The organism is Pseudomonas sp. PS01299, assembly GCF_029960145.1.
GTDB lineage: Bacteria > Pseudomonadota > Gammaproteobacteria > Pseudomonadales > Pseudomonadaceae > Aquipseudomonas > Aquipseudomonas putida_A.
Window position 1 is genome coordinate 1 of record NZ_JASCPO010000018.1, and the last position, 50,700, is coordinate 50,700.

The following is a 50,700-nucleotide window of genomic DNA, read 5'->3' on the forward strand; positions in this document are numbered from 1 at the left end:
CGAATGCGCTGCATCAGTCGACATCAATGTTGAATGACACGGCGCATTCGCGAGCAAGCCCGCTCCCACAATGGAATACCGTCACTGACTTGATGCAACTACGCTAATAAGATCCTCCCAACCGACAGCCCCCATCATGATCGCGAGCCGTACCCCACCTCTGGCGGGCAAGACCGGACGCCCCGAATTGCTGCTGATCTGCGGCAGTTCGCTGACCGTGATCGCGATTCTGTGCATCGTCACTTTTCTGCTGATTCGTGAGCACGCCAACGCTCAGGAAGCGGCCACCCGCAGTGCCACCACCATCGCCCAGTTGATCGACGCCGACGTCCTGCGCACAGTCGAGCTGTACGACCTGACCTTGCAAGGCCTGATCGCCGCCGCCCAGCGTGATGATCTGCGCGACGTCACCCCGCAGATCCGCCATCTGGCGCTGTTCGACCGCTCGACCACCGCGCGCTTCAAGGGCGACATCCTGCTGCTCGACAAGCACGGCGATGTGGTCGCCGACTCATCACGCATCGAACCCAAACCGGGCAACTTCGCCGACCGCGATTATTTCCTCGCCCACGCCTTCAACCGCGATACCGGCATGTTTATCAGCCGCCCGTTCAAGACCCGCTGCGATTGCGACGAAGCCAATCAATGGCGCATCAGCTTCAGCCGACGGATCTCCTCGGACACCGGTGAGTTCGCCGGTGTGGCGGTGGCGTCGATGAAACTCGACTACTTCGATCAGTTGTTCAACAGCCTCGATATCGGCAAAGACAGCACGCTGAACATCATCAACAGCGACGGCGTGCTGCTGGCGCAGAAGCCTTATCTGCAAAGCGACTCCATCGGCAAGAGTTTCGGCAACCGGCCCAACGTGGTGCGGATTCTCGGCGACAAGGACGGCAGTGGCAGTTTCACCAGCACTTCGAGCATGGATCATCAGCAACGGCTTTACACCTATTCGCGGGTCGGCAATCTGCCGTTGACGGTGATGGTCGCGCTCTCCAGTGATGAGGTGTTCGGCACCTGGCGCCGCACCGCGCTGTTGATCAGCGGCGCCACCGGCGTGCTGTGTGCCGGGCTGCTGTGGCTGACCTGGCTACTTGCCCGTGAGCTGCGCCTGCGCCAGCGCGCCGAACGTGAACTGGCGCAACTGGCCGCCACCGATGCGCTGACCGGCGTGGCCAACCGGCGGATGCTCGATCAGTCGCTGCGCCACGAATGGTTCCGCGCCCAGCGTTCGGGCAAGCCGCTGTCGGTGATGATGATCGATGCCGACCACTTCAAGGCCTTCAACGACCGGCATGGGCATCAGGCCGGTGATCAGGCGCTGCGCGAACTGGCCAGGGAAATCACGGCGAACGTGCGACGACCAGGGGATCTGGTCGCCCGTTACGGCGGCGAAGAGTTCTCGGTGATCCTCGCTGAAACCGACAGCAGCGGCGCGCGACAGATTGCCGAACATATCCGCCAGGCGGTCGAGCAGATGCCGAGGGTCCAGGGCGCGGACGTGGCGATGACCGTCAGTATCGGTATCAGCACCTGGACGGCGGTGGTCGAGATGTCGCTGGAACAACTGCTGTTTGCGGCGGACAAGGCGCTGTATCAGGCCAAAGAAGGTGGGCGCAATCGGGTGGTGGTGGCTGGCTGACAGGTGTATTGGCTTCACCGGCCCTATCGCGAGCAGGCTCACTCCTACAGGGGAACGCATTCCAAATGTGGGAGCGAGCTTGCTCGCGAAGAGGCCAGCCCAGGCAACACAAAAATTGCAGGCATAAAAAAAGGCCATCCGAGGATGGCCTTCAAAAAACTAGAGAGGTTTTTTACTTACACCGCCGCAACCGGGCGCATGTAAGAGATCGGTGCAGTGCTGGCGTCTTCGAACGTCACGACTTCCCACGCATCTGTCTGCTCAATCAACTTGCGCAGCAGCTGGTTGTTCAGTGCATGACCGGACTTGAAGCCTTTGAACTCACCAATCAGGCTGTTACCCAGCAGGTACAGGTCGCCAATCGCATCGAGGATCTTGTGCTTCACGAATTCGTCTTCGTAGCGAAGGCCGTCTTCGTTCAGTACACCATCGGAATCAACCACGATCGCGTTTTCAACGCTGCCGCCGAGTGCGAGGTTGTGCTTGCGCAGGTACTCGATATCACTCATGAAACCGAAAGTACGGGCGCGGCTGACTTCTTTTACGAACGAAGTGCTGGAAAAATCCACGCTTGCACTTTGGGTGCGGTCCCGGAAAACCGGGTGATCGAAATCGATCTCGAAGCTCACCTTGAACCCTTCGAAAGGGACGAAAGTGGCGCGCTTGTCGCCGTCTTCCACTGTCACTTCACGCAGGATGCGGATGAATTTCTTGGCGGCGTCCTGCTCTTCCAGGCCAGCCGATTGAATCAGGAATACGAACGGTCCAGCGCTGCCATCCATGATCGGGACTTCGGACGCGGAGAGCTCGACGTAGGCGTTATCGATGCCCAGGCCAGCCATGGCCGAGAGCAAGTGCTCTACCGTGTCCACTTTGACGTCGCCGTTGATCAGCGTCGTCGACATAGTGGTTTCACCGACGTTTTCCGCGCGGGCAGGAATCTGCACCACAGGGTCGAGGTCAGCGCGACAAAACACAATGCCAGTGTCGACAGGCGCAGGCTTGAGGGTCAGGTAGACCTTCTCCCCGGAATGCAGGCCTACACCTGTGGCACGGATAATATTTTTCAGTGTGCGTTGTTTAATCATGGCTTGGGCCGCTTCAGCGCAAATTGCGAACTGGTATCAACAAAGGCTGGCGATAATAGCAGACCGAGCCTTTGCTGAACACCAATCACCGTCATAGCCCTGATACATTCCATCAATCGGCCTGACGACGCAGGAATGCCGGGATGTCCAGGTAATCCAGATCGTCCTGCGGGTTCATCTTCGCGGCAGTCGCAGCACCGGCCTGAGCCTGGTTGCGCATGACGGTCGGACGGTCCAGGTCACGGTAGTTCACCGCCGGAGCTTCCTGACGCGCAGGAGCCGGTTGTTGAACCTGAGCGGCAGCCATGGAGGTGTGAACGGTGTTGTCGATGACCTTCACAGGCTTCTCGATTTTCGCGCCCAGACCGGTGGCAACCACGGTGACGTGCAGTTCGTCGCGCATGTCCGGATCGATAACGGTACCGACCTTGACCATTGCGTGCTCGGAAGCGAAGGCTTCGATGATGCTACCCACGTCGGAGTACTCACCCAGGGACAGGTCAGGACCGGCGGTGATGTTCACCAGGATGCCGCGTGCACCTTGCAGGTTCACGTCTTCCAGCAGCGGGTTGCGGATGGCCGCTTCGGTCGCTTCACGCGCACGGTTCGGACCGCTGGCGCAGCCAGTGCCCATCATCGCCATGCCCATTTCGCTCATCACGGTACGCACGTCGGCGAAGTCGACGTTGATCATGCCCGGACGCTTGATGATGTCGGAGATACCGCGAACGGCACCGGCCAGTACGTCGTCAGCCTTGGCGAAAGCCGACAAGAGGCTTGCGTCTTTACCGAGGATGGTCAGCAGCTTCTCGTTGGGGATAGTGATCAACGAGTCGACGCTTTCGGAGAGCATGCGGATGCCTTCGTCGGCGATCTGCATACGCTTGCGGCCTTCGAACGGGAACGGACGGGTCACGACCGCAACGGTCAGGATGCCCATTTCCTTGGCCACTTCGGCGATGATCGGTGCAGCACCGGTACCGGTACCGCCGCCCATGCCAGTGGTGATGAACACCATGTTGGTGCCCTGCAGGACTTCGGCAATGCGCTCACGGTCTTCGAGAGCGGCCTGACGACCTACTTCAGGGTTGGCGCCAGCGCCGAGACCTTTGGTCACGCCGGTGCCCAGTTGCAGGATGGTGCGCGCGCCGATGTTTTTCAGCGCTTGAGCATCAGTGTTGGCGCAGATGAATTCGACGCCTTCGATGTTGCTCTTGACCATGTGGTTGACAGCGTTGCCGCCGCCACCGCCAACACCGATAACTTTGATTACCGGGCTTGCGGGGATGTTGTCTACGAGTTCGAACATTTTCCCTCTCCTTACATTCTCTAGTTTTTTCGCCTACTGCATTTTTGTAGCGGTGTTGCGGTAAAGCGTTAGAAGTTGCCTTGAACCCACTTCTTCAATCGGTCCAGCAACGGCGCCTGTGGCTCATCGTTGCTGTAACTGTCGCGGCTGCCGATGCCCGAGAACGAGATCCCGTCGGACTGCTTCTGCAGGCCGTACATCAACAAGCCCACGCCAGTGGAATAAATCGGATTGCGCACCACGTCATCCAGGCCCTTCACGCCATGCGGCACGCCCAGGCGCACCGGCATGTGGAAGATTTCTTCGGCCAGTTCGGTGGCACCTTCCATCTTCGACGTACCGCCGGTCAGGACGATGCCCGCCGGGATCAGGTCTTCGTAGCCGCTGCGACGCAGCTCGGCCTGGATCAGGGTGAACAGTTCGTCGTAACGCGGCTCGACCACTTCGGCCAGGGCCTGACGCGACAGTTCGCGCGGTGGACGGTCGCCAACGCTCGGCACCTTGATGGTTTCGCCGGCACCGGCCAGTTTGGCCAGGGCGCAGGCGTAGCGGATCTTGATCTCTTCGGCGTACTGGGTCGGGGTGCGCAACGCCATGGCGATGTCGTTGGTCACCTGATCGCCGGCAATCGGGATCACCGCGGTGTGGCGGATCGCGCCTTCGGTGAAGATCGCGATGTCGGTGGTGCCGCCGCCGATGTCGACCAGGCACACGCCCAGCTCTTTTTCGTCGTCGGTCAGTACCGAGTAGGCCGAGGCCAGTTGCTCGAGAATGATGTCGTCGATTTCCAGACCGCAGCGACGCACGCATTTTTCAATGTTCTGGGCAGCATTGACGGCGCAGGTGACCACGTGAACCTTGGCTTCCAGACGGACGCCGGACATGCCCAGAGGCTCGCGGACGCCTTCCTGGTTATCGATCACGTAATCCTGCGGCAGGGTGTGCAGCACGCGCTGGTCAGCCGGGATCGCCACGGCCTGGGCGGCGTCGAGTACGCGCTCCAGGTCAGCCGAGCTCACTTCGCGATCACGAATCGCCACGATGCCGTGGGAGTTCAGGCTGCGGATGTGATTGCCGGCCACGCCGACGAAAGCCGAGTGAATGCGGCAGCCCGCCATCAGTTGGGCTTCTTCGATCGCGCGCTGGATCGATTGCACGGTGGACTCGATGTTCACCACCACGCCCTTCTTCAGGCCGCGGGACGGGTGAGTACCGATACCGACGATTTCCAGCGTGCCGTCGTCCGCGACCTCGCCTACCAGCGCCACCACCTTGGAGGTGCCGATATCCAGACCGACGATCATTTTGCCGCTTTGCACGTTTGCCATGGGTCCTGCCTCTTCTTAATTCTTTGCGACAGCGGGTTGGGCTGTCGTCGGCGCTACTGGTTCCCGCCAGCCAACAGCGAGGCCGTTGGCGTAGCGCAGATCGATGCGCGCAATGTTCGTAATCTGGTCTTTAAGCGTCTTGTCATAGATGGCAATGAAGCGGCGCATCTTTTCCACCAGGTTGCCGCGTCCCAGCAGCAACTCGATGCCGGGGCCGGAGCTGCCGGCACCGGTGGTCAGGAACCAGCTGCCACGTTCACGCAGTTCCAGGCGCGCGATTGAGAAGCCCAGCGGCCGGAGCATCTGGCTCAGCACCTGATACTGCTGCATCACTTGCTGCTGGGCCCGTTGTGGGCCGAACAGCTGTGGCAGGTGTTCGTAGTTCGCCAACTCCTTTGGCGTGAAGGCCTGACCCTGGTTGTTGAGCAGCGACTCGTCGCCCCAACGGGCCACCGGCAGTTGCTCTTCGAGGCGGATCACCACCTGATCCGGCCACACCCGGCGTACTTCGGCGTGGGCGATCCAGGGCATCTGCTCAAGCTCGGTACGCATACTGGCCAGATCAATGGTGAAGAAGCTCGACGCCACGTACGGGGCGATTCGCTGCTGCACCGCTTGCTGACTGATGTAGCTCAGGTCGCCCTGCACGGCGATCTTGGTGATCGGCCGGTCGGCATACGGCAGCAAACGCTGCGCGCCTTCGTAGGTACCGAACCCGAGCGCCACCAGCAGCACCGGCCAGAACAGGCTTTTCAGAAAGCCGAAATTGGCTTTCGGCAGGCGCGCGGACATCGGCTCTTTGGCCACCATTCGGCTGGCACCCCGCGGCACCGGCTTGCGGCCGGGTGCGGGTGGCTGATGTCTGAGATGAGCGCCTTGCATGGTCTTAACCTCGCGCCTCTGTGTTACCGGAGCCTTCAACACTGGCGGCCAGAATGGCCAGAACCAGTTGCTGGAAGTCCAGACCGGCAGCACGGGCCGCCATCGGCACCAGGCTGTGATCGGTCATGCCCGGTGCGGTGTTCACTTCCAGGAACCAGAACTGTCCGTCGGCGTCCTGCATCACGTCCGCCCTGCCCCAACCGGCAATACCCAGCGCCTCACAGGCCTTGGCCGTGAGATCCATGAGTTCCTGTTCCTTGGCGGCATCCAGTCCGCACGGAATGCGGTACTGGGTATCGTTGGCGATGTACTTGGCGTCGTAGTCGTAGAACGTGTGCGGTGTACCCAGGGCGATAGGAGGCAACACCTGGTCACGCAGGGTGGCGATGGTGAACTCCGGACCTTGAATCCATTGTTCAACCAAGACTTGCGAATCGTAGGTACTGGCCGCTTTCCATGCGTCGATCAACTCGGACGCAGAACTCACTTTGGCCATCCCGATACTTGAACCTTCATGCGCCGGTTTGACGATCAAAGGGAAGCCCAGTTCCGTCGCCGCGGAAATACAATCGGCTTCGCTGCACAGCACGGCGTGACGCGGCGTCGGAATCCCGAGGCTGTGCCAGACCTGCTTGGTGCGCAGTTTGTCCATCGCCAGTGCCGAAGCGAGGATGCCGCTGCCGGTGTAAGGAATACCGGCGCATTCGAGCAGGCCCTGCATCGAGCCGTCTTCACCGCCACGACCGTGGAGAATGATGAACGCGCGGTCGATCTTTTCATTCAGCAGACGCTGCAGAAAATCCTCGCCGACGTCGATCCCGAACGCGTCCACGCCCGCGCTTTGCAGCGCGTCGAGCACGGCGTTACCGGATTTCAGCGAAACCTCACGCTCGGCACTCATGCCACCGAACAGCACGGCGACACGGCCGAAATCTTTCGGCGCGATGGTGGAGAACAGGTTGGCGTAGGCAGCAGTCATTTCAACTTCCCCTCGACCGACGCCGCCACGGCGCCGGCGAACAATTCACTTTTCAACAGCTTCGGCGCGAGACCGCCGATATCCCCGGCACCCTGGCACAGCAGGATGTCGCCGGCACGCAGCAGCGGCTTGACCAGCGGCGCGAGGTCGACACCGCGCTCGATGTAGATCGGGTCGAGCTGACCACGCTGACGGATGCTGTTGCACAGCTTGCGGCTGTCCGCGCCCGGGATCGGTTCTTCGCCGGCCGGATAGACTTCCATCAGCAGCAGCACGTTGGCATCGGCCAGTACATTGACAAAATCGTCGTACAGGTCACGGGTGCGGCTGTAACGGTGCGGCTGGTAGACCATCACCAGACGGCGCTCCGGCCAGCCACCGCGCACGGCTTTGATCACGGCCGCGACTTCGGTCGGGTGGTGACCGTAGTCGTCGACCAGCATCACGTTGCCGCCGTCCACCGGCAGTTCGCCATAGACCTGGAAGCGTCGGCCAACGCCCTGGAACCCGGAAAGGCCCTGGACGATGGCTTCGTCGCTGACCCCTTCGTCGCTGGCGATGCAGATGGTCGCCAGCGAGTTGAGCACGTTGTGGTTGCCTGGCATGTTCACGGACACGTCCAGCGGCTCGCGATCCGGGCGCAGCACGGTGAAGAAGGTCTGCATGCCCTGCTGACGCACATTGATGGCACGCACGTCGGCGTCTTCGCTGAAGCCGTAGGTCACGGTCGGACGCTTGACCAGCGGCAGGATTTCACGCACCACCGGATCGTCCAGGCACATCACCGCCAAACCGTAGAACGGCAGGTTGTGCAGGAACTCGACGAAGGTTTTCTTCAGTTTGTTGAAGTCACCGTCGTAGGTCGCCATGTGGTCGGCGTCGATGTTGGTGACCACGGCCACCAGCGGTTGCAAGTGCAGGAAGCTCGCATCGCTTTCATCGGCTTCGGCGATCAGGTAGCGGCTGGTGCCGAGCTGGGCATTGGTGCCCGCGGCATTCAGACGGCCACCGATAACGAAAGTCGGGTCCAGGCCTCCGGCGGCGAACACCGAAGCGATCAGGCTGGTGGTGGTGGTTTTGCCGTGGGTGCCGGCGACGGCGATGCCGTGGCGATAGCGCATCAGCTCGGCGAGCATCTCGGCACGCGGTACCACCGGGATGCGGCGCTCAAGAGCGGTCGCCACTTCCGGGTTGGAGGTGTTGACGGCGCTGGAGACCACCAGTACGTCGGCGGTGGCAGCGTTCTCGGCACGGTGGCCGATATAGATGTGCGCGCCGAACGATTCCAGACGCTCGGTCACCGGCGAAGCCTTCAGGTCGGAACCGGACACTTCATAGCCCAGGTTCAGCAACACTTCAGCGATGCCGCACATGCCCACGCCGCCGATACCGACGAAGTGGATGCGACGGATGCGGCGCATTTCCGGTTGTGGCATGGCTTTCTGATTCTCAACCATGGGCCACCTCCAGGCAGGTATCGACCACGCTACGGGTGGCATCGGGTTTGGCCAGACGGCGGGCCGCTTGGGCCATTTCTTCGAGTCGTTGCGGTTGCATCAAGACCTCTGTCAGGCGCGCGGCAAGGTCCGCGGCACCAGTCGTTCTTTGCGGCATCACGAAGGCAGCGCCTTCACGGGCCAAATAATCGGCGTTGCGGGTCTGGTGATCGTCGATCGCGTGGGGCAAAGGCACCAGCATCGAGGGCAGACCAACGGCAGCCAGCTCACTGATGGTCAGCGCGCCAGCGCGGCACACCACCAGGTCAGCCCAGCCATAGGCCTGGGCCATGTCTTTGATAAAGGGCTGCACCTGCGCATCCACGCCGGCGGCGCGGTAGCGCTCTGCAGTCACTTCATCGTGGTTTTTGCCGGCCTGATGAAACACTTCCGGACGCAAATCGGCAGGGACTTGCGCCAGGGCTTCAGGCAGCAACTTGTTCAACGGTTCTGCGCCCAGGCTTCCGCCGAGGATCAGCAAACGCGCTTTGCGCCCGGCCAGAGCCGGTCGCGATGTTTCGAGGAACAGCTCGCTGCGCACCGGGTTTCCGGTGGTACGGCGGGTGTCCGACAGAGTAAAGGTGTCGGGGAATGCTTCACACACCCGGGCGGCGAACGGCACCAACAACCGATTGGCGGTGCCGGCCACGGCGTTCTGCTCGTGAACGATCACCGGCACACCGGCCAGTTTCGCGGCAATCCCGCCAGGCCCGGTCACATAACCACCGAAGCCGACCACGCAGACTGGACGCAACTTGCGAATCACCGCCCGCGCCTGCCACACCGACTTGAGCAACATGAACGGTGCCTTGAGCAGCGACAGCTTGCCCTTGCCACGCAATCCGGTGGCGTTGATGCGATGCAGTTCAAGACCTGCAGCCGGCACCAGTTCGTTTTCGATTCCGCGGGGCGTGCCGAGCCAGTGCACGGTGTAGCCGCGCGCCTGGAATTCACGGGCACAGGACAGCGCCGGGAACACGTGGCCGCCGGTGCCGCCGGCCATGATCAATACGTTAGCGCCCATGGTTCGGCTCCTCGGCGAAGTCGCTCTCATGGAACTCCATCTCTTCACTGCCCAGGTGGGTTCGACTCTCCCACTCGATCCTCAGCAACAAGCCGAGGCAGGCACAGCAGATCACCAGGGAACTACCGCCATAGCTGAGGAACGGCAGGGTCAGGCCCTTGGTCGGCAACAGGCCGACATTCACGCCGATGTTGATCAGGAACTGACCGATCCACAGGAACGACAGACCGTAAGCCACATAAGCGGCGAAGAACTGCTTGGCCTTCTCGGCCCACAGACCGATGTACATGCCGCGAATACAGACGAAGACGAACAGCGCCACGGTGCACAGCGAACCCACCGCACCCAGCTCTTCGGCAAGTACGGAGAACACGAAGTCGGTGTGCGCTTCAGGCAGGTAGAACTGTTTCTGCACGCTGTTGCCCAGGCCAACGCCCAGCCACTCACCGCGACCGAAGGCAATCAACGCCTGCGACAACTGATAACCCGCGCCGAACTGGTCGGCCCACGGGTCGGCGAAGTTAGTCAGACGCGCCATCCGGTAGGGCTGCATCTGAATCAGCAAGACCACGGCCCCGACTGCGAGAACCACCATCAGCGAGAAGCGGAACAGCCCGACTCCGCCGAGGAACAGCATCGCTGCCGCCGCCCCCATCATTACCACGGTGGCACCGAAGTCCGGCTCCATCAGCAACAGACCCGCCATCGGCAGCAGCACGATGAACGGCTTGAAGAAGCCCATCCAGCTCTCGCGCACTTCTTTCTGCCGACGCACCAGATAACCGGCGAGGTAGATCACCACAAACACCTTGGCGATCTCGGACGGCTGAACGTTGAAGAAGCTGAAACCGATCCAGCGCATCGACCCGTTCACTTCACGGCCGATCCCCGGGACGATCACCATCACCAGCAGACCGAATGCGCCGATCAGCATCATCCAGCCCAGACGCTGCCAGGTGGCAATCGGAATCATCATGGTGATGATGCAGGCACCCAGGCCCAGCGCCACATAGATCAGGTGGCGAATCATGTAGTACAGCGCGCTGCCCGACTGCGCCGCCGCCACTTCGGTGGAGGCCGAGGCGATCATGATCAGGCCCAGGCCCAGCAGCGCCAGGCAACCGGCGAGCATCGGGAAGTCGAGGTCGATGCCACGGCCGGTGATGATCGGCGACGGGTACGGCTTGATGATATTGCGCAGGCTCATGCCAGATCCTCCACGGCGCGGACGAACTGGTGACCACGGTCTTCGTAATTCTTGAACATGTCGAAACTGGCGCAGGCCGGCGACAGCAGCACTACGTCACCCGGCTGGGCGACTGCGCGGCACTGCGCAACGGCGTCGACCAGCGAGGTCGCGCGAATCAGTGGCACGGCGTCACCGATGGCCTCGCCGATCTTGTCCGAGTCGCGGCCCATCAGGATCACGGCGCGGCAGTTGGCCGCCACCGGATCACGCATATCCTTGAACTCGGCCCCCTTGCCATCACCACCGGCGATCAGCACGACCTTGCCGTCGATGTCCGCACCGAGGCCTTCGATGGCAGCCAGAGCGGCGCCGACGTTGGTGGCCTTGGAATCGTTGTAGTAACCGACGCCGTCGAGATCACGCAGCCACTGGCAGCGGTGTTCGAGGCCGGTGAAGTTACGCAGGGCATCAAGCATGGCATCGAACGGCAGGCCGACCGCATGCCCCAGCGCCAGCGCCGCGAGGGCATTGGCCTGGTTATGCGCGCCGCGCACTTTCAGTTCGCGCACCGGCATCAGGTTCTGGAACTCGAAGGCCAAGTATTTCTCGCCGTCTTCTTCGCGCAGGCCGAAGGCCTTGAAATCCGGTTTGTTCAGGCCGAAGGTCCAGCATGGCTGGCCCTCGCCGATCAGCGGACGGCTGAGTGCATCCTGACGGTTGACCACGAACTGCTTCGCACCACGGAAGATCCGGTGCTTGGTCAGGTGATACGCTGGCAGGCCGCTGTAGCGGTCCATGTGGTCTTCGCTGATGTTGAGCACGGTGGCCACTTCAGCGTTGAGCTGGTCGGTGGTTTCCAGCTGGAAGCTCGACAGCTCCATCACGTACAGCTCGACGTCATCGCTGAGCAATTCCAGTGCTGGCGTACCGAGGTTGCCGCCCACCGCGACGCGCTTGCCGGCCGCAGCCGCCATCTCGCCGACCAGAGTGGTGACGGTGCTCTTCGCGTTGGAACCGGTGATGGCCACGATCGGCGCCCGCGCGTTACGCGCGAACAACTCGATGTCGCCGGCCATTTTCACGCCACGGGCGGCAGCGGCTTGCAGGGCCGGGGTCGCCAGCGCCAGGCCAGGGCTCACGTAGAGCTCGTCGGCACGGCACAGGAATTCGACGTCCAGCTCGCCACAACGCACTTCCACGTGCGGATAGTCACGCTTGAGCGTGGCCAGTTCCGGTGGATTGTCCCGCGTATCGGCGACGGCAAACGACACGCCCCGGTTCGCCAGGAAGCGAACCAGGGACATGCCGCTCTTGCCGAGGCCGACAACGATGCGGAAGTGGTCAGAAGCGATCAGAGACACTCGTTCTACCTCAGCTTCAGGGTCGCAAGGCCGATCAGCACGAGAATCACGGTGATGATCCAGAAACGGACGATCACGCGTGGCTCGGGCCAGCCCTTGAGTTCAAAGTGGTGGTGAATCGGTGCCATGCGGAACACACGGCGCCCGGTCAGCTTGAAAGAGGCAACCTGGATAACCACCGACAGGGTTTCCATCACGAACACGCCGCCCATGATGAACAGGACGATTTCCTGACGGACGATCACTGCGATGGTGCCCAGTGCCGCGCCCAGTGCCAGAGCACCGACGTCGCCCATGAACACTTGCGCCGGGTAGGTGTTGAACCAGAGGAAGCCCAGACCGGCACCGATCAGCGCGCCGCAGAACACGATCAGTTCGCCCGCACCCGGCACGTAAGGGATCAGCAGGTATTCAGCGAATTTCACGTTACCCGACAGGTAGCAGAAGATCCCCAGACCGCCGCCGACCATCACGGTTGGCATGATCGCCAGACCGTCGAGGCCGTCGGTCAGGTTGACCGCGTTGCTCGAACCGACGATCACGAAGTAGGTCAGCACGATGAAACCGGCGCCCAGCGGAATGCTGTAGTCCTTGAGCATCGGCAGGATCAGCGTGGTCTCAACCGGCGTGGTCGCGGTCATATAAAGGAAGATCGCTGCGCCCAGGCCAAAGACCGACTGCCAGAAATATTTCCAGCGGCTTGGCAAGCCACGGGAGTTCTTCTCGATCACTTTGCGGTAGTCGTCGACCCAGCCGATGGCACCGAACAGCAGCGTCACCAGCAGCACGACCCAGACGTAGCGGTTGCTCAGGTCAGCCCACAGCAGGGTGCTGACACCGATGGAAGACAAAATCAGTGCGCCACCCATGGTTGGCGTACCCGACTTGGACAGGTGCGATTGCGGGCCGTCATTACGAACGGACTGGCCGATCTGACGGTTCTGCAGGGTGCGGATCATCCACGGGCCATAGCACAGCGACAAAACCAGCGCGGTCAGCACACCGAGGATCCCGCGCAGGGTCAGGTACTGGAAGACCGCGAAGCCTTTGTAGAACTGTTGCAGATACTCCGCTAGCAGCAGCAGCATTAATGTTTCTCCAGACTGGGCCCGCACAGAGCCGCAACGATGTTTTCCATCGCTGCACTGCGCGAACCCTTGATCAAAATGGTGGTGTTTGTGTCCTGCTCGGCGTCGAGGGCCTGGATCAGTTCGGCTTGCGTGCCGAAGTGATGCGCCTCTTTGCCGAATGCGTTCACGGCGTGGACCATGTTCGGCCCGACCGCGTAAAGCGCGGAAACCTTGCCCCGGGCATATTCGCCCACGTCGCGGTGCCCCTGCTCCGCCCAGTCGCCCAACTCGCCGATATCTCCGAGCACCAGGACGGTGCGGCCGGAAAAGCCGGCGAGTATATCAACGGCCGCGCACATGGAGGTGGGGTTTGCGTTGTAAGTGTCATCGATCACGCGCATGCCGTTCTTCGCTAGTTGCGCGACGGTGCGACCCTTGACCGGTTGTACCGCGCCAAGCCCGGTGGCAATGCCGAACCGCGACACGCCCAGGGCGTGAGCGGCAGCGGCGGCAGCCATGGCGTTGGCCACGTTATGGGTGCCGAGCAGGTTCAGCTGAACGTGCTCCACACCTTCAGGTGTATGCAGGTTGAAGGCCGGGCAGCCCCGGGCATCGGTGCTCAGGTCGCTGGCGTAGAAGTCTGCCTGAGGATTGTTCAGGGAGAAGGTCAGCACTTTGCGTGCGCCGGCGCGGAGCTTCCAGATACCAAAGGCCTTGTCATCGAGATTGAGCACAGCGATGCCATCCGCTGCCAGCCCGTCGATGATCTCGCCTTTGGCTTCGACGATTTTTTCCGGCCCGCCGAACTCGCCAACGTGGGCGGTACCGGCGTTGTTGAGAATCGCCACGTGTGGCTTGGTCAGCCCGACGGTGTAGGCGATTTCGCCCAGACGCGAAGCGCCCAGTTCGATCACGGCGGCGGTGTGTTCCGGGGCCAGTTCGAGCAGGGTCAGCGGTGCGCCCAGATCATTGTTCAGATTGCCGCGCGTCGCCAGCACCGGACCGCGGGTACGCAGGATGCTCGCGAGCATTTCCTTGACCGTGGTCTTGCCGCTAGAGCCGGTGATAGCCGCGACTGGCTGGGTGAATGCGGCACGGTTCAGCGCACCCAACTGGCCGAGGGCCTGGCGGGTATCCTTGACCAGCAGTTGCGGCAAGGTACTGTCGGGTACTTCGCGCTCGACCAGTGCCGCGACCGCGCCCTTGCCGGCGACGTCGTTCAGATAGTCGTGACCATCGAAGCGCGGGCCAGTCAGGGCAATAAACAGTTGGCCAGCGGTGATCGCACGGCTGTCGATGCTGACGCCATCGAAACTGGCATCGCTGCTGATCAGACGGGCGTCGAGCACGTTGGTCAGTTCGCTCAATGTCAGGGCCTTAAGCATGGGCCACCTCCCACGCGGTGAGGGCATGATCGGCCTCGACCAGATCGGAGAACGCGTGCCGCTCGCCGTTGATTTCCTGATAGTCCTCGTGACCTTTACCGGCCAGCACGATCACGTCATCCGCCGAAGCGCCAGCGATCAGTTGCGCAATCGCCTGACCACGGCCGGCGACGAAGGTGACGTTATCCACAGCGCTGAAACCGGCGCGGATGTCGTCGAAAATCTGCGCCGGGTCTTCCGTGCGCGGGTTGTCATCGGTGACCAGTACGCGATCAGCCAGACGCTCGACCACTTCGGCCATCAGCGGACGCTTGCCGCGATCACGATCACCGCCACAGCCGAACAGGCACAGCAACTGGCCTTTGACGTGTGGGCGCAATGCAGTCAGAACTTTTTCCAGGGCATCCGGGGTGTGGGCGTAATCGACCACCACCAGCGGCTGAGTGCCGCCACCCAGACGCTGCATGCGTCCGGCCGGGCCTTCGAGTTTCGGCAGCACTTTGAGAATTTCGTCGAGGGCGTAATCCAGACCGAGCAAGGCGCCGACCGCCGCCAGTACGTTGCTCAGGTTGAAACGACCGAGCAGCGTGCTGCGCAGATGATGTTCGCCCTGCGGCGTGACCAGCGTGGCGCGCACGCCGTGGTCATCGAACTGCGCTTCACGGCAGAACAGGTAGGCGCTGCTGTCGAGCAGGCTGTAAGTGATCAGGCGCGAATCGCGTTTTTCGGCGGCCAGTTGCCGGCCGAAATCGTCGTCGAGATTGACCACGCGGCACTTCAGGTCATTCCAGGCGAACAGCTTGGCCTTGGCCTCGGCGTACGCCTCCATGGTGCCGTGATAATCCAGGTGATCGCGGGACAAGTTGGTCATCACCGCGACGTCGAACGCCAATGCGGTAACGCGGCCCTGGTCCAGACCGTGTGACGAGACTTCCATGGCCACGGCTTTGGCCCCGGCCTTTTTCAGGTCGCCCAAGGTTGCTTGCACGGCAATCGGATTCGGCGTGGTGTGCAGACCGCTTTCCAGCGCGCCATAGAAGCCGGAGCCCAGCGTGCCGACGATGCCGCAGTGCTGACCGAGCAGGTCGAGTGCCTGCGCGACCAGTTGGGTCACGCTGGTCTTGCCGTTAGTGCCGGTGACACCGATCAGGTTCAGGTGATGGCTTGGCTCACCATAAAAGCGCCCGGCGATGTCGGACAGCTGCGCCGCCAGGCCTTTGACCGGAATCAACGGAACTTCGGTGATCGGCAGCACGGTGGCGCCTTCCACTTCATAGGCAACCGCCGCCGCGCCGCGCTGCAAGGCATCGGCGATGTGCGCACGGCCATCGAACTTGCCGCCCGGCACGGCGAGGAACAGGTCACCCGCGCGTACGTTGCGGCTGTCCAGCGCCAACTCACGGATCAGCAGATCGTGGCCGGCGTGGGGGAATATCTTGTTCAGACTCAGAGACATCAGCCGCGCCCTCCATTGGCTTTCAGCGGAACGACCGGGGTAGCGTTGGCCTGTTGGGTGGTCGGCAGGTTGTCCGGGGTCACGTTCATCAGACGCAGGGTGCCGGACATCACGCGGCTGAACACCGGTGCCGACACCAGACCACCGAAGTAACCGGCCTTGGACGGTTCATCGATCACCACCACGATGGCGTAACGCGGATCGCTCATCGGGCCGAAACCGGCGAACAACGAACGGTACGAGTTTTCGGCGTAGCCCTTGGTGCCCACCGACGTTTTACGTGCAGTACCCGACTTGCCGGCCACGTGATACGCCGGCACCTGCGCACGGAACACGCCGCGCGGTGCTTCAATCACTTGCTGCAGCATGCCTTGCATGGTTTTCGCGACCGCTTCCGGCAGTACCTGGGTGGTCTGCGGCGGCTTGTCGGTTTTGATCAGGGTCAGCGGTGCGAGACGACCGTTGTTGGCCAGCGCCGAGAACGCGTGCACCAACTGGATCGCGGTCACGGAAATACCGTAGCCGTAGGACAGCGTCGCGGTTTCAGCCTTGCGCCATTCGCGGTAGTTCGGCAGGTTGCCGACGCGCTCGCCCGGGAAGCCGAGGCCGGTGTCCTGGCCGAGGCCGACTTTCTGCGCGAGGCGGAAAATGGTTTCGCCACCAATATCGAACGCGACCTTACTCATGCCGACGTTACTGGAGTTGATCAGAATGCCGGTCAGGTCGAGTACCGGACCTTCGGTCTTCGACACGTCCTTGATGGTGTACTTGCCGATCTGCAGGGAGCCTGGGTACACCTCGACGGTGTCGCTCGGTTTCCAGCGGCCGGTTTCGATCGCGGCACTCATCGAGATCGCTTTCATGGTCGAACCCGGTTCGAACACGTCGATCATCGCGCGGTTACGCATCATCGCCGGCTGCAGGTTGCGACGGTTGTTCGGGTTGTAGGTGGGCTGGTTGACCATGGCGAGAATCTCGCCGGTCTTCACGTCCATGATCACCAGGCTACCGGCCTTGGCGCCGTTCTCGATGATCGCGTTGCGCAGCTCGCGGTTGGCCAGGTATTGCAGACGCAGGTCAATCGACAACGCCAAGGGCTTGCCGGCCTTGGCGTTCTTGGTGACCTGGACATCCTTGATCAGCCGACCGCGCCGATCCTTGATGACCTGCCGCTTGCCCGGGACACCGGCCAGCCACTCGTCGTAGGCCAGCTCGACGCCTTCACGCCCGTGATCGTCAATGTCGGTAAAGCCGACCATGTGCGCGGTAACTTCACCGGCCGGATAGAAGCGGCGGAATTCTTCGATGCCGTAAACGCCCGGCACTTTCAAGTCGAGCACAGCCTGGCCCTGCTCGGGGGTCAACCCGCGCACCAGATAAATGAATTCTTTGTTGGCCTGGGCTTCGAGACGTTCGGCCAGGGCTTTCGGATCCTGCCCCAGCGCAGCGGCCAGCGCCGGCCACTTCTCTTTGGCGGTCTGCATTTCCTTGGCGTTGGCCCACAGGGTCGTCACCGGGGTACTCACGGCCAACGGCTCGCCGTTACGGTCGGTGATCAGACCACGGTGAGCAGGAATCGGAATATGACGCAGACTGCGCGCGTCGCCCTGACCTTTGAGGAAGTCACGGTCAACCACTTGCAGGTCGATGATGCGCCAGCAGATCGCCGCGACCATCACGCCGAGCAGTGCCACCATCAGGCGGAAGCGCCACGGGAAGAGTGCCCCTTCGAGTTTCATCATGGCGCCACCATCTTCACGTCAGCCGCGCCAGGGATGTGCATTTTCAGTTGTTCGGTGGCCAGCACTTCGATGCGGCTGTGCGCAGTCCAGGTGCTTTGCTCGAGAATCAGGCGCCCCCACTCGGCCTGCGCCTTGTCGCGCACGCTGAGTTCGTTATAAAGATTGTTGAGCAACTGCCGGTTCCAGTGCGCGCTGTAAGACACGCCGATGGCCGACACGAGCACGCCGATAAACAGCAGCAGCATGATAAAGCTGCCGCCCGGCAGGGGCTTGGCGAAAAGCTTGCTCACCGCAACTTCTCCGCGACACGCATGACAGCGCTACGGGAACGTGGGTTGGCTTTGAGTTCGGCGTCGGAGGCCGTCTGCGCTTTGCCGTGGATTTTGATTTTCGGTTCGAACGCCACGTGGCGCACGGGCAGGTTGCGTGGCAGGTTGTCAGCTTCGCCTTTCACCAGCTTGCGCATGAACAGTTTGACGATGCGGTCTTCCAGCGAGTGGAAGCTGATGACCACCAGACGGCCACCGATCTCCAGAGCATCCAGGGCGGCTTCGAGGCCGGCTTCCAGATCGCCCAGTTCGTTGTTGACGTGAATGCGCAAACCCTGGAATGCACGGGTCGCCGGGTTCTTGCCCTTCTCCCACGCCGGGTTGGCGACTTTCAAGACTTCAGCCAGATCAGCGGTGCGCTCGAACGGCTTGATGTCGCGGCGCTCGGCCACGGCACGGGCCATGCGCCCGGAGAAACGCTCTTCGCCGTATTCCTTGAACACCCGGGCGATTTCTTCCACCGGCGCGGTGTTGACGAACTCGGCGGCGCTGATGCCACGGGACGGATCCATGCGCATGTCCAGCGGGCCGTCATTGAGGAAACTGAAGCCGCGCTCGGCGTCGTCGAGCTGCGGCGAAGACACGCCGAGATCGAGCAGGATACCGCTGACCTTGCCGCTCAGACCTCGCTCGGCAACCACCGAACCCAGCTCGGCAAAGCTGCGCTGCACAACGACAAAGCGGCCGTCTTCGGCCGCTAGCGTTTGCCCGGTGGCAATCGCTTGTGGATCTTTGTCGAACCCGATGAGCCGACCGTCCGTCCCGAGCTGGCTGAGGATCAGCCGACTGTGCCCGCCGCGCCCGAACGTACCGTCCAGATAGCAGCCATCAGGACGTACGGCGAGAGCCTCGACGGCTTCGTCAAGCAGTACGGTGATGTGGTTAAAGCCGCTATCAATAGTCACAGGATCAAATCACGCAGTTCATCAGGCATGGCGCCCGGTTGTTGAATAGCAGCAAGGTCAGCGACAGACACCGCGTTCCATGCATCCTCGTCCCACAATTGGAACTTGTTCAGTTGGCCCACCAGCATCGCTTTCTTATCAAGCTTGGCGTATTCGCGCAGACGCGGTGGAACCAGAAAACGACCACTGCCGTCGAGTTCGAGGTCGACGGCATTACCAATCAATAAACGCTGCAGGCGACGGTTCTCTTCGCGAAGCGAAGGGAGTGCGCGCAACTTGGTTTCAATGATTTCCCACTCGTCGAGCGGGTAGACACACAGGCACGGATCAACGGCATCAATGGTCACGATCAATTGGCCGGAACTACGCGAAACGAGCTCGTCACGGTACCGGCTCGGCATGGCGAGACGGCCCTTTGCATCGAGACTGATAGCGTTAGCTCCGCGAAACACGTCAGCGTTTCTCCAATTTTTATCGTTTTGAGCTCAAAAAACCCACTTCATGCCACTTTCCGCCACTTGCGCACACTATAGGAATGCGCCCACCACACCGTCAAGGCGCGGATCAAAGGAAAACCCTTACAGAACGGAGATTTAGGAGCTTAAAAGGAGGGGTAACGACAAATTGGCGGACACTTTTGACCAATAAATTGATGCAGCACTGAAAGCTGCGCTCGGAAGTTAAAGTAATTTGTTAAGAGTAAGATTTTTTCGGTATTACAAAAGCGCTTCTGCTGTTGATTGAAGCAAGGTGGGAAATGGCTATTACTGCATTTGCCGCTGCCGGACTTTAGCGCAGGCCTGCCGATAATAACCAGCCCTGATGCCATTGATTCAAGCAGGGAAAGAAAAAGGTGGAGAGTCGATCTGTAAGCCGGGTTCTGTCTTGAACAGTCATTCGTCTACGATGGCCATCACTGGACATCTTTAGCAACCTACCCGGTCCCAGCGCGGGCCACGCCTTGGGACCCTATTTGGTCTTGCTCCAAGTGGGGTTTACCTAGCCACGAACTGTTGCCAGACGTGCGGTGCGCTCTTACCGCACCTTTTCACCCTTACCGGCGCCGAAGCGCTTAGGCGGTTATTTTCTGTGGCACTTTCCGTAGGCTCACGCCTCCCAGGCATTACCTGGCACTTCGCCCTATGGAGCCCGGACTTTCCTCCCCCCCCTAATTTTCATAGAGGGCAGCGACTGTCCGATCGACTCTCCGCCGCGCAGGTTAACGGCAGAGCGCCCGAAGAACAAGCGCTAATAGCCGTGAAACCCGTCTGCGCGACGGGTTACTCGCCCTTCTGCTGTTCCAGTGCGACCTGATACAGCACGTTTTTGCGCTCGCCGGTGATTTGCGCGGCCAGAGCGGCGGCACGCTTGAGCGGCATCTCTTCGAGCAACAGATTGAGCACGCGCTTCGCTTCGCTGCTGACGGCGTCTTCGGACTCCGGTGCAGACCAGCCGGCGACCAGCACCACACACTCGCCGCGCTGCTGGTTGCTGTCGGACTCGACAAACGCACGCAACTCAGCCAGCGGCAACCCCTTAAGCGTCTCGAAAGTCTTGGTGATTTCCCGGGCCAGCAATGCCTGACGCTCTCCACCGAACACGGCTTCCATGTCCTGCAGGCATTCGAGAATACGATGCGGGGCCTCGTAGAAAATCAGCGTGCGCGGCTCTTCCTTGACCGCTTCCAGGCGCGCCTTGCGCCCTGCCGACTTGGCCGGCAGGAAGCCTTCGAAGATGAATCGGTCGGAGGGCAGGCCCGCCGCCGACAGCGCCGCGATCAAAGCACAGGCGCCCGGCACCGGCACCACATTGATCCCCGCCGCCCGCGCCTGACGCACCAGGTGGTAACCCGGATCGGAAATCAGCGGCGTCCCCGCATCGGAAATCAACGCGACGTTATCGCCCGCCAGCAAACGGGTAATAAAGCGGCTACCTTCATCACGTTCGTTGTGTTCGTGGCAGGCGGCCAACGGCGTGGCAATGCCGAAGTGCTGCATCAACCGCGCCGAGTGCCGTGTGTCTTCGGCGGCGATCAACGCCACTTCGCGAAGGATTTTCAGAGCCCGGGCGCTGATGTCGTCCAGGTTGCCGATGGGCGTCGCCACCACATAAAGCGAGCCAGCAGCGGAATTCAAAGGACCTGGAGCAGTCAAAGCGCACACCTCGTGTTCGGTAAAAGCCGGCATTGTAGCGCGTCACGAGGCTTGCGAACCGTATGAGCCAAGCGCGGTTTTGCACGCAGTTGTGCGCCGCTGCAACATTTACTCCAGCTAAATTGATTGATTCACGCCAGTAACATCGCGCCCCGGCCAGTGCTTGGGTACAATTCCACGCTAATTTGATCGAGTATCAGGAACACTTACATGATCGCTTGCCTGCGGCTGTTCACTGCCCTCTGCCTCGCTGCCTTGCTGGCGGCCTGCGCCAGCTCCCCTTCCTCCAGCCTTGGCGAACTTCCACGGACTCCGGATGCCAGCATCGAGCAACTGCTCGAACAGGCTACTCAGGCCAAGACGCCGGAAAAAGCCGCGCTGTTGCGCTTGAGCGCGGCAGACCTGGCATATCGCCAGGGCAACGCCGGCCAGTCCGCGCAGATCCTGCAACAAGTGCCGATGGAGCAGTTGAAGCCAGGCCAGCAGATCTTCGCCAGCACCCTGTCCGCTGAGCTGGCGATGACTCGCAATCAGCCGAAAGCCGCGCTGACGGCCCTGAGCCATCCGAGCCTGCAGCATCTGAGCGAAATGCCGGAAGACCAGCAAGTGCGCACCGGCACCGTGCATGCCCGCGCACTGGAAGCCGATGGCCAGACCCTGGCTGCGGCTCGCGAGCGCATCTTCATCGCGCCAATGCTCAAAGGCGAAGCCGCGAGCAAGAACCACGAAGCGATCTGGACCCTGATCGCCTCGCTGCCAACCGATCAACTGCAACCCAATACCTCCGACGATCTCGGTGGCTGGATGGGCCTGGCCCTGGCAGTGAAAACTGCCGGCACCCTGGAACAGCAGCAAGCCGCAATCGATACCTGGCGCGCACAGAATCCAAAACACCCCGCTGCGATCAACCTGCCGCTGCCCCTGACCAAACTCAAGGAACTGGCCAGCCAGCCCCTGAGCAAGATCGCCCTGCTGCTGCCGCAAGACGGCCCACTGGCCTCGGTCGGCAAGGCCCTGCGTGAAGGTTTCATGGCGGCGCACTATCAAGCGCAACAGGCCGGCCAGAAGCCGCCCGCCATCGAGTTCTACGACAGCTCCAAGCTGACCTCGATGGACGAGTTCTACCGCAAGGCTCAGGCTGACGGCGTGCAACTGGTGGTCGGCCCGCTGGAAAAACCGCTGGTCAAACAACTGAGCACCCGTCCGCAACTGCCGATCACCACCCTCGCATTGAACTACAGCGAAGGTGATCAAGGTCCGGCGCAACTGTTCCAGTTCGGCCTGGCGGCTGAAGACGAAGCCCGCGAAGTTTCGCGTCGTGCCCGCGCCGACGGCCTGCACCGCGCGGCGATCATGGTGCCGAAAGGCGAATGGGGCGACCGCGTACTGCGTGCGTTCAGCCAGGACTGGCAGGCCAATGGCGGCAGCATCGTCGCCACCGAACGTGTCGATCAGCCGGTGCAACTGGCCCAGCAGATCGCCGACATGTTCCAGCTGCGTCAGAGCGAAGCCCGCGCCAAGAGCCTGCAGAACGCCGCTGGCACCAACGTAGCCGCGCAGCCGTCGCGTCGTCAGGACATCGAGTTCATCTTCCTCGCAGCCACCCCGCAACAGGCGCAGCAGATCAAGCCGACCCTGAACTTCCAGTACGCCGGTGACGTTCCGGTGTACGCAACGTCCCACGTCTACAGCGCCAGCGGCGATGTGAACCAGTACAACGACATGAACGGTGTGCGCTTCTGCGAAACCCCGTGGTTGCTGGAAGCCAATGACCCGCTGCGCCAGCAAGTCACCGCGCAATGGCCACAAGCGGCCGGCAGCCTCGGCCGCCTGTACGCCATGGGCGTCGATGCCTACCGTCTGGCACCGCGCCTGGGTCAGTTGAAGGCGCTGCCGGACAGCCGCATCGAAGGTCAGTCGGGCAGCCTGGGCATGACCCAGACCCAACGCGTCGTACGTCAGTTGCCATGGGCGCAGTTCGTCAACGGTCAGGTTCAGCGCCTGCCGGACACCCCGCGCTGATGCCCGACGGCTCGCACCTGCAGAGCGGCAAGGATGCCGAGCGCCAGGCGCTCGAGCATCTGCAACACCACGGTCTGCGCCTGCTGGCGCAGAACTGGTCATGCAAACGGGGCGAGCTTGATCTGGTCATGCTTGATGGCGATACAGTAGTATTCGTCGAAGTCCGCTACAGAAAAAACACTCAATGGGGTGGCGCGCTCGCTAGCATCGATGAGCGCAAACGGCAAAAACTGATTTTCGCCGCACAGTATTTTCTTCAGCGTGAGTCACGCTGGGCCGACTCCCCTTGCCGCTTCGACGTGGTGGCCATCGACAGGCACCCGGATCAATTGAACTGGTTGCAGAATGCGTTCGATGGTTGATTCTCTGCACACCACCCCGGACACTTTCACCGACAATTTTTGCTCTTTGCTTTGCGGGCTGCACATTCACGTGCCGAACAGCCGCGCTACTTAAGGTCACACAGATGGACATGCAATCCCGAATTCGCCAGCTTTTCCAGGCCAGTATCGACACCAAGCAACAGGCGATGGACGTACTTGCACCGCACATCGAGCAAGCCAGCCAGATCATGGTCAACGCCCTGCTCAACGAAGGCAAAATGCTTTCGTGCGGCAACGGCGGCTCTGCCGGCGACGCCCAGCACTTCTCCTCGGAGCTGCTCAACCGCTTCGAACGCGAACGCCCAAGCCTGCCGGCCATCGCCCTGACCACCGACAGTTCGACGATCACCTCGATCGCCAACGACTACAGCTACAACGAAGTGTTCTCCAAGCAGATCCGCGCACTGGGTCAACCAGGCGACGTATTGCTGGCGATTTCGACCAGCGGTAACTCGGCCAACATTATTCAGGCGATCCAGGCCGCACATGATCGCGAAATGATTGTCGTAGCATTGACTGGCCGCGATGGCGGCGGCATGGCTTCGCTGCTGCTGCCTGAAGATGTCGAGATTCGCGTACCGGCCCATGTCACTGCACGTATTCAGGAAGTCCATCTGCTGGCGATCCATTGCCTCTGCGATCTGATCGACAGCCAACTGTTCGGGAGTGAAGAATGACCCCTAATCGCCTTGGCCTTCTGGCCTTGACCCTGTGCCTCGGCATCAGCGGCTGCACCTCGGTGGTGAATGCCAGCCGTGAAGCGCCGATTGAAGACGACCGCGGCACCCGAACCTTCGGCAGCAAAATCGACGACTCGCTGATCGAGACCAAAGTCGGCGTCAACGTGGCCAAGGCCGACCCCGGCCTGGACAAGGACTCGCATATCGTCGTCACCAGCTTCAACGGCGTGGTGCTGCTCGCCGGCCAGACGCCGCGCGAAGACCTCAAGGCCAAGGCTGAACAGGCCGCCGCCAACGTCCAGCGCGTGAAGAAGGTGCACAACGAGCTGCAAGTGATTGCGCCGTCGAGCTTCCTCGCCCGCCAGAACGACGCCTGGCTGACCACCAAGATCAAGACCCAGATGCTGACCGATGCCAGCATTCCCGGCTCGCGCATCAAGGTCGTGACCGAGAACGGCATCGTCTACCTGCTGGGCCTGCTGACCAAGCAGGAAGCCCAACAAGCGACCAACCTGGTGCAGAGCGTTTCCGGTGTGCAGAAAATCGTGAAGCTGTTCGAATACATCGACTGATACGCGACGAGCAGACACAAAAAAGGCGATCCATCCGGATCGCCTTTTTTATTACTTCACCACTTTCAGGCTTGGCCGGCCGCTTGGGCGCGGCGGCTCGCTGCCCGGTGGCGGCAAGTCGTCATCGGGTTCGATATCGTCTTCGTCATCCATCGGCGACTCGAGATCGAACACCATGCCCTGCCCGTTCTCCCGGGCGTAGATGCCCAGAATCGCGCTGATCGGCACATACAGACTGTGCGGAACGCCACCAAAGCGACCCTCAAAGGTCACCACGTCGTTGTCCATGTGCAAGTGACGCACGGCGCTGGGCGAAATGTTCAGGACAATTTGCCCGTCACTGGCGAAGCCCTGCGGCACCTGCACTGCCGGGTATTCGGAATTGACCAGCATGTGCGGGGTGCAATCGTTATCCACAATCCACTCGTAGAGCGCGCGGACCAGATAAGGTCGACTGGAGTTCATAGCGGCTCCTTAAGCCTTAGCGCATATCGCGTTCGACGCCAGACAGACTCGCCTGGAAAGCCTCACGCGCAAACTGGCGCTCCATATAATCAAGCAGCGGCTTGGCCGGCCGCGGCAGTTCAATACCCAGAATCGGCAAACGCCAGAGTATTGGCAATAGGCAGCAATCCACCAGACTTTGTTCCTCACTGAGGAAAAACGGCTTGTCGGCAAACAGCGGCGACACGCCCGTCAGGCTTTCACGCAATTCCTTACGCGCCACGACACGCGCGGCCTCCTTGGACTTGGGATCAAGAATCAGATCCACCAGACCACACCAGTCGCGCTGAATACGGTGAATCAGCAGACGACTGTTGGCACGCGCCACCGGATAAACCGGCATCAGTGGCGGATGCGGGTAACGCTCATCCAGATATTCCATCACCACGGTCGACTCCCACAACGCCAGGTCGCGATCGACCAGTGTCGGGAGACTGCCGTAAGGGTTCACCTCAATCAGTTTAGGCGGCTGGCGACCAGCTTCCACGTAAATGATTTCGGCGCTGACACCCTTCTCTGCAAGCACGATGCGCACTCGGTGGGAATAGTGGTCGGCGGGGTCGGAGTAACAGGCCAACCGATTGGTCACGCCCATGGCGATCCTCCTCGCTTGTTGAAATTATCGGAACCGGAAAAACGCGCGCGCCCAGAGGGCGCCTCCCGCAATGTCTGGCGAACCAGACCTTGCGTTATCGGAGGAACCCTTGGGCGCGCGCGATTAACAGCAATGCTTGAAGCGTATCAGTGCACGTCTTTCCAGTATTCACGCTTGAGCAGGTAGGCGAACACAAAGAAGAACGCCAGGTACAGCAAGACGTAAGTACCGATGCGCTGATGTTGCAGCTTAACCGGGTTAGCCGAGTAAGCCAGGAAGGTTACCAGATTCTTGACCTTCTCATCGAACTGCTCTTCGTTCAGAGCACCGGATTTCGGCACGATGGTCAACTGATCGCACGCTTCATGGGTCAGCGGCGTACCGGTCAGCGGATCGTATTGCTTCTTGCCGTCCTCGACGATCTGCACTTGCTTGCAGCCAACCACCTGGCGACCTTGCAGGCCGACCAGCACGTTAGGCATGCCGACGTTCGGGAAGACCTTGTTGTTCACGCCCCAAGGACGTGCCGGATCTTCGTAGAACGAGCGCAGGTAACCGTAGAGCCAGTCAGTACCACGCACGCGAGCCACCAAAGTCAGGTCCGGCGGAGCAGCACCGAACCAAGTCTTGGCGTCCGCCGGCTGCATGCCGATGTTCATGTGGTCGCCGATCTTGGCGCCAGTGAACACCAGCTTCTCGAGCATCATTTCGTGGGGAATACCAAGATCATCGGCAACCCGCTCGTAACGCTGGAACTTGGCACTGTGGCAACCCATGCAATAGTTGGCGAAGGTCCGCGCACCATCTTGCAGAGCAGCCTTGTCGGACACGTCGATATCGACTTTTTCCAGCTCCGGACCACCGTGTTCAGCGGCGAAAGACAGCACAGGCAGAGCAGCAAAAATCAGAGCAAAAAATAACTTTTTCATCAGCCAGTCACCCTTTCCGGAACCGGTTTGGTCTTCTCGAGCCTGGTGTAGAACGGCATCAGAATGAAGTAGGCGAAGTACAGGAAGGTGCAGATCTGCGACACCAGCGTGCGCTCCGGCGTCGGGGCCAGTACGCCCAGAATGCCGAGAATCACGAAGGAAATGCAGAACACCACCAGCCAGATTTTGCTCATCCAGCCCTTGTAACGCATCGATTTGACCGGGCTGCGATCCAGCCACGGCAGCACGAACAGCATGGCAATCGAGGCGCCCATGGCGATCACGCCCATGAGTTTGTCCGGGATCGCACGCAAGATCGCGTAGAACGGTGTGAAGTACCAGACCGGTGCAATGTGCTCAGGCGTCTTGAACGGGTTGGCTTGCTCGAAGTTTGGTTTTTCGAGGAAGTAGCCGCCCATTTCCGGGAAGAAGAACACGATAAAGCAGAAGATGAACAGGAACACCACTACGCCGACGATGTCTTTCACGGTGTAGTACGGATGGAAGGCAATGCCATCCAGCGGGACACCGTTTTCGTCTTTGTGCTTCTTGATGTCGACGCCATCAGGGTTGTTCGAGCCGACTTCGTGCAGCGCCAGAATGTGCAGCACCACCAGACCAAGAATCACGATCGGCAGCGCGACGACGTGCAGGGCGAAGAAGCGGTTCAGGGTAATCCCGGAGATCAGGTAGTCACCACGAATCCACTGGGTCAGGTCGTTGCCGATCACCGGAATCGCACCGAATAGCGAGATGATCACCTGGGCACCCCAGTAGGACATCTGACCCCAAGGCAGCAGATAACCCATGAAGGCCTCGGCCATCAGCGCCAGGTAGATCAGCATGCCGAATACCCAGACCAGTTCACGTGGTTTCTGGTACGAACCGTAGAGCAGGCCACGGAACATGTGCAGATAGACCACGATGAAGAACGCCGAAGCGCCAGTGGAGTGCAGCAGACGCAGGATCGAGCCGTACTCGACATCGCGCATGATGTATTCGACGGAAGCGAACGCCTCTTCTGCCGACGGCGTGTAGCTCATCGTCAGCCAGACACCGGTGACGATCTGATTGACCAGCACCAGCAGCGCCAGCGAGCCGAAGAAATAGAAGAAGTTGAAGTTTTTTGGCGCGTAATACTTGCTGAGATGGTCTTCCCACATTTTGGTCGCAGGGAAGCGCGCATCCACCCAATCCATGAACTTGCTCATCACGCTTTCTCCGTATCGACGCCAATGACAATCAGGTCATCGGTCTCATAGGAATGCGGGGGAACTGGCAGGTTCAAAGGCGCGGGTTGCGACTTGTAGACGCGGCCAGCCAGATCGTAGTGGGAGCCGTGGCAAGGGCAGAAATAGCCACCGACCCAGTCTTTACCCAGATCTGCAGGCGCCACTTCGGGACGGAAGGTTGGTGAGCAACCCAAGTGAGTGCAGATCCCGATCAGCAGGAGAATTTCCGGCTTGATCGAACGCACTTCAGGGTCGACATAGGTGGGTTGCGTGGAGTTCTTGGAAGTCGGATCGGAGAGCTGGCCCTCGATCTTCTTGAGATTCCCCAGGATTTCCGCAGTACGGCGGACAATGAACACCGGCTGGCCGCGCCACTCGGCAATCATCTGCTGTCCTGGCTCGATCTTGCTGACATTCACTTTCACCGGTGCACCGGCGGCTTTCGCCTTGGCACTGGGAAACCATGACCCCACGAACGGGACCGCAGCCCCCACCGCTCCTGCAGCACCCACCACGGATGTGGCTGCTACCAAGAAGCGACGCCGGCCTGCATTCACGCCGTCATTGCTCATTCAGTCCTCTCCCATCAGCTTTGTGGCCTGTTAAATCAGGCATCTACTAAATAAATCAATGTTACTTATAAAAATTTTGCCGAGATGGTAATGAAAAGCCCCAATTCTGACAAGGGAATTACCCGGAGCTCATACCCTCAAGCCTTGCAGTATAGGGGGTCTACGAATGTGGCAAGTTGTCACAGCGCAATTCTTTTGATAAATCGCAGGCATAAAAAAACGCCCGGTTCCGTGAGGAATCGGGCGTTCTTTTTTGAACGTGGAAACGAATTAACGCTTCGAGTACTGCGGACGCTTACGCGCTTTACGCAGACCAACTTTCTTACGTTCAACTTCACGGGCGTCGCGAGTAACGAAGCCAGCTTTGCGCAGAGCGCTACGCAGGGTTTCGTCGTAGTCCATCAGAGCGCGAGTGATGCCGTGGCGGATTGCGCCAGCCTGACCACTTACACCACCACCGATGACAGTGACGTAGATGTCGAACTTCTCGACAGTCTCGGTCAGTTCCAGCGGCTGACGAACTACCATGCGGGCAGTTTCGCGGCCGAAGAACGAGTCCAGGGAGCGGTTGTTGATGGAGATGTTACCAGTACCCGGACGCAGGAAAACGCGTGCGGTTGCGGTCTTGCGACGGCCAGTGCCGTAATTTTGAGTCGCCGACATAATGAACTATTCCGTTAAATCTTCAGTTCTTGGGGCTGCTGAGCAGTATGAGGGTGTGCAGCGCCCGCATAGACTTTCAGCTTACGGTACATGTCACGACCCAGCGGGTTCTTAGGCAGCATGCCTTTAACCGCGGTCTCGATCACGCGCTCAGGGGCTTTGGCGATCAGCTTTTCAAAGTTGATCGACTTGATGCCGCCCGGGAAACCGGAGTGGGAGTAGTACATTTTGTCAGTGGTTTTAGCGCCGGTTACACGGATCTGCTCGGCGTTGATTACGACGATGTAGTCGCCGGTGTCAACGTGAGGAGTGTACTCAGGCTTGTGCTTGCCACGCAGACGGCTCGCGATTTCGGTGGCCAGACGACCCAGGGTCTGACCAGCAGCGTCGACGACAAACCAGTCGCGCTTTACTGTTTCCGGTTTAGCAGTAAAAGTTTTCATTCTTTATAGCCTCAGGGGCCGCCTGTAAATAAGACGGCGGATCTTACTGAATAGTGCGTACTTTGACAAGTCAAAGGCAGCCGGATACAGACGCTTTCGGGGGCTCGGGTCGGCGCGTCCGTTCAACGGCAAGATTCTTCGGCGGCGGCGCATCACTTCCACTGCAGAAAGAGGTCGGCAATTATGCAGATTGCGAAAAAATTTTCAACCTGCTTTTATGATTGTTTTGCCCAAGGAGCACCCGATGGACTATCGCCAGCTAGGCCGTACCGACCTGAACGTGAGTGCAATCTGCCTCGGCACCATGACCTGGGGCGAGCAAAACACTGAAGCTGAAGCCTTCGCCCAGATCGAACAGGCCAAGGAAGCCGGGATCAATTTCATCGACACCGCCGAGATGTACCCGGTGCCGCCGAAAGCCGACACCTACGCCACCACCGAGCGCTACATCGGCAATTATTTCAAAAGCCGTGGTGATCGGGCCGACTGGATCCTCGCCAGCAAGATCGCCGGCCCCGGCAACACCATCGACTACATCCGCGACAAAAACCTGCGCCATAACCGCCAGCACATCACCGCCGCGGTGGATGCCAGCCTCGAGCGCCTGCAGACCGATTACATCGACCTTTATCAATTGCACTGGCCAGAGCGCAGCACCAACTTTTTCGGACAGCTGGGCTACAAGCACAAGATCGAGGCCAACCTGACGCCGCTCGAAGACACCCTCGAAGCGCTCGACGAACAAGTGAAGGCCGGGAAGATCCGCCACATCGGGCTGTCCAACGAGACGCCGTGGGGCACCATGCGTTTCCTAGCCCTGGCCGAGGCCCGTGGCTGGCCGCGTGCGGTGTCGATCCAGAACCCGTACAACCTGCTCAACCGCAGCTTCGAAATCGGCCTGGCGGAAATCGCCATCCGTGAACAGTGCGGCCTGCTCGCCTACTCGCCGCTGGCGTTCGGTTTCCTGTCCGGCAAGTACGAAGGTGGCGCTCGCCCACCGAAAGGTCGCCTGAGCCTCTACAGCCGCTTCAGCCGTTATTTCAACGCGCAATCGGAAGCTGCCTGCAGCCGCTATGTGGCATTGGCCCGTGAACACGGCCTGGATCCGGCGCAAATGGCGCTGGCGTTCGTCACCCAGCAACCGTTCGTCACCAGCAACATCATTGGTGCGACGACGCTTGCGCAACTGGACAGCAACATTGCCAGTTTTGATCTGAAACTTTCCGATGAAGTGCTGGCAGGGATCGAGGCGATTCACAAGGATCATCCGAACCCGGCGCCTTGATCGACCGCTAAAAGCTTCGCGAGCAAGCCCGCTCCCACAAAGATCACTCCGTACCTGTGGGAGCGGGCTTGCTCGCGAAAGGGCCTGTCAATTCACTGCAAAGCTCACAACGAGCGCGCAATGATCTCCTTCATGATTTCATTGGTGCCGGCATAGATGCGCTGCACGCGCGCATCCGCCCACGCCCGGGCCACCGGGTATTCCCACATGAAGCCGTAGCCGCCATGCAACTGCACGCACTCGTCGAGCACCTTGCATTGCAGGTCGGTGCCCCAGTATTTGGCCATCGCCGCTGTCGGAACGTCGAGCTTGCCCTGCAGATGCAGCTCCAGGCACTTGTCGACAAATACTCGGCCGATCTGAATCTCGGTAGCCATTTCCGCCAGTTTGAAGCGGGTGTTCTGGAAGTCGGCAATCGCCTTGCCGAACGCCTTGCGATCACGGGTGTAATCCAGCGTCCATTTCAGCGCAGCTTCGGCTGAGGCCAGACCACCGATCGCTACCGTCAGTCGCTCCTGTGGCAATTCCTGCATCAAATAGGCAAATCCCGCCCCGGCCTGACCCAACAGGTTTTCTTTCGGTACGCGCACGTCCTGGAAGAACAATTCCGACGTGTCCTGAGCCTTCATTCCGACCTTCTCCAGGCGTTTGCCCTTCTCGAAGCCCGGCGTATTCGCCTCTACCACAAACAGGCTAGTGCCCTTGGCACCGGCCTTCGGATCAGTCTTGGCGACGACGATAACCAGATCAGCGAGGAAGCCGTTGGTGATGAAAGTCTTGGAGCCGTTGATCACGTACTCGTCGCCATCCAGCACCGCCGTGGTCTTGACCCCTTGCAGGTCGGAACCGGCACCCGGTTCGGTCATGGCAATCGCACTGACCATCTCGCCAGAGACCAGTTTCGGCAGGTATTTGTGCTTAAGCGCTTCGCTGCCGTAATGCAGGATGTACGGTGCGACGATGTCCGAATGCAGCGAAAAGCCGATACCGGTCAGACCCAAGCGACCGACTTCTTCGATCACCACCGCGCTGTACAGAAAGTCCGCGCCCAGGCCGCCGTATTCTTCCGGCAGGTGTGAGCAGAGCATCCCCGCCTCCCCGGCCTTGTTCCACAGCTTGCGGTCGATGTGGCCTTGTTTCTCCCATTGCGCATGGAACGGGACAGCCTCTTTTTCGAGGAAGGTTCGTACGCTGTCGCGGAACAATTCGTGCTCGGAGCTGAACAAGGTTCTGGGGATCATGCGGCACCTTTCATTCTTGTTGGAGGGATATGACCTTCAGAGACTAAGCCTCACCTCCGACACAGGACACTGGACACATCCGACAAAAAATAAGACGATCCAGCCGTCTGGTGACCACTTTCCCTTATAAAAACAAAACAAAAGTTGAATTATGTCCAAGCAAGTCTCCACGCCCTTGCGGCGCGTCAGCATCCTGGCAATCGACCGGGTTTTCGCATCCACTCTCATGCAGGCCAAGGATTTCTTCCATCTGGCCAGCCTGCGTTACGGCAAACAACTGGGCCACGGCCTGACACCGGCGTTTGAAACCCGCCTGGTCAGCCCCGACGGCAAACCGGTGAACAGCTTCAGTGACGTGATGATGCCGGTGGACGGCGGCCTGGAAAACGCCGACGTCATCATCCTCCCGGCGTTCTGGGACGACTTTGAAACCCTGTGCGGCCGTTATCCACAGATCCTGCCATGGCTGCGCGAGCAGCATGCCCGCGGCGCCGTGCTCTGCGGCGAAGCCACCGGGGTATTCTGGCTGGCCGAGGCCGGACTGCTCAATGGCAAGGAAGCGACCACCTACTGGCGTTTCTTCAATGCCTTCGCCGAGCGCTTCCCCAAGGTGTACCTCAATCAGGACAAGCACCTGACCGACGCTGACAACCTGTATTGCGCCGGCGGCACCACTTCGGCCTGCGATCTCTATATCTACCTGATCGAACGCTTCTGCGGCGCCAACGTGGCGCAAGCCGTGGCCCGCGACATTCTGTATGAAGTGCAGCGCAGTTATTCGCCGGGTCGCATCGGTTTCGGCGGGCAGAAGCTGCACCAGGACGTGATCATCCTGCAGATCCAGCACTGGCTTGAAGAGCATTTCGCCGACAAGTTCCGCTTCGAAGACGTGGCCCGCGAGCACGGCATGAGCATCCGCAACTTCATGCGCCGCTTCCAGACCGCGACTGGTGACAAGCCGCTGCACTACCTGCAACGGTTGCGTATAGAGACCGCCAAGGGCTTGCTGTCCGGCAGCCGCAAGAGCATCAAGACCATCAGTTATGAGGTCGGTTACGACGATGCGAGCTTCTTTGCGCGGCTGTTCCGCCAGCACACCGAGCTGTCGCCGAACCAGTATCGGCAGCAGTTTCAGCAGGCTGCGTAGCTTTTGAACGACACAAGGACTCCTGTGGGAGCGAGCTTGCTCGCGAAAGCATACTTTCAGTCGGCATCTATTTAGCTGACACACCGCATTCGCGAGCAAGCCCGCTCCCACAGGGGTACTGCGTCGCATAAAAAAAGGCCTGCAATTGCAGGCCCTTTTTGTATTCCGAAGCTGTTTAAGGCTTGTGCGCCCGCGACAGGAATTCGTGCGATTGCATCTCCAGCAGACGGCTGAGCGTACGCTGGAATTCGAACGTCAGGCGTCCGCCGGTGTACAGGTCTTTCAACTCGACTTCGGCAGAAATGATCAGCTTGACGTTACGGTCGTAGAACTCGTCGACCATGTTGATGAAACGCCGGGCGATGTCGTCGGTGGTGACGCTCATCTGCTCGACGCCGCTGAGCAGCACCGCGTGGAAGATCTTGCCCAGCTCGATGTAGTCGTTCTGGCTGCGCGGACCGTCGCACAGTTCGCGGAAGTCGAACCAGGCCACGTCGTCGCAGGTGCGCAGGGCACGGATTTCGCGGTTCTCGATGATCAGCACATCGTTTTCCACCGCTGCCGTGCATTCCGGCGTCAGGGCCTTGAAGCTCTTGCGCAGGCTTTCATGGGCGGCTTCGTCCAGCGGATAGTGGAACAGCTCCGCTTGTTCGAGGTGGCGCAGACGGTAGTCGACGCCGCTGTCGACGTTGACGATTTCGGTGTTCTGCTTGATCAGTGCAATGGCCGGCAGGAACCGCGCGCGCTGCAGACCGTCCTTGTACAAGCCGTCCGGGACGATGTTCGAGGTCGCGACCAGGGTCACGCCGTTCTTGAACAGCTCTTCCATCAGCGTGCCGAGGATCATCGCGTCGGTGATGTCCGAGACGAAGAATTCATCGAAGCAGATCACTCGCGACTCGGTCGCGAAGCGCTTGGCGATGATGGTCAGCGGGTTTTTCTCGCCGCCGAGGGTTTTCATCTCTTCGTGCACACGCTTCATGAAGCGGTGGAAGTGGGTGCGGGTCTTTTCCTTGAACGGCAGCGCTTCAAAGAAGGTGTCGACCAGGTAAGTCTTGCCGCGACCCACACCGCCCCAGAAGTACAGGCCCTTGACCGGCGTCTGATCCTTCTTGCCAAACAGCTTGCCCAGCAAACCCGGCTTATTCTGCTCAGCCGCGATCAGGTCGTCGTACAGGCGCTGCAGATGACGCACGGCAGTTTCCTGCGCGGCGTCATGGAAGAAGTCCGGGCGTTTCAGATCAGCTTGGTATCGTTCTAGGGGCGTCATAATTCGTTAGCAAGGCAACAAAAACGGGCCGTCACTGTAGCGACGGCCCGTAGGAATGGCAATCAGCCCTTGGTCGGGCCGCGCCGCGGATTAGTCCTGAACCGGGGTCAGCGCAACGCGCAGAGCCTCGATGGCCGCGTCCCGCGCAGCAGTATCGGCGAACGCCGGGCTGTCGCCAACGCACTCGCCTTCCAGCCACACGCTGAAGCTCAGGTCTTGATTGCGAATGTCCAGCGCCTGACCGGCCTGCAGTTGCTTGGTCACTTGGCCGGCGGTTTTGCCGTCGGCAAAGTTGCGCGACAGCAATAGTTGCTCGCCATCAGCCGCCAGCAGACGGAAGCGGAAGCTGCCGTCGTCTTCACGGAAGCTCACGAAACGTGCAGCTTTCACGGCTTTCTTTTTGGTGGTCGCCGCGACTTGCACCTGATTGACGAACGAACGCAGGCCGACCGCTTCACGCAGTTCGTTGAGGAACGGCGTCGCCACCGCACGAGCCTTTTTCGCGCCGTGTTGCAGGATGTCTTCCAGATCCGCCGGGCGCTCGATCAACTGGTGGTAGCGCTCGCGGGACTCGCCCAGTTCATTGTCGAGCAACTGGAACAGACGATTCTTCGCCTCGCCCCAACCCAGACCGCCGAGCAGTTCACTGCGGAATTCGTCCGCCTGCGCCGGTGTGGCGAACGCCTGGAACAGGGTGAACAGGTGCGAGTTGTCCGGATCTTTGGCTTCGCCCGGCGCTTTGGAGTCGGTGACGATCCGCGAGATCGCGTCCTTCATCTCTTTGGCGCTGGAGAACAGCGGGATGGTGTTGTCGTAGCTCTTCGACATCTTGCGCCCGTCGAGGCCGGGCAAGGTCGCCACGCTCTCCTCGATCAGCGCCTCAGGCATGGTGAAGAACTCTTTGCCTTGGCCGAACAGGTGGTTGAAGCGCTGGCCGATGTCGCGGGCCATTTCCACGTGCTGGATCTGGTCACGACCGACCGGGACCTTGTGCGCGTTGAACATCAGGATGTCCGCCGCCATCAGCACCGGGTAGCTGTAGAGACCCATGGTGATCCCGGCATCCGGGTCTTCACCGCTCTCGACGTTCTTGTCCACCGAGGCCTTGTAGGCGTGCGCCCGGTTGAGCAAGCCTTTGGCGGCGACGCAGGTCAGCAGCCAGGTCAGCTCGGGGATTTCCGGGATGTCGGACTGGCGATAGAAGGTCACACGGTCGACATCCAGGCCACCGGCCAGCCAGGTCGCGGCGATTTCCAGACGCGAGCGCTGGATGCGCAGCGGGTCATCGCATTTGATCAAGGCGTGGTAGTCGGCCAGGAAGTAGAACGAATCGGCATTGCTGTCGCGGCTGGCGAGAATCGCCGGGCGGATGGCGCCGGCGTAGTTGCCCAGGTGCGGCGTGCCGGTGGTGGTGATGCCGGTGAGGATACGGGTACGGTTCGTCATGGGTAATCGCTTGTCAGACTGCAATCAATTCGAGAGACGCGGCAGGATCAGATCCTTGAGATCGGTCAGCTTGCCATGAAAAAAGTGTCCGCATTCTGCCACTTTCAGCAGCTCATGGGGGCGCTGGAGTTTTTCCGACCAGTCGTAGACCAACTGCGGATCGATCACTTCGTCGGTTTCCGGCTGGATCACGGTCAGCTCGCCGTGCTGTGGCAGTTGATCCTGATCGCCCAGGCGCATCACCGCCGGCGCGACCATAAACAACTGCTTGAGCTGCACGCCTTGGGCTTCGAGACGACCGCCGAGACTTGCTGCAACAAATCCGCCGAAGGAGAAACCGAACAGCGTCAGCGGCAGCTCCGGATGCTTTTCCAGTAGCCATGCTGCGGCAGCCTGAGCGTCGTCGACTTCACCGCTGCCCATGTCGTGGGAGCCTTCGCTGGCACCGACGCCGCGATAGTTGAAGCGCAAGGTGATCAAACCTGCGTCGCGCGCAGTGCGCTGCAGGGTCGAGACGACCTTGTTGAGCATGGTGCCGCCCTGCACCGGGTTTGGATGGCAGATCAGCGCGATGCCGACTGGCTGCTCGTTATCGAGGTACAGCGCCTCGATTTGGCCGACTGGGCCGGCAATCACTACAGGGGTTTCACGCATCAGCAAGGAAGGAACTCCGTGACCTCGAATCGGGTCGACTCGTCTAGCAAATTGTCTGTGCCAATCTATTGCGAGTGAATCGCGGTATACAGCGCAGGTTCGAGCCGTTAACGTAAAGCAAAGCCGTTTATAGAGGAAGGACTCGTGGAACACTCGCTCTTAGTTTGGTTGTTACCGACTCTTGCCCTGGTTGTGGGTGTCGCCATTGGATTCCTGATCGCTCGCGTCGCACCGAATGCCGCGCCGAGCCGCACGCAGCGTCAACTGGATGATATCCAGGAGCGTTTCGACAGCTATCAAAACGAGGTGGTCACTCACTTCAACAGCACCGCGACGCTGGTCAAGAAGCTGACCCAGAGCTATCAGGAAGTGCAGGATCATCTCGCCGAGGGTGCCAACCGCCTGGCCCTGGACGAGCAGACCCGTCAACGCCTGATCGCCGCTTTGCACGCCGATGCCGCGCAGGCACCGCGCGAACGCCTGACGCCGCCGCGCGATCAGGAGCCGCCACGCGACTACGCACCGAAAGCCCCGAACTCGCCGGGCATGCTCGATGAGCATTATGGCCTGAAGAAGTAATCAGTCTTCGCTGCAAGCAAAAAGCCCCCGGACAATTCGGTTGTCCGGGGGCTTTTTTTGTATCTGATGATTTGAGGGTGTTGGTCCGGCCCCTTCGCGAGCAAGCCCGCTCCCACAGGGTCATGTGGTGAACGCAGATTCTGTGAACAACACCCATCCCTGTGGGAGCGGGCTTGCTCGCGAAAGGGCCAGCACGGGCAATCCAAAAAAATGCCCGGTCACAAGACCGGGCATTTCTTCACTCAAGCATTCACTTACGGATACTGCTGAACCGTCCCCGGCTGTTGCTGCTGACCACCATACTGCTGACCCGGAATCGCTTTCAGGTTGACCTCGACGCGGCGGTTCTGCGCACGGCCATTGACGTCGCCGTTGCTGGCAATCGGGTTATCCGGGCCGGCACCACGGGCGCTCAGGTTGGCACCGCTGACACCTTGCGAGGTCAGGTAGGTCGCTACGCTCTGCGCACGACGCTGGGACAGGTCCATGTTGTGCTGACGGCTGCCGGTGCTGTCGGTGTAGCCGACGATTTCGATCTGGTTCTGGTTGAACTCTTTCAGCGAGTTCGCCAGGTTGTTCAGCGGCTGGTAGAAGCTTGGGGCGATGTTCGCCGAATCGGTGGCGAAGGTGATGTTGCCTGGCATGATCAGCTTGATCTGATCGCCCTGGCGCTGCACTTCAACCCCGGTGTTGGCCATGCTGGCGCGCAGCTTTTTCTCTTGCTGGTCGGCGTAGTAACCGTAACCGGCCGCCGAGGCACCAACGACCGCCGCGCCGATCAAGGCACCCTTGCCACGGTTGTTGTGGTCGATGGCGGCACCCGCCAGGGCGCCGGCCAGCGCACCGAGACCGCCATACTTGGCGGTTTTGCTCATGCCTTGCGAGCCACCGTCGGCCTGCCCCTGATTGTCATACGGGTTGGGCGAGGCGCAGCCGGCCAACATGGCCACAGCGGTAGCAACAATAATCAAACGAGGCGTGGTGAACATGAAGAGCTCCTGGTTTTTTTCGCATTCTGTGTGGCAGCGGCCCTAGGCAATAGACCTGTGCGGGCGTTGGATCATGACAATGCCGAAAAATTCCGCTGCACACTCGTGACAAAATGTTTAGGCGCGCACGAACGGGTTTTCCCGCATTTCATCTCCGAGACGCGTGTCCGGGCCATGCCCGGCAACCACGATTGCGTCTTCGTCGAGGGTGTACAGCCGCTGCTTGATCGATCGCACGATGGTCGCCTGATCGCCGCCCCACAAATCCGTGCGCCCTACCCCGCGACGAAACAACGTGTCGCCGGCAATCAACAGCTTAGCCTCGGAAAACCAAAAGCTCATGGAACCGGGCGTATGTCCCGGCGTATGCAGCGCCACGCCGCAGCCGCAGGCCAGTTCTTCATCGTCGCTCAACCAGCGATCCGGCGACGGCACCGGCGTGTAGGGCACACCGAACATCTGGCATTGCATTTCAAGGTTGTCCCACAGGAACTGGTCTTCCTTGTGCAGATGCAGGGTTGCGCCGGTCTTTTCCTTCATCTGCCCGGAGGCGAGGAAATGATCGAGATGCGCGTGGGTGTGGATGATGCTGACCACTTTCAGACCGTGGGCATCGAGGCGCGCCATGATCAGATCGGGGTTGCCGCCCGGATCGACGACGATGGCTTTTTTAGTGATCGGGTCGCCGATGATCGTGCAGTTGCATTGCAGCGGGCCGACAGGGAAGGTTTCGCGGATGAGCGCAGGCGCTGGAACAGTCATGGGGCAATCCTGATCAATATTCGACGGCGGCGAAAACCGCTGATGCCGAAGATTTTAGCGGGACTAGATCATTAACCCCAGCGCCTTGGCGCGGGCCACCGCCTGAGTACGCCGCTCAACCCCCAACTTGCTGTTGATATGGCTGGCATGGGTTTTCACCGTATGCAGCGAAATGAACAGTTGCTCGCTGATTTCCTGATTGGAACAGCCCTGGGCAATCAAACGCAGCACCGCCAGCTCGCGACTGCTGAGTTGTTCGGCAGATCCACATTCAATGACAGGACGGGCAACCACCAGCGGAAAATGCGTCAGCAACTGCTGTCCTGCCAGTGCTGGCGAGTTTTGCAGCTGGCTGCGCAGCCAGTCCGGATGCGCGTTGATCAAGGCGTCAAATGGCTGTATCACGCCGCCCGTCGCCGCTTCCAGCGCCTGGTTCAATGCTTTGCGTGCCTCGGATTCGCGACCACTGCTCAGCAGCAAATTCACTTTCTGCGCCAGCGCCATCACACACAGCAACTGGCGCCCGGTTTGCTGACCGTTTTCCAGCAACACATTCAACCGCCCTTCGGCGAGCATCGGCTGGCCCTTGATCACGTCGAGCAACGCTTGTTGCAATTCCACATGCAGCGGCAGCTGTGGATGAAATTCCGGTGGTGCGGCTGCACGTTCGCCGGTGTAGGTCTGGCCCAGTCGTGCCAGCCAGGCTTCGGCCAGATCAGTGCGGCCTTGCGCCAGCCACAGTTCGCATTTGACCAGGGTGATCATCGCCAGATAGTAGATCGGCGGCACATCCCATATATGCATCAGACGCTCGGCTTCAGCGAGTTCGGCGAAGGCCTTGGCGAATTCGCCGAGGCTGCCGTCGAGACGGGCGATCACGCAGTGACCGATCAATACGCTGATATCGCGACAGGCCCGCGCTTCGGCCAGACCGCTCAGCAATCGGGCCCGGGCCTGCTGCGGTTGCAAGCGCATCGACAGCAGAAAACCTTCATACAGCGTCAATCGCGCACGCACCGCGTACAGACGTTGCGCCGACAACCCGCGCAGACGATCAAGACCCTGATGCACCTCATCCAGTGCCCGCAGAATTTCCCCACGCGATTGCAGGACCCGCGCCCGGTCGTAATGCGCCAAGGCTTCGAACAACGGATTGCCGACCCGCTGCGCCAGCTCGAGGGATTCTCGATTCAAGCCCCGCGCACGCCACAGGTCACCGTCGGCGATCGCCAGATTGGACAAGGTCGACAGGCACATCAGGCGTTGCCCGTAACGTTTCACCGGCAGGCTTTCCAGCGCTTCGCTGCAATAGCGCTGGGTCAGCTCACGATGCCCGCGCCCGCGGGCGATGATGCCGCTGAGCGCCAGCCATTGCGCGAGCATCGACTTCTGCGCAGAGGCCGAAGGCGCCGGCAGGAAACGACTTAAATGACTGGCCAGCTCTTCAGCGGCATCCAGCTGACAGGCCAGCCCGAGCGCCCAGCTGTAGAGCACGATCAAGCGTGGCGTGCTGATCAGCAGACTGTCGGGCAAGTCCATTTTCCAGCGCAGCAGCATGCCCACATTCTGCTCGGCGAGCAGTTGTTCCTCGGACAGGTTCTGCACCAGATTCGCTGCGACATCCAGATGGCCGGCGCGCAAGGCCTGCTCCACCGCTTCGTCGAGGAGCCCTTGAGCATTGAACCAGCGACAGGCGCGCAGGTGCAGGGTCGCCGCCGGCACCAGCGTCTGGGTCACGGGACGGCTGCGCAGCAGATCGGAAAACAAATGGTGATAGCGATACCAGTGACCGTGTTCGTCCAGCGGCACCAGAAATACCTGATGCGCCAACAGAAACCGCAGGATTTCGGCGCTGTCGTGGGCTTCGCGCACCGCGTCGCACAGCTCGCTGCAAAAGCGCTCTTGAGGGGCGGTGTCGTAGAGAAACGCCTGCACCTCGGCCGGCAGGCAATCGATCACTTCTTCCAGCAGGTAATCGCGGATCAGCCCTTCCCCGCCGTTCAGCGCGGGTGGCAGCGGAGCCCCGCTGCCAGCCTCGGAGACCGCAAGCAACCAGAAACGCAGTCCGGCCACCCAGCCTTCGCTGCGCTGGATCAGGTTTTCCAGCGCTTCGCCGCGCAATGAACTGCTGTGTCGATCGAGCAGCGTCAGGGCTTCATCGTGGGTCAGGCGCAAGTCCTGCTCATGCAGTTCGAGCAACTGGCGCGACAGGCGCAGACGCGCCAGATGCCAGTCCGGGCGCTGCCGACTGGTGACCATGACCAGCAAGCCATCGGGAAGATGATTGAGGAAAAACTGCAGGCAACGGTCGAGTACCGGGCCTTGGGCGAGATGGTAGTCGTCGAGCACCAGCAACAGCGGCGCCGTCGGTTGCAGTTGCAGGGCCAACTCATCGAGCAAGCCGTCGAGCCATTCTTCGAAGGCGAACGGCTGATGGCGCTGGCGCATCTTCAACAGGCCGAGTGCACGACTGCCCAGATCCGGAAAGTAGTCCTGCAGTCCCTCCAGCAATCGCTCGAGAAACCGCCCCGGATCGTTATCCCGTGGGCTCAATCCCAGCCAGAGACTTTGCCAGTGCCCCGGCAGGCTCTGACAGAACTCCACCGCCAGCGAACTCTTGCCGAACCCGGCCGGAGCGCAGACCAGTAACAGACGTCCACCGAGCCCGGTTTGCAGGCGCTCGCAGAGACGTGGCCGCAAGACGTATCCGTCCGGCAGCGGAGGACGGAAAAAACGTCCGTCCAGTGCCGCGACGGCAACGCTTGCGGGACCCGGAAGTGGGGACAGATCAGTCATGGCCGGCTCTTGTTCGAATGGCGGTTGGCGGCGTAGCAGATGTCCGCAGCCTAGCCTTAAACGTAGCGGTTATGAAGGTTGCTGCTACAAATGGCTACAAAAAGACTGTCGAGAGCCGGCAGCTCCTACAAAAATCAACGCCAAAAAAAACGCCCCGAACCAGTCGGGGCGTTTTTTCGAGGATGCGGCCTCGGGTCAAAGCTTAGCGGATACCGTCCTGGCCCAGGTTGCCCGGCTGGAATTCGCTCTTGGTGGCAGAGAAACCGAAGTCATACGCTGATTTTTCTTCGTTCTTCATGCCCAGCGCCAGGTAGCGACCCGATTGCAGGTCGTACAGGGCTTCCAGCGCGTACCACGGCACTTGCTTGTCGTAGTAGTCCTCGGCATGCGCTTCGGCGACACGCCACAGCTGACCGCGACCGTCGTAGTGGTCGATGACTGCTGCCTGCCAGGTGTCTTCGTCGATGTAGAAGTCACGTTTGGCATAGATATGGCGCTGACCCGGTTTCAGGGTGGCGACCACGTGCCAGACACGACGCAACTCGTAACGGGTCAGGTCCTGGTTGATATGGCCGGCCTTGATGATGTCGGCGTACTTGAGGGTCGGCGAGTCGATCTTGTAACTGTTGGAGGCAATGTACATCTCTTTCTTGCCTTCGAGCTTCCAGTCGTAGCGATCCGGCGCACCGTTGTACATGTCGAGGTTGTCGGAGGTACGCAGACCGTCCGCCGCAGTGCCCGGGCCGTCATAGGACACTTGCGGTGCCTGACGCACACGACGCTGACCAGTGGCGTAGACCCACGCCTTGCGCGGCTCCTTCACCTGGTCGAGGGTTTCGTGCACCAGCAGTACGGTACCGGCCAGACGTGCCGGCGCGGTCACTTTCTGCTTGAAGTAGAACAGGATGTTGCCCGGGTTGGCCGGATCGTAGTCCTTCATCTTGTCGCGGAACACGAACTGGTCCTGGAAGTACACCAGGCTGAACGAGCCGTTGGTTTGCGGAGTCGCCTGGGTCACCAGACGGGTCACGCTGCCACCGCGATAGCGGGTGATGTGGTTCCAGATCACTTCCAGACCGCTTTTCGGAATCGGGAACGGCACGGCAGTGTCAAAGTTTTCCAGACCGTTACCGCCTGCGACCAGATTGGTGGTGGTGGCGTTTTTCTTGATCGCGGCGAACACGTCATCCGGCACGGTCGAGCCGCGATGGGACGGATAAACCGGAATCTTGAAGGTGTCCGGGTAGCGCTTGAACATCGCGTACTGGCCCGGAGCAAGCTTGTCCTTGTACTGCTCGACGTTCTGCGCGGTGATGGTGAACAGCGGTTTTTCACTGCCGAACGGATCGGACAGGAAGCCCTTGCTGTCGACCGTGCCGGCATTTTTCGCCAACGGTTTCCAGGCAGGGATCGAACCGTCGGCGTTGCCGGCCATTTCGGCGCCCATCGGGGTCAGGCTCTTGCCCAGCTTGTCGGCTTCGGCGGCGGGAACGGCCGCCATGACGCTGGTCGCCAGCAGCGACAAACCCAGAACACTCGCGTGGAACAGACTCTTTGTTATTTTCATATGTGTGTTCGTCCTGAAAAAACTGTGCTTAGAAGTTCACGCCGACGCTCAAGGCCACGAAGTCACGATCGTCCACGGTCGTGTAGTCGCCGCCAAAGAAGTTGGTGTAGGCCAGGCTCGCCGTGTAGGTGTTCTGGTATTCGGCATCGAGACCGAGGCTGATGGCCTTGCGACCTTCCTCGAAGTTGCCGCCAGGGCCTGGCGAGTAACCTTTCACGTCGTGCGACCAGGCCACGTTCGGCTTGAGGTTCACACCGGCAAACACGTCGCTGTAATCCCAGATGGCACGAGCGCGATAGCCCCACGAAGTGGCCGTGGTGAAACCATCGTTGTTGCAGTTGCTGGAAACGTTGTCGCGCGAAGCCCCCGGCCCGGCACCGTTGATGGTGGAGGTGTTGAGGATCTGCGAGCAGGTGTTGAGACCTCCCGTGGCAGGCAGTTCGCCCGGGCCGAACACCGGATCGCGGCCGTAACGGGCTTCGGATTTGCTTTCCAGACCACCGACGTGGGTCACGCCGACTTCACCCACCAGGGTCAGCCGGTTGGCGCCCATCACCTGATCGAAGAAGTGCGTCAGGGTGGTTTGCAGCTGGGTGATTTCTTTACGGTTGTAACCGTGCAGATCCTGGCCCGGCACGCCGTTGAGGACCGACGCGTTGGTCAACGCGCCTCCCAGCGGACGGACGCCGGCGAACAGGATGTCGGTGGAGTTCAACTGCACCGGAGCATTCGGCCGGTAGCTGACTTCACCGCTCCACGCCGTACCGGTAGGCAGGGTAGTGGAGAAGCTCAGACCGTACAGGCGAATGTCTTCAGGGTATTCGATGAAGTATTCCGAGTTGCCTGCCACGACCAGCGGGCCCAGTGCCTGGAACGGCCCTGGCAATGCCTTGACGCCGTTATAGATCGACTGGGGCGCGCCGGTGGCGCTGAAGATCGGCGCACGGCTGTGGTAGTTCATGAAGTAGGCGCCGAACTCGGTGGCCAGCGGGTCGAACATGTACTTGGCGGAAACGCCCCACTGCCCGCTGTCACGCGCGTTGCGGTTGGGCGAACGGCGCACCAGCACGCCCTCTTCGTTGACGTCGACACCAGCGTTGGCCAACGGCCCGAGCGCAATACCCGGAATGGTCGAACGCTTGTTCAGTACCCGCAGGTTGTCGTCGCAACCGGTGGTCACGATGTCCGGCTGCGAGAAGAACGTGCCGCAGTTGTCGGTCACGGTCTTCTGCCAGTCGATCTGGTAGAAACCTTCGGCCGAGAGGTTTTCGGTAATGCTCTGGGACACGTAGAACATATTGACCGGGATCAGGCCTTCCTTGATCTCGGCACCCGGACGGCGGAACGCGGACACGTCGATCGGGTTGATCGAGTTGATGCCGCCGCCGATGAAGGTACTTTCGCCCCAGTTCACCACCTGCTTGCCCAGACGCACCGAACCTGGCTCATCGGCAATCGAGTAGTTGTGGTAGACGAAGGCGTCGAGGATCTGCCCGCCGGAAGAACGCGCCGCGACGTCGCGGTTGTGGTTGCTGACGTCCTTGTATTCCAGGTCCTGATTCTGCAGCGCGAAGTCGTACCAGTATTTGCCCCGGACGAAGACCCCGGTGTCGCCGTATTTCAGTTCCAGATCATGGATGCCCTTGAAAATCTTCGAGAAGGCTTGCCCGCTCTTGAAGTTCAGGTGGCCGTTGTCGGAGGTCTGGGACAGGCCCTTGCCGCCGTTGTTGACACCAATAAGGTCCTTGTTCGGCTGCTGGGTCGAGATACTCATGCCCAGGGAGAGCGAGGAGTCGAACTGACCTTCGATTTCACCGACGTTGAAACTGACGCCGAATGCGGGCCCGGCGAGCGTAGAGGCAAGACTGACGGCCAGAGGCAGTTTAGCCCGGCGCCAGAACTGGTTTACTGATGTCATCGACGCTACTCCATGTGCATTATTGTTATGGCAGTGAGTACTTTTAAAAACGCCTGGAAGACCGGGAGCCAGTAGCCACCCGACGTCACTCCAAAGTTGCATCGCCCCTGTTCGTGCGTGTGCCCCGTTCTTAAAAATCCTTGAGCGGACTATAGCCAGCAGGGGGTACTGCTTGATCCCTCTAAAGTGTGATTTGCAGCTGCCGGCCACTCTGGAACAGTCCTTTCGCCAGTCCGACACATGTCGGCACGGCAAGGATGGCTGAATTTTTCGATTTAACAAGCCAAGCGCTTGCTTGGTGGGTCTGGCGCGCCGGTTTCGGCGCGCCAGCAGACACTCAAAGTGTCGAAAGGAAGGTGCTGTTGTTGGCCTGCCATTCGGTGATGTCGAGGCGGATGCGCTTCTTGTCGAGCTTGCCGACACTGGTCTTGGGAATTTCCGTAACAAGGGCAATCTGACTTGGAATCGCCCACTTGCTCAGGTGCCCCAATTCCACGAACGGCTTGAGGTGTTCCTTGAGCTCACGCGCGCCGATCTCGTGCCCTTCGCGGATCACCAGCAGTGCAAACGGCCGCTCGCCCCACTGCGGATCGGCGATGCCCACCACTGCTACTTCGCGTACCGCCACATGACGGCTGATCAGGTCTTCGAGGTCCAGCGAGGAAATCCATTCGCCGCCAGTCTTGATCACATCCTTGATGCGGTCGCGGATGTCGATCACGCCCATGCTGTCGAGCGTTGCCACATCGCCGGTGTGCAGCCACCCACCGGCCCAGAGCTCGGCGCCCTTCTGCGGTTCGTTAAAATAGCCTTCGGTGAGCCACGGCGCGCGCAGGACCAGTTCGCCCTGGGTTTCGCCGTCGGCGGGGAGGAAGTTGCCCTCGGCGTCGACGATCGCCGCTTCCACCAACGGCCCCGGCACACCGGCCTTGATCCGGTAAGTGGTGCGTTCGTCTTCGGTGCCGGCCATCAACTCGTCGTTCAAATGCGCACAGGAAACCAGTGGCCCGGTCTCCGACATGCCGTACGCCGCCGTCAGCTGAATGCCCCGGGCCTTGGCGGTTTCATACAGCGTACGGTTGAGCGCACTCCCGCCGATGACGATTTTCCAGCCGCCGAAATCGGTGCCCTGCGCGCCTTTGGCGTTGAGCAGCATCTGCAGGATGGTCGGCACGCAGTGGGAGAACGTGACCTTCTCCTTGCGCCACAACTCGACGAGGAATTCCGGGTCGTAACGCCCCGGATAAACCTGCTTGAGCCCGAGCATGGTCGCCACGTACGGCAAACCCCAGGCATGCACATGGAACATTGGGGTGATCGGCATGTACACGTCGTTGGTGCCGAGCAGGCGCACGCTGTCGATCGCGCCCATGATGGTCGACACGCCCATGGTGTGCAGCACCAGTTGCCGATGGGTGAAGTACACACCTTTCGGGTTACCGGTGGTGCCCGTGGTGTAAAAGGTAGTGGCGACCGAGTTCTCGTCGAAGTCCTGGAAGTCGTACTGCGGGCTCGCAGCGGCCAGCAGTTGCTCATACTCGCCGACCAGGTTCGGCAGCTCGGCGGTCTTTTCCGGCAGATCGGTCAGCAGCAGGGTTTTCTCGACGGTGGTCAGGTGCGGCGCGATGGCCTGGTACAGCCCGACGAACTCGCTGTTGACCAGCACGAAGCGGTCCTCGGCGTGGTTCATGGTGTAGAGGATCTGTTCCGGCGACAGACGCACGTTGATGGTGTGGATCACCGCGCCGATCATCGGAATGGCAAACATGCATTCGAGGTAGCGATGGCTGTCCCAGTCCATCACCGCCACGGTGTCACCCGCCTTCACCCCGGCCGCCGTCAATACGTTGGCCAGCCGCGCCACCCGCTCGATCAGGGTCGGATAGCTGTAGCGCAACTGGTCTCGGTAAATGATCTCGCGGGTTTTCTCGTAACGGGCGCCGGACATCAGCAGCCGTTTGATCAGCAATGGATACTGGTAGGCCCCATCGGCCGGGGGAATGACGCGAGTCTGCAACATATGAATCCCTTTTCTGGCTGCACGGTGTTGGCGTAGAGAGCGTTACTCTAGAGCCGTTATACCCCAGTCAAATCAGCCGAAGGAATGATTTGCACAGCCGTACAAATGCTAGCTTTGCGCCAGCATTTGCCGGTATTCAGCGCCGATCAGGCTGTTTGCCCGACAGCCGCTTCGGAAGGTGTGCGTGGGAAAACCACAGCCGCGAGGAAGGTCAACGCGCCAAAACCCGCCAGAATCAAGTAAAGCCCGACAAAACCATGGCGCGGTTCGATGTAGGCAATCAGCGGAATCGCTGTCGCACTGGCGCCGAACGACAGGCAGTAACGCAGGGCGAAGACCCGCGATTGCCACTGCGGCGCGACGAAATTGGCGACCATCGAGTCGTTCACCGTCACCTGACCGAACACCACGAACATGAACGCCGCACCGAGCACGATCACTGCCCAGCCATCGACATACGCCATGGCGTACAACAGCGGCGCCTGAAACAGCGTCAACACAATAAACGGCCATTTCAGGCTGACTCGGTGCAGCACCTGGCCAATGCTCAACTGCGCGACTGCACCAAAGGCATACGCGAGGCTGACCACCACGCCGAGGGTTTGCGGCGAGGCGAACAGGTCATGCAGACGTTCCTGAAACAGCTTCGGATAGGTCATGGTGGTGGCGTTGAACACCACGCCACCGGTGGCCGTCGCCAGCGCCAGCACGCCGAATACCATGAGCATCGAAATCCGCTGCCCGGCAGCGCCCTTCAGTGCGGTGTGTGGACGCTGCGGGATCGGCTCTTCACGCACCTGCAAGGCAAAGCCGATTCCCAGCATGATCGCCACCACCCCCGGTAACACAAAGGCCGACCGCCAGCCGAACTGCGCCACCAGCAACCCGGTGATCAGCGCCGAGAACGCTACGCCGAGGTTGCCCCACATGCCATTGATGCCGATCTCCCGCCCGCGATTCTGCGCGTAGGCCACCAGCATCGCGGTGCCCACCGGGTGGTAGATCGCGGCGAAAATGCCGATCAGGGTCAACCCGATCACCAGCATCGTCGGGCTGGTGCTCAGCCCGGTGAAGATCGCCGAGGCGCCGATGCCGAAGAAAAACACCAGCATCATCTGCCGCCGACTCCAGTGATCGCCCAGCCAGCCGGCCGGTAACGAACAGGCGCCAAAGGCAATGAACCCACCCAGCGAAAGGCCGATCAGCGCGGCGTAGTCGAGGCCGAAGGCCTGGGTCATGCCGAGCACGGCGGCGGGGAAAATCAGCATGAACATGTGATCGATCACATGGGCGGCGTTGACGTAGCGAATGACGTTTCGAGATTGATTCATGGCGGCACGCTTGTGTTTGTTATGGGCGGATTGTTGTCAGCGGCTTTATGCTAAGTTGGCGAAAAAGCGCATACCTGCCAACCAGGTCATCGAATCCGACATGTTGATCAGCCACTTCGAACACGGTCCGGTGAGCGCCTATCCCCGGGATTATCTGGACGGCGCGCACCAGTCGCTGCACCTGCATCGCGAGGCGCAGTTGCTGTATGCCGTCCGAGGGATCATGCGGGTGGTCACCGACCTCGGTGCCTGGGTGATTCCGCCAAGCCGCGCAGTGTGGATTCCGCCGCAAGTCGCGCACGAGATATTCATGTCCGGCGATGTGCAGATGCGCTCGCTGTTCATTGCCCCCGAGCTGTCACCGGCCGGCCTGCAACAGTGCTGCGTGCTGGCGGTGACGCCGCTACTGCGCGAGTTGATCCTGCGCGCCGTTCAAGGCCCGCCGCACGCGGATAATCCGCTGATCCAGCAGTTGATGCTGGAAGAGCTCGCCAGCCTGGAAAACCTGCCGCTGCACATTCCAATGCCTACTGACCGACGCCTGCAGAACATCTGTCTGGCGTTGCTGCACACACCGGATCACCCCAACACCCTGGAAGACTGGGCGCAGCAGGTCGGCGCCAGCTCACGCACTCTGGCGCGGCTGTTCCAGCGACAACTGAAGATGAGTTTCAACGCCTGGCGCCAGCAACTGCGCCTGATGGAAGCGTTACCGCGCCTGCTCGCTGGGGACAGCGTGCAGCGCGTGGCGCGGGATCTGGGGTACGGCAGCGCGCGGGCGTTCAGCGCGATGTTTCGCCGGTTGCTCGGGGACAATCCCCGGGAGTACCTGAATAATCTGAGCAAACTCAGCCAACTCGTGTAGGAATTCCCCATCTCCCTGTGGGAGCGAGCTTGCTCGCGAAAGCAATCTTCCAGTCACCTGTGATATCGACTGATCCGACGCCTTCGCGAGCAAGCTCGCTCCCACAGTTTTGATCGGGTTTCAGCTCTTAGTGCATCTCGGTAAACGCGATTTTCACGCCGAGAGCGATCAGCACCGCGCCCATGGTGCGGTCGAACCAGTGGCCCATGCGGGCAAAACCGGCACGTACACGTTGCTGACTGAACAGCATCGCCACCAGGCAGAACCAGAAAGCGGTCGCAACGGCCAGGTAAACCCCGTAACCCGCCTGCACCACCAGTGGCGTGTGCGGGTTGATCACCACGGTGAACAGCGACAGGAAGAACAGAGTGGCTTTCGGATTCAGACCATTGGTCACGAAGCCCGAGGTGAACGCGCCGCGCGCGGTGCGCACGCCGGCCTCTTTGTGCAGATCATCGGTAACGGTTTTCGCCGGCTGCGCGCGCAAGGCCTTGAAGCCGATGTACAGCAGGTACGCGGCGGCGGCCCATTTCAAGGCGTTGAACAGCACGATCGACTGCGACACGATCAGGCCGATGCCCAGCAGCGAATAACCCACATGCAGGAAAATCGCCGTGCCCACGCCCAGTGCGGTCCAGGTGCCGGCGCGACGCCCATGGGTCACGCTCTCGCGCACCACCACGGCAAAGTCCGGGCCGGGGCTGGCCACGGCCAGCAGATGGATCAGTGCAACGGTCAAGAACTCGGTCCAGTACATGGGGGCTCCTCTGGGGGTGATCATCAACTTGAACACATCGCCTGAATGCTTTTCCCCTGTGGGAGCGGGCTTGCTCGCGAATGGCGTTGTGTCAGGCAACCTTTATGGGTCTGACACGCCCTCTTCGCGAGCAAGCC

45 protein-coding genes and 1 other RNA gene are annotated in these 50,700 nt (G+C 60.6%); 9 read left to right on the forward strand and 37 right to left on the reverse strand.

Translation table 11 applies throughout. The annotated features are described in order from the left end of the window. The first annotated feature begins 136 nt into the window (after positions 1-136). Positions 137-1,645 (forward strand): sensor domain-containing diguanylate cyclase, encoded by a 1,509-nt coding sequence (locus tag QMX91_RS05985; RefSeq protein ID WP_282412409.1) that lies wholly within the window; start codon positions 137-139, stop codon positions 1,643-1,645. Between the two features lie 176 nt (positions 1,646-1,821). Here the strand turns inward: QMX91_RS05985 and lpxC are convergent, their stop codons facing one another. The 18 genes from lpxC to rsmI all read right to left on the reverse strand — a co-directional run bounded on the left by lpxC (position 1,822) and on the right by rsmI (position 21,374). After that, a complete protein-coding gene (lpxC, locus tag QMX91_RS05990) occupies positions 1,822-2,733 on the reverse strand; it encodes a UDP-3-O-acyl-N-acetylglucosamine deacetylase (RefSeq protein ID WP_007961638.1) in 912 nt (303 codons plus the stop codon). A 112-nt stretch (positions 2,734-2,845) separates the two neighbouring features. Then, positions 2,846-4,042 (reverse strand): cell division protein FtsZ, encoded by a 1,197-nt coding sequence (gene ftsZ, locus QMX91_RS05995; RefSeq protein WP_007961637.1) that lies wholly within the window; start codon positions 4,040-4,042, stop codon positions 2,846-2,848. Positions 4,043-4,110: 68 nt separating this feature from the next. After that, the gene (ftsA, locus tag QMX91_RS06000) at positions 4,111-5,370 is read right to left on the reverse strand and encodes a cell division protein FtsA (protein WP_003228014.1); all 1,260 of its coding nucleotides are present in this window, start codon (positions 5,368-5,370) and stop codon (positions 4,111-4,113) included. A gap of 15 nt (positions 5,371-5,385) precedes the next feature. Continuing rightward, complete coding sequence (locus QMX91_RS06005) at positions 5,386-6,252, reverse strand: cell division protein FtsQ/DivIB (protein ID WP_007961636.1); 867 nt, start codon at positions 6,250-6,252, stop codon at positions 5,386-5,388. A gap of 4 nt (positions 6,253-6,256) precedes the next feature. Next, positions 6,257-7,231 (reverse strand): D-alanine--D-alanine ligase, encoded by a 975-nt coding sequence (locus QMX91_RS06010; protein ID WP_027612179.1) that lies wholly within the window; start codon positions 7,229-7,231, stop codon positions 6,257-6,259. Further along, positions 7,228-8,688: a UDP-N-acetylmuramate--L-alanine ligase gene (gene murC, locus QMX91_RS06015; protein ID WP_025109285.1), complete on the reverse strand. Its 1,461-nt coding sequence runs from the start codon at positions 8,686-8,688 to the stop codon at positions 7,228-7,230. Before murC ends, QMX91_RS06010 begins: the two co-directional genes overlap by 4 nt. Further along, positions 8,681-9,751 (reverse strand): undecaprenyldiphospho-muramoylpentapeptide beta-N-acetylglucosaminyltransferase, encoded by a 1,071-nt coding sequence (gene murG / locus QMX91_RS06020; RefSeq protein WP_027612180.1) that lies wholly within the window; start codon positions 9,749-9,751, stop codon positions 8,681-8,683. Before murG ends, murC begins: the two co-directional genes overlap by 8 nt. Beyond that, positions 9,741-10,952, reverse strand: coding sequence for a putative lipid II flippase FtsW (ftsW, locus tag QMX91_RS06025; RefSeq protein ID WP_171061850.1), 1,212 nt, complete (start codon positions 10,950-10,952; stop codon positions 9,741-9,743). Before ftsW ends, murG begins: the two co-directional genes overlap by 11 nt. A 2-nt stretch (positions 10,953-10,954) precedes the next feature. Then, positions 10,955-12,301, reverse strand: a complete 1,347-nt coding sequence (gene murD, locus QMX91_RS06030; protein WP_282412410.1) for a UDP-N-acetylmuramoyl-L-alanine--D-glutamate ligase — start codon at positions 12,299-12,301, stop codon at positions 10,955-10,957. A gap of 5 nt (positions 12,302-12,306) precedes the next feature. After that, a complete protein-coding gene (mraY, locus tag QMX91_RS06035) occupies positions 12,307-13,389 on the reverse strand; it encodes a phospho-N-acetylmuramoyl-pentapeptide-transferase (RefSeq protein ID WP_025109289.1) in 1,083 nt (360 codons plus the stop codon). After that, on the reverse strand, positions 13,389-14,756 hold the full coding sequence (murF, locus tag QMX91_RS06040; RefSeq protein ID WP_282412411.1) for a UDP-N-acetylmuramoyl-tripeptide--D-alanyl-D-alanine ligase: 1,368 nt from the start codon (positions 14,754-14,756) through the stop codon (positions 13,389-13,391). Before murF ends, mraY begins: the two co-directional genes overlap by 1 nt. Further along, positions 14,749-16,212, reverse strand: a complete 1,464-nt coding sequence (locus QMX91_RS06045; protein WP_027612183.1) for a UDP-N-acetylmuramoyl-L-alanyl-D-glutamate--2,6-diaminopimelate ligase — start codon at positions 16,210-16,212, stop codon at positions 14,749-14,751. The genes murF and QMX91_RS06045 overlap by 8 nt, the downstream gene beginning before the upstream one ends. Then, positions 16,212-17,951 carry a penicillin-binding protein 2 gene (locus QMX91_RS06050; RefSeq protein ID WP_171061849.1) on the reverse strand — a complete coding sequence of 580 codons (1,740 nt, stop codon included), beginning with the start codon at positions 17,949-17,951 and terminating at the stop codon, positions 16,212-16,214. The genes QMX91_RS06045 and QMX91_RS06050 overlap by 1 nt, the downstream gene beginning before the upstream one ends. Then, positions 17,951-18,244: a cell division protein FtsL gene (gene ftsL / locus QMX91_RS06055; protein WP_007961627.1), complete on the reverse strand. Its 294-nt coding sequence runs from the start codon at positions 18,242-18,244 to the stop codon at positions 17,951-17,953. The genes QMX91_RS06050 and ftsL overlap by 1 nt, the downstream gene beginning before the upstream one ends. Beyond that, on the reverse strand, positions 18,241-19,182 hold the full coding sequence (gene rsmH / locus QMX91_RS06060; RefSeq protein WP_097086287.1) for a 16S rRNA (cytosine(1402)-N(4))-methyltransferase RsmH: 942 nt from the start codon (positions 19,180-19,182) through the stop codon (positions 18,241-18,243). Before rsmH ends, ftsL begins: the two co-directional genes overlap by 4 nt. 2 nt (positions 19,183-19,184) lie before the next feature. Further along, positions 19,185-19,640, reverse strand: a complete 456-nt coding sequence (mraZ, locus tag QMX91_RS06065) for a division/cell wall cluster transcriptional repressor MraZ (protein ID WP_282412412.1) — start codon at positions 19,638-19,640, stop codon at positions 19,185-19,187. 401 nt (positions 19,641-20,041) lie between these two features. Beyond that, an RNA gene (gene rnpB / locus QMX91_RS06070) (RNase P RNA component class A) lies at positions 20,042-20,395 on the reverse strand. Between the two features lie 73 nt (positions 20,396-20,468). Continuing rightward, positions 20,469-21,374 carry a 16S rRNA (cytidine(1402)-2'-O)-methyltransferase gene (gene rsmI, locus QMX91_RS06075; protein WP_282412413.1) on the reverse strand — a complete coding sequence of 302 codons (906 nt, stop codon included), beginning with the start codon at positions 21,372-21,374 and terminating at the stop codon, positions 20,469-20,471. A 177-nt stretch (positions 21,375-21,551) separates the two neighbouring features. Between rsmI and QMX91_RS06080 the strand changes: the two genes are divergently transcribed. From QMX91_RS06080 to QMX91_RS06095, 4 genes are all read left to right on the forward strand, one after another. Then, the gene (locus QMX91_RS06080; protein ID WP_003228032.1) at positions 21,552-23,363 is read left to right on the forward strand and encodes a penicillin-binding protein activator; all 1,812 of its coding nucleotides are present in this window, start codon (positions 21,552-21,554) and stop codon (positions 23,361-23,363) included. Then, on the forward strand, positions 23,363-23,725 hold the full coding sequence (locus QMX91_RS06085) for a YraN family protein (protein ID WP_027612188.1): 363 nt from the start codon (positions 23,363-23,365) through the stop codon (positions 23,723-23,725). The genes QMX91_RS06080 and QMX91_RS06085 overlap by 1 nt, the downstream gene beginning before the upstream one ends. 104 nt (positions 23,726-23,829) lie before the next feature. Next, complete coding sequence (locus tag QMX91_RS06090; protein WP_007961622.1) at positions 23,830-24,423, forward strand: phosphoheptose isomerase; 594 nt, start codon at positions 23,830-23,832, stop codon at positions 24,421-24,423. Next, a complete protein-coding gene (locus tag QMX91_RS06095; protein WP_007961621.1) occupies positions 24,420-24,998 on the forward strand; it encodes a BON domain-containing protein in 579 nt (192 codons plus the stop codon). The genes QMX91_RS06090 and QMX91_RS06095 overlap by 4 nt, the downstream gene beginning before the upstream one ends. 51 nt (positions 24,999-25,049) lie before the next feature. On the opposite strand, the gene QMX91_RS06100 is transcribed toward QMX91_RS06095, so the two are convergent. From QMX91_RS06100 to rplM, 7 genes are all read right to left on the reverse strand, one after another. Further along, positions 25,050-25,463 carry a ClpXP protease specificity-enhancing factor gene (locus QMX91_RS06100; protein ID WP_027612189.1) on the reverse strand — a complete coding sequence of 138 codons (414 nt, stop codon included), beginning with the start codon at positions 25,461-25,463 and terminating at the stop codon, positions 25,050-25,052. A 16-nt stretch (positions 25,464-25,479) separates the two neighbouring features. Next, complete coding sequence (locus QMX91_RS06105; protein ID WP_007961620.1) at positions 25,480-26,097, reverse strand: glutathione S-transferase N-terminal domain-containing protein; 618 nt, start codon at positions 26,095-26,097, stop codon at positions 25,480-25,482. Positions 26,098-26,243: 146 nt separating this feature from the next. Then, positions 26,244-27,026 carry a cytochrome c1 gene (locus QMX91_RS06110; protein ID WP_007917027.1) on the reverse strand — a complete coding sequence of 261 codons (783 nt, stop codon included), beginning with the start codon at positions 27,024-27,026 and terminating at the stop codon, positions 26,244-26,246. Next, positions 27,026-28,237: a cytochrome bc complex cytochrome b subunit gene (locus QMX91_RS06115; protein ID WP_096797145.1), complete on the reverse strand. Its 1,212-nt coding sequence runs from the start codon at positions 28,235-28,237 to the stop codon at positions 27,026-27,028. The genes QMX91_RS06110 and QMX91_RS06115 overlap by 1 nt, the downstream gene beginning before the upstream one ends. Beyond that, positions 28,237-28,830 (reverse strand): ubiquinol-cytochrome c reductase iron-sulfur subunit, encoded by a 594-nt coding sequence (gene petA / locus QMX91_RS06120; RefSeq protein ID WP_003228055.1) that lies wholly within the window; start codon positions 28,828-28,830, stop codon positions 28,237-28,239. The genes QMX91_RS06115 and petA overlap by 1 nt, the downstream gene beginning before the upstream one ends. A gap of 270 nt (positions 28,831-29,100) precedes the next feature. Further along, entirely contained in the window at positions 29,101-29,493 is a 393-nt protein-coding gene (gene rpsI, locus QMX91_RS06125; protein WP_007961615.1) for a 30S ribosomal protein S9, read from the reverse strand. Positions 29,494-29,507: 14 nt separating this feature from the next. Continuing rightward, on the reverse strand, positions 29,508-29,936 hold the full coding sequence (rplM, locus tag QMX91_RS06130) for a 50S ribosomal protein L13 (RefSeq protein WP_003228062.1): 429 nt from the start codon (positions 29,934-29,936) through the stop codon (positions 29,508-29,510). 244 nt (positions 29,937-30,180) lie between these two features. Here rplM and QMX91_RS06135 point away from each other — a divergent pair, with 244 nt between their 5' ends. After that, positions 30,181-31,221 (forward strand): NADP(H)-dependent aldo-keto reductase, encoded by a 1,041-nt coding sequence (locus QMX91_RS06135; RefSeq protein ID WP_282412414.1) that lies wholly within the window; start codon positions 30,181-30,183, stop codon positions 31,219-31,221. Positions 31,222-31,325: 104 nt separating this feature from the next. On the opposite strand, the gene QMX91_RS06140 is transcribed toward QMX91_RS06135, so the two are convergent. Then, complete coding sequence (locus tag QMX91_RS06140) at positions 31,326-32,462, reverse strand: acyl-CoA dehydrogenase family protein (RefSeq protein ID WP_003228064.1); 1,137 nt, start codon at positions 32,460-32,462, stop codon at positions 31,326-31,328. A 250-nt stretch (positions 32,463-32,712) separates the two neighbouring features. On the opposite strand from QMX91_RS06140, the gene QMX91_RS06145 reads away from it, so the two are divergent. Further along, positions 32,713-33,609, forward strand: a complete 897-nt coding sequence (locus QMX91_RS06145) for a GlxA family transcriptional regulator (RefSeq protein WP_171061848.1) — start codon at positions 32,713-32,715, stop codon at positions 33,607-33,609. A 175-nt stretch (positions 33,610-33,784) separates the two neighbouring features. Here QMX91_RS06145 and zapE read toward each other — a convergent pair whose 3' ends face one another. The 3 genes from zapE to QMX91_RS06160 all read right to left on the reverse strand — a co-directional run bounded on the left by zapE (position 33,785) and on the right by QMX91_RS06160 (position 36,979). Further along, on the reverse strand, positions 33,785-34,879 hold the full coding sequence (zapE, locus tag QMX91_RS06150) for a cell division protein ZapE (protein WP_041074841.1): 1,095 nt from the start codon (positions 34,877-34,879) through the stop codon (positions 33,785-33,787). A 90-nt stretch (positions 34,880-34,969) separates the two neighbouring features. Then, a complete protein-coding gene (locus QMX91_RS06155) occupies positions 34,970-36,325 on the reverse strand; it encodes a tryptophan--tRNA ligase (RefSeq protein ID WP_282412415.1) in 1,356 nt (451 codons plus the stop codon). Between the two features lie 24 nt (positions 36,326-36,349). Beyond that, a complete protein-coding gene (locus QMX91_RS06160; protein ID WP_097086289.1) occupies positions 36,350-36,979 on the reverse strand; it encodes an alpha/beta fold hydrolase in 630 nt (209 codons plus the stop codon). Positions 36,980-37,123: 144 nt separating this feature from the next. Between QMX91_RS06160 and QMX91_RS06165 the strand changes: the two genes are divergently transcribed. Next, positions 37,124-37,558, forward strand: a complete 435-nt coding sequence (locus QMX91_RS06165) for a DUF1043 family protein (protein WP_027612195.1) — start codon at positions 37,124-37,126, stop codon at positions 37,556-37,558. Positions 37,559-37,812: 254 nt separating this feature from the next. Here the strand turns inward: QMX91_RS06165 and QMX91_RS06170 are convergent, their stop codons facing one another. The 7 genes from QMX91_RS06170 to QMX91_RS06200 all read right to left on the reverse strand — a co-directional run bounded on the left by QMX91_RS06170 (position 37,813) and on the right by QMX91_RS06200 (position 48,941). Further along, on the reverse strand, positions 37,813-38,547 hold the full coding sequence (locus tag QMX91_RS06170) for an OmpA family protein (RefSeq protein WP_007961595.1): 735 nt from the start codon (positions 38,545-38,547) through the stop codon (positions 37,813-37,815). Positions 38,548-38,664: 117 nt separating this feature from the next. Continuing rightward, on the reverse strand, positions 38,665-39,309 hold the full coding sequence (locus tag QMX91_RS06175; RefSeq protein WP_027612196.1) for an MBL fold metallo-hydrolase: 645 nt from the start codon (positions 39,307-39,309) through the stop codon (positions 38,665-38,667). 63 nt (positions 39,310-39,372) lie between these two features. Then, a complete protein-coding gene (locus QMX91_RS06180; RefSeq protein ID WP_134787307.1) occupies positions 39,373-42,105 on the reverse strand; it encodes a LuxR C-terminal-related transcriptional regulator in 2,733 nt (910 codons plus the stop codon). A 202-nt stretch (positions 42,106-42,307) separates the two neighbouring features. Next, entirely contained in the window at positions 42,308-43,672 is a 1,365-nt protein-coding gene (locus QMX91_RS06185; RefSeq protein WP_027612198.1) for a DUF1329 domain-containing protein, read from the reverse strand. A gap of 28 nt (positions 43,673-43,700) precedes the next feature. Further along, a complete protein-coding gene (locus QMX91_RS06190) occupies positions 43,701-45,590 on the reverse strand; it encodes a DUF1302 domain-containing protein (RefSeq protein WP_134787308.1) in 1,890 nt (629 codons plus the stop codon). A 337-nt stretch (positions 45,591-45,927) separates the two neighbouring features. Then, positions 45,928-47,610 (reverse strand): fatty acid--CoA ligase, encoded by a 1,683-nt coding sequence (locus QMX91_RS06195; protein WP_027612200.1) that lies wholly within the window; start codon positions 47,608-47,610, stop codon positions 45,928-45,930. Between the two features lie 146 nt (positions 47,611-47,756). Further along, positions 47,757-48,941: an MFS transporter gene (locus QMX91_RS06200; RefSeq protein ID WP_139054185.1), complete on the reverse strand. Its 1,185-nt coding sequence runs from the start codon at positions 48,939-48,941 to the stop codon at positions 47,757-47,759. A gap of 100 nt (positions 48,942-49,041) precedes the next feature. On the opposite strand from QMX91_RS06200, the gene QMX91_RS06205 reads away from it, so the two are divergent. Beyond that, a complete protein-coding gene (locus tag QMX91_RS06205; RefSeq protein ID WP_098965556.1) occupies positions 49,042-49,806 on the forward strand; it encodes a helix-turn-helix transcriptional regulator in 765 nt (254 codons plus the stop codon). A 127-nt stretch (positions 49,807-49,933) separates the two neighbouring features. On the opposite strand, the gene QMX91_RS06210 is transcribed toward QMX91_RS06205, so the two are convergent. Next, positions 49,934-50,563 (reverse strand): LysE family transporter, encoded by a 630-nt coding sequence (locus tag QMX91_RS06210; protein ID WP_123587813.1) that lies wholly within the window; start codon positions 50,561-50,563, stop codon positions 49,934-49,936. Positions 50,564-50,700: the final 137 nt, after the last annotated feature.

What these genes read in the sequence shown, in the direction of transcription:
- QMX91_RS05985 (WP_282412409.1), top strand. Translation starts at nt 137, where the DNA reads ATGATCGCGAGCCGTACCCCACCTCTGGCGGGCAAGACCGGACGCCCC.
- lpxC (WP_007961638.1), bottom strand. Translation starts at nt 2,733, where the DNA reads ATGATTAAACAACGCACACTGAAAAATATTATCCGTGCCACAGGTGTA.
- ftsZ (WP_007961637.1), bottom strand. Translation starts at nt 4,042, where the DNA reads ATGTTCGAACTCGTAGACAACATCCCCGCAAGCCCGGTAATCAAAGTT.
- ftsA (WP_003228014.1), bottom strand. Translation starts at nt 5,370, where the DNA reads ATGGCAAACGTGCAAAGCGGCAAAATGATCGTCGGTCTGGATATCGGC.
- QMX91_RS06005 (WP_007961636.1), bottom strand. Translation starts at nt 6,252, where the DNA reads ATGCAAGGCGCTCATCTCAGACATCAGCCACCCGCACCCGGCCGCAAG.
- QMX91_RS06010 (WP_027612179.1), bottom strand. Translation starts at nt 7,231, where the DNA reads ATGACTGCTGCCTACGCCAACCTGTTCTCCACCATCGCGCCGAAAGAT.
- murC (WP_025109285.1), bottom strand. Translation starts at nt 8,688, where the DNA reads ATGGTTGAGAATCAGAAAGCCATGCCACAACCGGAAATGCGCCGCATC.
- murG (WP_027612180.1), bottom strand. Translation starts at nt 9,751, where the DNA reads ATGGGCGCTAACGTATTGATCATGGCCGGCGGCACCGGCGGCCACGTG.
- mraY (WP_025109289.1), bottom strand. Translation starts at nt 13,389, where the DNA reads ATGCTGCTGCTGCTAGCGGAGTATCTGCAACAGTTCTACAAAGGCTTC.
- murF (WP_282412411.1), bottom strand. Translation starts at nt 14,756, where the DNA reads ATGCTTAAGGCCCTGACATTGAGCGAACTGACCAACGTGCTCGACGCC.
- QMX91_RS06045 (WP_027612183.1), bottom strand. Translation starts at nt 16,212, where the DNA reads ATGTCTCTGAGTCTGAACAAGATATTCCCCCACGCCGGCCACGATCTG.
- QMX91_RS06050 (WP_171061849.1), bottom strand. Translation starts at nt 17,951, where the DNA reads ATGAAACTCGAAGGGGCACTCTTCCCGTGGCGCTTCCGCCTGATGGTG.
- rsmI (WP_282412413.1), bottom strand. Translation starts at nt 21,374, where the DNA reads ATGCCGGCTTTTACCGAACACGAGGTGTGCGCTTTGACTGCTCCAGGT.
- QMX91_RS06080 (WP_003228032.1), top strand. Translation starts at nt 21,552, where the DNA reads ATGATCGCTTGCCTGCGGCTGTTCACTGCCCTCTGCCTCGCTGCCTTG.
- QMX91_RS06085 (WP_027612188.1), top strand. Translation starts at nt 23,363, where the DNA reads ATGCCCGACGGCTCGCACCTGCAGAGCGGCAAGGATGCCGAGCGCCAG.
- QMX91_RS06090 (WP_007961622.1), top strand. Translation starts at nt 23,830, where the DNA reads ATGGACATGCAATCCCGAATTCGCCAGCTTTTCCAGGCCAGTATCGAC.
- QMX91_RS06095 (WP_007961621.1), top strand. Translation starts at nt 24,420, where the DNA reads ATGACCCCTAATCGCCTTGGCCTTCTGGCCTTGACCCTGTGCCTCGGC.
- QMX91_RS06100 (WP_027612189.1), bottom strand. Translation starts at nt 25,463, where the DNA reads ATGAACTCCAGTCGACCTTATCTGGTCCGCGCGCTCTACGAGTGGATT.
- QMX91_RS06105 (WP_007961620.1), bottom strand. Translation starts at nt 26,097, where the DNA reads ATGGGCGTGACCAATCGGTTGGCCTGTTACTCCGACCCCGCCGACCAC.
- QMX91_RS06110 (WP_007917027.1), bottom strand. Translation starts at nt 27,026, where the DNA reads ATGAAAAAGTTATTTTTTGCTCTGATTTTTGCTGCTCTGCCTGTGCTG.
- QMX91_RS06115 (WP_096797145.1), bottom strand. Translation starts at nt 28,237, where the DNA reads ATGAGCAAGTTCATGGATTGGGTGGATGCGCGCTTCCCTGCGACCAAA.
- petA (WP_003228055.1), bottom strand. Translation starts at nt 28,830, where the DNA reads ATGAGCAATGACGGCGTGAATGCAGGCCGGCGTCGCTTCTTGGTAGCA.
- rpsI (WP_007961615.1), bottom strand. Translation starts at nt 29,493, where the DNA reads ATGTCGGCGACTCAAAATTACGGCACTGGCCGTCGCAAGACCGCAACC.
- rplM (WP_003228062.1), bottom strand. Translation starts at nt 29,936, where the DNA reads ATGAAAACTTTTACTGCTAAACCGGAAACAGTAAAGCGCGACTGGTTT.
- QMX91_RS06135 (WP_282412414.1), top strand. Translation starts at nt 30,181, where the DNA reads ATGGACTATCGCCAGCTAGGCCGTACCGACCTGAACGTGAGTGCAATC.
- QMX91_RS06140 (WP_003228064.1), bottom strand. Translation starts at nt 32,462, where the DNA reads ATGATCCCCAGAACCTTGTTCAGCTCCGAGCACGAATTGTTCCGCGAC.
- zapE (WP_041074841.1), bottom strand. Translation starts at nt 34,879, where the DNA reads ATGACGCCCCTAGAACGATACCAAGCTGATCTGAAACGCCCGGACTTC.
- QMX91_RS06155 (WP_282412415.1), bottom strand. Translation starts at nt 36,325, where the DNA reads ATGACGAACCGTACCCGTATCCTCACCGGCATCACCACCACCGGCACG.
- QMX91_RS06160 (WP_097086289.1), bottom strand. Translation starts at nt 36,979, where the DNA reads ATGCGTGAAACCCCTGTAGTGATTGCCGGCCCAGTCGGCCAAATCGAG.
- QMX91_RS06170 (WP_007961595.1), bottom strand. Translation starts at nt 38,547, where the DNA reads ATGTTCACCACGCCTCGTTTGATTATTGTTGCTACCGCTGTGGCCATG.
- QMX91_RS06175 (WP_027612196.1), bottom strand. Translation starts at nt 39,309, where the DNA reads ATGACTGTTCCAGCGCCTGCGCTCATCCGCGAAACCTTCCCTGTCGGC.
- QMX91_RS06180 (WP_134787307.1), bottom strand. Translation starts at nt 42,105, where the DNA reads ATGACTGATCTGTCCCCACTTCCGGGTCCCGCAAGCGTTGCCGTCGCG.
- QMX91_RS06185 (WP_027612198.1), bottom strand. Translation starts at nt 43,672, where the DNA reads ATGAAAATAACAAAGAGTCTGTTCCACGCGAGTGTTCTGGGTTTGTCG.
- QMX91_RS06190 (WP_134787308.1), bottom strand. Translation starts at nt 45,590, where the DNA reads ATGACATCAGTAAACCAGTTCTGGCGCCGGGCTAAACTGCCTCTGGCC.
- QMX91_RS06195 (WP_027612200.1), bottom strand. Translation starts at nt 47,610, where the DNA reads ATGTTGCAGACTCGCGTCATTCCCCCGGCCGATGGGGCCTACCAGTAT.
- QMX91_RS06200 (WP_139054185.1), bottom strand. Translation starts at nt 48,941, where the DNA reads ATGAATCAATCTCGAAACGTCATTCGCTACGTCAACGCCGCCCATGTG.
- QMX91_RS06205 (WP_098965556.1), top strand. Translation starts at nt 49,042, where the DNA reads ATGTTGATCAGCCACTTCGAACACGGTCCGGTGAGCGCCTATCCCCGG.
- QMX91_RS06210 (WP_123587813.1), bottom strand. Translation starts at nt 50,563, where the DNA reads ATGTACTGGACCGAGTTCTTGACCGTTGCACTGATCCATCTGCTGGCC.